Origin of the sequence: Roseateles paludis (assembly GCF_039872745.1) — a bacterium.
GTDB classification, from domain to species: Bacteria; Pseudomonadota; Gammaproteobacteria; order Burkholderiales; family Burkholderiaceae_C; genus Pelomonas; species Pelomonas paludis.
Map to the genome: position 1 here is coordinate 511,854 of NZ_JBDPZD010000003.1, position 55,753 is coordinate 567,606.

The window sequence follows — 55,753 nt, forward strand, 5'->3', positions numbered from 1 at the left end:
CCAGCAAGGGCCTGCGTCGACGCGGCATCGCGGATCAGCGCACTGACGGCGTTCAGCGCATTGAAGAGGAAGTGCGGCTCCAACTGGCCGCGCAGGGATTCCAGGCGCTGGTGTTCGAGCGACAGCTGTAGTTGCAGCACCTCCAGCTGGCTGCGCTGCAAGGCCCGCTCGCGCTGCTGCGACTGCCGCCAGGCATGGAAGGCCACGACCGTCACGCAAGTCCCGCTGGCCAGGGCCCATTGCAGGAACAGGTCGAAGCGCGGCGTGGCCAGCATGCGGCCCCACGATGCGGCGAGCGTCACGTCGCCGTCAGCGGCCCTCAGGTCCAGCGCGGCCTGGAACAGCAAGGCTGCGGGCAGGAACAGGACCACCACCACGGCGTAGCCGGTGAGCAGCACGCGGGCCTCGCCCAGCCAGTGCGGGCGCCACTGCAGGGCGGCAGAGATGGTGATGCTCAGCAGGATCAGCGGCACGCGCAGGGCCAGGCAGGGCAGCAGGATGGCGGCATAGGCCTGCGGGCCGGCGAGGCTGGCCTGGTCGGCGTAGCTGCCCGCCGCGCCAATTGCGCACAGGATCGTCCACGCCAGCACGTGCCGCGCCACCAGCAAGAGGCTGTCGCGCACGGTGGGCGTTGCGAGGTGAGGCGCCATGAGGCCGCGAAGTATGGCAGTGCGACCGGGCCGCAGGGGACCCGATCGGGGGCGGTTCGTCACGCGGTTCGGGGCGTTGGTCACTCCCTGTGCCCGGTCGGCGGCGGTGGTCGCGACGATGCGGGCGTTTCCACTCGACACCCGCGTCATGGCGATCTCCCTCCACGTCAATGGCCAGCCCCAGCGCCTGGCCGCCGAGTCCGACACCCCGCTGCTGTGGGCGTTGCGCGAGGAGCTGAAGCTCTCCGGCACCAAGTTCGGTTGCGGTGCTGGCCTGTGCGGCGCCTGCACCGTGCATGTGGACGGCCAGGCCGTGCGCAGCTGCCTGATGCCCGTGCAGGGCGTGGCGGGGCGCCGGGTGGTCACGATCGAAGGCCTGTCGCCCGACCGTGGCCACGCGCTGCAGCGCGCCTGGATTGCGCACCAGGTGCCGCAGTGCGGCTACTGCCAGTCCGGCATGCTGATGGCCGCTGCCGCACTGCTGAGCCAGACGCCACAGCCCAGCGACGCCGACATCGACGCTGCCATCACCAACCTGTGCCGCTGCGGCACCTACCCGCGCGTGCGGGCGGCCATCCACACGGCCGCGCAGGACGTGTCATGAGGGCCGGACTCACGCGCCTCTCGCGCCGACAAGTGCTGGCATCCGCGATGGCGGGCGGCGCCTGGGTGTTGGCAGCGAGGCCGGTGGCGGCGGCGGCGGACGATGCGGCACCCCTGCCGTTCGGCCCGTGGCTGAGCTTGGACCGTGACGGCCGGGTCAGCGTCCTGACCACGGTGACGCAGTTGGGGCAGGGGACTCACACGGTCGTGGCCCAGATCGTGGCCGAGGAGCTGGACCTGCCGCTGGCGGCCATCGAGGTGAGGCACGTGCCGGTGGCACCGGCCTTCAACCAGTCCATGCCGCCGGGCATCACTACCTTCGGCAGCTTCGGATTCAAGATCGCCTTGGCGACCGTGGGCCCAGAGGCTGCCGCCGCACGCGACATGCTGCTGCGCGCAGCGGCCGCGCGGTGGCGCGTGCCTGTTCACGCCTGCCACATCGAGCAGGGCGCCGTGGTGTACGCCGGCGGCGGCGAGCGCCTGCCAGAGCGCCTGCCCTTCGGCGCCCTGGTGGAGGCCGCCTCCCGGCTCGCGCCGCCGGACGCTCCCGTCATGCGCCCGCGCAATGCGTGGCGCCTGCTGGGCCGGGCGCTGCCGCGAGCCGATATTCCCGCCCGCGTGGATGGCAGCGCTCGCTTCGGCATCGACGTGGACCGGCCGGGCCTGTTGGTAGCGCATGTGTTGCATGCGCCGTCGTTCGGCGCGACCTTGCGCTCCGTCGATGCGCGGCCGGCACGTGCGGTGAAGGGCGTGGTGCAGGTCGTCAAGCTGCCGGCGGCGGTGGCGGTGGTGGCCACCGGCTACTGGGCGGCGCGCCAGGCGGCGCAGCGGCTGCGGCCCGTGTGGCAGGCGCCCAAGCGGCCAGTGCTGGACACCGCGGTACTGCGCGACCGGCTGCGCCAGGCAGTTGCCGCAGGCCAGGGTCTGGCGTGGCCCGAGCCGGCCGAGCAGCAGGCCGACGAAACGGCGCGCGCCCTGGCGTCGGCGCGGCATGTCGTTGACGTCACCTACGACGTGCCCTTCCTCGCCCATGCCGCGATGGAGCCGCTGAACGCCACCGTGTCGGTGAGCGGCGCGTCGGCCGAGGTGTGGGTCTCCACCCAGAGCCAGACCGACACCCAGCGCGCTGTTGCGCAGGCGCTGGGCCTGGCGCCGGCCCAGGTGCGTGTCCATTCGCAAGACGTGGGCGGCGGCTTCGGGCGGCGGCTGGAGCACGACTTCGTGGTCGAGGCCGCGCTCATCGCCCGGGCCGTTGGGCGGCCGGTCAAGACGATCTGGTCACGCGAGAACGACATGCGCGCCGGCCATTACCGGCCGGCGGTGGCGTCGCGCGTGCGGCTGGCGCTGGACGAGCACTTCATGCCCACCGGCGTGCGGCACGACACGGCCGGCCCGTCGCTGCTACGCCACTCGGGTGTGACGAGCGTTCCGCCGGACCAGGGCTTCGACTGGAGCTACATCATGGGCTGGGTGGACATGGCCTATGCCATCCCGGCCAAGGACACCCGCTGGACCGAGGTCGAGGCCGGCATCCCCTGCGGCTATTGGCGCTCGGTCGGCAATTCGCAGAACTGCTTCTTCCTGGAGCACACGCTGGACCAGGCTGCCCGGATGGCCGGTGCCGACCCCGTTGCCTACCGGCGCCGCCTGCTGGCTGGGCACCCGCGTGCGCTGGCCTTCCTAGATGCGTTCACCCAGCAGGCCGGCTGGTCGCGCCCGCTGCCGCCCGGCCACTTCCGCGGCTTCGGCATGAACAGCAATGGCAAGACGCTGTTCTCGGCCCACATCGTCGAGGTCGAGGTGGTGAGGCCGGGTGAATTCCGGCTGGTGCGCATCGACGCCGCCATCGACCCCGGCGTCATTGGCAACCCCGCGCTCGTCGAAGCGCAGTTGATGGGCGGCACGCTGTTCGGCCTGAGCGCGGCCCTGTTCGGCGAGATCACCGTCAGTGGTGGCCAGGTTGAGCAAGGCAACTACGACAGCTATCGCGTGTGCGCCATGGCCCACACGCCGCCGCTGCAGGTGCACCTGCTGCCCAACGGCGACGCGCCCGAAGGTGTCGGCGAGGAAGGCCCGCCCTCCATCGTGCCCGCCCTGGCCAACGCGCTGTTCGCGTGCAGCGGCCAGCCCCTCAACCGCTTGCCGGTAGCGCACGCCGGCTGGGCGCTGTCCTTGACACCCTCCTGAGCTTGTCAATCCTCGCGGCGGGCATCAAGGCGACATGCGCCGCGTTGGACAGCGCGGCTCTGTTCCCTCGGGTCTGATCATCCGCACAATGCCTGCCTGCGCCTCCGCCCAGTCAGACCTTGTGATGCCCACCCACCTCCTCACCCCCCGCATGGCCGGCATCCTGGACCGCATGCGGCGGGCCAATCGGCCCAGCTATCACCAGCTCAGCCCGCAGCAGGCGCGGCTGGCGTATCGGATGGGGGCGGAGATCCTGGACCTGCCGCGTGCGCCGCTGGCGCGGGTGGAAGAGCTGCGCATTCCCGGCCCGGCGTCGGAGTTGCCGGCGCGGCTCTATGCGCCGAGCCATGAACGGCTGCCGTTGCTGCTGTATCTGCACGGCGGTGGCTTCACGATTGGCAGCATCGAGACGCATGACAGCCTGTGCCGGCAGTTGGCGCTGCGGGCGGGTGTGGCGGTGGTCTCGCTGGACTACCGGCTGGCGCCTGAGCACCCCTTCCCGGCGGCGGTGGACGACTGCTGGGCGGCGTTTGCGTGGCTGCGGGAGTCGGCCGCCGGGCTGGGCCTGACGGCGGACCGTATCGCCGTGGGGGGCGACAGCGCCGGCGGCACGCTGGCGGCGGTGACGGCCTTGCATGCGCGGGACCAAGGCTGGCCGCTGGCCTTGCAGTTGCTCATCACGCCGGGCACTTTGGCCCACACGCACACGGCCTCGCACAAGCTGTTTGGCGAGGGGTTTTTGATCGACGCGGCCACCATTGCCTGGTTCTTTGCCCACTACCTGCCGCAGGCCGGGCGGCACGACTGGCGCTACGCGCCGATGGAAGCTGCTGACCACGATGGCCTGGCGCCCGCCTTCCTGTTGCTGGCCGAGTGCGACCCGCTGGTGGACGACGGCCTCAGCTATGCCGACTGCCTGCGTGCAGCCGGCAATGTGGTGGACCTGGAGCTGGTGCGCGGCGTCACGCACGACTTCATCAAGATGGGTCGCCACCTGCCCGAGGCCCTGACCGCGCTGGACGTCTGTGCCAAAGCGCTGAGGCAGCACTTGTTGCCCTGAGCAAGGCGTGCTGGGCGGGGCAGGCCTCTCGTGCCCCTAGTTTGCAAGCCGCAGACGTCTAGCCGATACGTGGGGCCTGGTCGTCCAATCGGTCTGGTTCGCCGAGGCGCACATCCGCCCGGCTTTCAGCTCGGAGAGTCCCATGCACATCCAACGTAACCTGTCGCTCGCGGCCCTGTTGCTATCAGCTGCCCAACTGGCTTTTGCCGCTCCGCAGCAGTACGACGTGACGCCGCCGGGGGGCTTCGTCAATGCCTGCGCTACGCCTTCAGGCGGCAGTGTTGGAGGGTGGGCGGGCGACAACTTCACCCCAGGCACCGGTAACTGCAGCACCCACTATTTTTCGGGTGCAGGCAGTGCTTCTGGCAGCGCCAGCTACAGCGGGGCGCCCATCACCAACCAGTCCGCCGGCACGGCCAAGATGGGTTGGGTGCAGATGAGCGCGGAGAACCATTCGCTGGCGGCTAGCTCGTTCGCGCTGGGGGCGGTCAATGGCGGCTACTCAGACACCCTGACGGTTCAGCTGGCGGGGCACGCCGGTGAGTCCGCCAACCTGTTGATCAAGGTTCAGGTCTCGGCGTCGATGTGGGCCAAGGGCGTGGCAGGCGCGGCGGGCGTCGAAGTGGTGCCCTATCTGAACAAGGGTTTGATCTTGGCCATTCAACCCGGCTATGACGACGGCAGCTCCAACCATCTCTGGAGCACCGACCGCCAGGTTGCGGCCTGGGGGGTTGGCACCGACTATTTCAACCTCAATGCGAGCCTGAACCTCAACGAGGTGGTCACCTTCAGCGTGCCGGTGGTGATTGGCCAGAGCATGGAGCTGGGGCTGTACTCCTTTGCCTTGGGTGGGCAACGCGCCTCGGGGGGCTATGGCTACCCCAGCGAGACGGCCGAGGGCGGTGTCAGCATGACGAGCTTCATCGCCGGCGCCAGCTTGATGCTCGGCGGCGTGGTGCAGCCCGCCTTCACGGTCACTTCGGGTTCTGGGCTCGACTGGTCGGCAGCCGCCGTGCCAGAGCCGCAGAGCTGGGTGCTGATGGGGCTTGGCTTGGTTGGCCTGATTGCGGCCCGGCGGCGCGCTGCCATTTAGCAGCGCCGGCCCGCCTGCGGCGACACTCGCGGGCATGAAGCGAACCGACTTCCGATTCACCGAGCCCCTGCGCGTGCGCTGGGCCGAGGTTGATGCCCAGGGCATCGTCTTCAATGCCCACTACCTGAGCTATGTGGACACCGCCATGAGCGGCTACTGGCGCGCGCTGGCCTTGCCCTATGCGGCCACCATGCAGCAGCTGGGGGGCGACCTGTTTGTGCGGCATGCGGCGCTGGACTACCGGGCGCCGGCCCGCAATGACGACCGGCTCGACGTGGGCCTGAAGGTGCGCGAGTTTGGACGCAGCTCGATGAAGGTGGATGCCGCCATCTACCGGGGCGACGAGTTGCTGGTGCTGGCCGACATGGTCTATGTGTTTGCCACGCCCGACGGCGCCGAGGCGCAGCCCGTGCCCGACGCGCTGCGCCGGGTGGTGCAGGCCTTTGAGGCCGGCCAGCCGGTGGTGGATGTGGCGGTGGGCGACTGGGCCGACCTGGGCGAGGCGGCCGGCGCCATCCGGCGCGAGGTGTTCATCGAGGAGCAGCGCATCCCCGCCGAGCTGGAATGGGACGAGGCCGATGCCCACTGCCTGCACGCCGTGGCGCGCAATGGCTTTGGCCTGCCGCTGGCCACGGGCCGGCTGCTGGAGCACGTGCCCGGCGTGGCCAAGGTGGGCCGCATGGCGGTGCTGCGCCCCATGCGCGGCAGCCGCGTGGGCCGCATGGTGCTGGAGGCCCTGCTGCTGGAAGCCCAGCGCCTGGGCTACCGCGAGGTGCTGCTGCACGCGCAGATCACGGCCGAGGGCTTCTACCGCCGGGCTGGGTTTGCGCCGCGCGGCGAGCGCTTTGACGAGGCCGGCATTGAGCACATTGAGATGGTCCGCGGGCTCTGAGCCCGTTCAGAGCGGCGATCAGAGCGGCGCGGACACGGTGTCCCGCGCGGCGGGCTGTGGCCCCCAGAGCCGCACCAGCAAGGAGATCAATTCCTGCGCGCGGATGGGCTTGCCCAGGTGGCCGTTCATGCCGGCCTCCAGGCAGGCGTTCACATCCTCAGACAGCACATTGGCGCTGAGCGCAAACACCGGCACCTCGGCGTAGCCCGGCAGTTCGCGCATCCGGCGCGTGGCCTCCAGGCCGTCGATGCCGGGCAGTTGGATGTCCATCAGCACCAGGTCGAACGTGGTGCCGGCTGCCTGCTCCAGCGCCTCGTGGCCGTCGGCAGCGGTGAGAGGCTGCACGCCGGTGAGCACATGGAAGAGCTCCACCGCGACGATGCGGTTGACCTCGTCGTCCTCCACCAGCAGCACGCGGCGCTCGCGGCACAGCGCGTGCAGTTCTTCGGCGTGGGCTTCGTCCAGGTCGCCGAGGCCGCTGGGCACCTGGGCGTCCTGGTCGGTCAGGCCCACCTGCACGTTGCACCAGAAGGTGCTGCCATGCCCCGGGCTGCTGCGTGCCCCGCATTCGCCGTTCATGGCGCGCGCCAGTTGCCGGCTGATGGCCAGCCCCAGCCCCACGCCGCTGAAGCGCCGCGAGTGCCCTTGCTCCACCTGATGGAAGGGCGCAAAGAGCGAGGGCAGCAGGGCCGGGTCGATGCCGATGCCGGTGTCAGTGACCTCGAAGTGCAGCACCAGGCGCTCGCCCGAGGCCTGGAAGCAGGACACGCCCAGCGCCACCGCGCCCGAGGGCGTGTACTTGACCGCGTTGGTCAGGAAGTTGACCAGGATCTGCTCGATGCGCCGCGCATCGCCCACCAGCACGGCAGGCACGGTCTCGGCGATCTTGCTGGACAGGGCCAGCGCCTTGACCTTGGCCCGGTCGGCCACCATCTCCAGGGCCTGCTCCACCAAGGTGCCCACCTTGAAGGGCGCCGGGTGGATGGCCATGCGGCCGGCCTCCATCTTGGACAGGTCGAGGATGTCGTCAATGATGGCCAGCAGGTGGGTCGAGGCCTCCTCGATGCGGTTGAGCCGGTCCAGCTGCCGGGCGGAAGGCGCTTCCAGCATCAGCAACTGCACCATGCCCAGCACCGCGTTCAGCGGTGTGCGGATCTCGTGGCTCATCTGCGCAAGGAAGGCGCTGCGCGCTTGCAAGGCAGCGTCGGTGCGCCGCTGGTGCTCGGCCTCCACATTGCCCGGCCGCAAGTACACGACCGAACCGGGCCGCCCGGCCACGGTGATGCCGGCCAGCTCGATGTCGACGTACACGATGGAGCCGTCGGCCCGCCGCAGCGGGAAGCGTGCGGCCGAGCCCATAGGCCGGCGCTCGGACGTGAGCGCAAAGCCCTGGCGCAACGCGGCGTGGCGGCCGCGCATCTCCTCGGGCACCAGGTCCTCGACGCTCATGGTGCGCAGCGCGGTGGCGTCGTACTGGGTGATGGTCTCGGCCGCCGGGTTGCAGTTGACGATGCGCCCATCAGGCCCCACCACCAGCTTGGCCAGCGGGCTGGCCCGGAAGACCTCCTCGATCAGCAGGCGCTGCTCCTGGATGCGGGTGATGTCCGTCACCGTGGCCAGGAAGCCCTCGACCTGCCCATCCACCACATGGGGCGCGTACTCGGCCAGCACATACCCCACGGCACCATCGGGCCGCACCAGCCGGCGCTCAAAGCGCTGGGGCTCGCCGGCCAGGGCGCGTTCGATGTAGGGCTGGTTCAGCTTGTAGAGCTCGGGGCCCATCAGCTCGGCCAGCGTGGCGCCCTGCATGCGCTCGTGAGAGCGGCCAAACCAGGCCAGGTAGTGGCGGTTGGCAAAGCGGTTGCGCTGGTGCTTGTCCCAGTAGCCCACCATGCCGTTGATGTTGTCGGCCACCATGCGCACAAAGGCGTCGCGGGCCTCCAGCCCCAGCTGCAGCTCCACGGCGTCGTGCGCGTCGGTGCAGGCGCCAAACCATTTGGTCACGCGGCCGGTTTCGTCGCGCGTGGCGGTGGCGCGCACGTCGAACCAGCGGTAGGCACCATCGGCCCGGCGCAGCCGGTAGCGGGTGCGGAAGGGGCCGCGGTGCGTCACGGCGTCGGCCCAGCGCTCCACGGTCGCGGCGCGGTCGTCGGGGTGGACGTGCTCCAGCCAGCCCTGGGCCAACTGGCCGCTCTGCTCGACCCCGGTGTAGGCCACCCACTGCGGACTCAGGAAGTCACAGGCGCCCGTGCTGTCGCAGGTCCAGAGCAGGTTGGGGACGGAGGCAATGATGGCGTCCAGCTGCGACTTGCGCTGCAGCTCGAAGGCCCGGGCCTTGAGTTCGAGCTGGGTGGTGATGTCGAGGTAGGTCAGCACCAGGCCGTCGGGCTGGCCGTCGCCCGCCCGGTAGACGGAGGCGCGGCGCTGCAGCGTTCGCCCGCCCGAGGTGGCCACCTCGGCCAGCAGGGCCTCGCTGCCGCCTTGCACGCGTGCCAGGTTGTCAAAGAGCTGGGGGTCGGCGTCCAGCGGCACCAGGTCCTTCAGGTCTCGCCCCAGGTCTAGTGGCCGCAGCGGGAAGATGGCCACTGCCGGCGGCGTGAACAGGCGGATGCGGCGCTCGGCGTCGAGGAAGATGATGGCCACGTCGGCCGTGCGCATCAGGTTGTTCAGGTTGTTCGTGGTCTCGCGCAGCTCGGCAATCTTCAGCTCGTGCTCGGCGTGCATCGAGTACAGCTCTTCGTTCAGCGCCTGCAGTTCCTCATTGGCGGTTTGCAGCTCCTCGTTGCCAGCCTGCAGTTCTTCATTGCCGGCTTGCAGCTGCTCGTTGGCACCCTCCAGCTCTTCGATGGTCAGGCGCAACTGGTCGCGCGTGCGCTGCAGTTCGGCCTCCAGCTCGGCAATGTGGCGGGCGGTCGCGCTTTCGGGGTCCAGCACGCTCACGCGCGGGGCGTTCGGTGACGGTGCGGCCTGTGGCTCCAGGCGTACCAGATAGCAGGTCTGCGGCAGGCGAGAGTCGGCCAAGCGGTCCACCTCGATGCGCAGCAACTGGTCGGGCCGCTGGGGGTCGTGGATCGCATCGCCCAGGCGCACCGTGCCGTCGCTGTGCGCCGCGCGCCGCAGCGCCAGCGAGATGGCCGTGCGCAGCGGGCCGCTCAGCAGGTTCTGCAGCGTCGGGCTGAAGCTGCCGGCCACCGGCGCCAGCAGGCGGCCGGCGTCGCCAAACACATAGAGCAGCTCCTCGCTCTGGTTGACCAGGAAGCCACAGGCCACAAAGCGCTTGAGCATCAGCTCGTAGAGCCGCAGCTGGGCCTTGGCGTCTTGCGCGCCCGGGGGCGGCACGCTGGAGACGCGCTGCGACGAGAACTGTGGCCGCATATGCGGCGGCAGCGGCGTGCCCGGTCGCTTGCGGTGCAGGTGCGAGGCTTCGTCGAGGCACTCAAAGACCGCGTCGTCCCGGGCCGGCGACTCACTGCGCCCCAGGAAGAGCGCGCCCCCGTCGCGCAGCGCAATGAAGAAGCTGCCCAGCACGCGGGACTGCGCGGCCGGCTTCAGGTAGATCAACAGGTTGCGGCAGACCACCAGGTGCATGCGCGGGAAGGCGGCGTCCCGCAGCGCGTTGTGGGCCGTGAAAACGAGGCTGCGCCGCAGCTCGTCCGACACGCGGTGCAGGCCCGAGGCCTGCGGCACAAAGTACTTGGCGCGCCAGGCAGGCGGCAGGCCAGAGAGCGCGTCGTCGTCATACAGGCCGGCAGCGGCGCGGTGCACCGAGCGGGGGTGCAGGTCGGTGGCGTGCAGGCGCAGGCGCGGCGCGAGGCCTGCCGCTTCAAAGGCCTCGTGCGCCAGCATCGCCACGCTGTAGGCCTCTTCGCCGGTGGAGCAGCCGCAGCACCAGACACGGTATTCATCCCCCGGCGGCAGCTCGCGCACTGCGGGCTCGATGACGAGGTGGCGCAGCGCCTCAAAGGCCTCCGCATCGCGCAAGAAGCCGGTCACTCCGATCAGCAGGTCGCTGATCAGCGCATCGGCCCGGGCCGGGTCGGCACGCACGCGCTGCGCCAGGTCCTGGGGCGAGAGCTCGGCGCCTTCCAGCTGCTTCCAGCGCTCGAAGCGCCGCAGCAGCGTGGCCTCCTTGTAGGCGGCAAAGTCCACGTCGAACACCTCGCGCAGCGCGTCCAGCAGCGGCGCATAGGCCTGCATGGCGCCGGGGTCCACGGCGTCCTCGGTGTCTGGCTGGTGGCGGGCCAGTACCTCGGCCAGCGGCAGGCGCTGCCAGTCCTGCAGCACCAGGCCCATGCGCTGCGGCTCCAGCGCCAGGTGGGCGTGGCCGGCGCCCAGCGCCGCGTGGGGCATGCTGGCAAAGCGCGCGCTGGCCGGGCTCTGCGCCAGCACCAAGCCGCCTTGTGCCGCTACCTGGCCCGCGCCCCGGCAGCCGTCCTGCCCGCTGCCCGAGAGCACAACGGCCGCCGCCATCTGCTGCCAGCCGGCCAGCGACTCGAACACGTCGTCGATGTTGTGCCGCACGGGCTCGCGGCGGCTCATGGGCGTCACAACGATGCGGTGGCCCGTGATGCTGGCCGTCAGGCCCGGCGCCAGCACGTGCACGGTGTCGGCCCGCAGGGATTGGGACTCGTGCAGCGTGACGACGGGCAGCTCGGTCCAGCGCGAGACGATCTCGGCCAGCTCGCTCTTGAAGTCGGCCGCCAGGTGCAGCACCAGCACATAGGCCTCGCCGCTGCTCGGGCCCAGTCCCCGAAAGAACTCGTGCAGGGCCTCAATGCCACCCGCAGACGCGCCCACGGCCACCACGCGCACCGGCCGGTGCAGGGCCGCTGCGGCCGCTTGCTGTCTTGGGCTCCCTAGCGCCATGGCGACGACCTTTCAACTGCTGAGTTCATCGGCCCCCGCTCTAGGGCGGTTGGGGCAGAAAAACCATGATAGGTCTGGGGTCCTCCACGCCAGGGGCTAAACCCCTTGGGGCAGCGCGTGAATAGAAGCTTGGCGACAGCTTGGTTCGGGAATTCCTAACGTTGCAGCGCAGCGGTTCTGGTCAGCAGCCAGTCCAGGGCAGCGCCGCCCAGGTGCGGCGCCAGGCGCTCGCGCACGGTGGCGTGGTAGCCGTCGAGCCAGTCGCGTTCTTCAAGCGTCAGCAGCTCGGGCGCGATGCAGCGGGTGTCGATGGGGCAGAGCGTCAGGGTCTCGAAGGCCAGCATCTCGCCAAAGGCGCCGTGCTCGGGCGTGTCCTGCGCCACATTGAGCACCAGGTTCTCGATGCGCACGCCCCACTGGCCGGGCCGGTAGAGGCCGGGCTCAATGGAGGTGATCATCCCGGGCTCCATGGCCATGGTGGCCTCGGGCACGGCCTTGGAGATGCTCTGCGGCCCTTCGTGCACGGCCAGGAAGTAGCCCACGCCGTGGCCCGTGCCGTGGCCGAAGTCGATGCCGGCGGCCCACAGTGGCGCGCGGGCGATGGCGTCGAGCATGGGGCCTAGGGTGCCGCGCGGGTAAACGGTGCGAGACAGCGCGATGGTGCCCTTGAGCACCCGCGTGTAGTCCTGCTGCTGCGCGCTTGAGACGCTGCCGATGGGCCAGACGCGGGTGATGTCGGTCGTGCCGCCCAGGTACTGGCCGCCGGAGTCGATCAGCAGCAGGCCATCGCCTTCGATTCTGCTGAAGTGCTCGGGTGTGGCGCGGTAATGGGGCAGGGCGCCATTGGCGTTGAAGCCGGCGATGGTCGAGAACGACAGCCCCACAAAACCCGGCCGGCGCGCGCGCGCGGCGCTTAGCTGGGTGTCGATCCACAACTCGTCAACGGGCTGCCCGGCGGCCAGCGCTGCTTCGAACTCGGCATAGAACTCGCACATGGCCACGCCGTCCTGCACCATGGCCTCGCGCACCTTGGCGGCTTCAAGGGCGGTCTTGCGGCTCTTGGCCAGGGTGGAGGGGTTGATCTGCTCGATCACCTTGGTCGTGGCCGGCACGGCCTCGCGCAGGCCCAGGGTGCAGCGGCGCGGGTCCAGCAGCAGGCAGGCCGCCTGGGGCAGGGCGCGCAGCGCATCAGCCGCCGTGGCATAGGGCGCCAGGGTGACGCCATCGCTGGCGAGGCGGGCAGCCAGGGCCTCGTCCACCTTGCCGGCGCCCACGAAGAGCTGCACCCCTGCCGGCGCCAGCAGCAGGTGAGCGAGGAAGACGGGGTTGTAGTCCACGTCGCTGCCACGCAGGTTGAGCAGCCAGGCGATGTCGTCCACGCTGGAGATGAAGTGATGGCTGGCACCCAGCCTTTGCATGGCGGCGCGCACGGCAGTCAGCTTGTCGGCGCGGCTCACGGCGGCATGCGGGGGCAGGTGCTCGTAGACGCGCGCCTCGGGCAGGCCGGGGCGGCCCTCCCACACTTCGGCCAGCAGGTCGAGGTCGGTGCGCAGTTGCACGCCCTTGGCTTGCAGCGCGTTGCGCAGCTGGCGCCCGTGGGCCAGGCCCAGCACCTGGCCGTCCACACACAGGCTCTGGCCACTTTGCAGCTGCTGCGCCAGCCACTCGATGTGGTGCGTGGCCGCGCCGGTCGGGATCTTGAAGAGGCTGATGCCGCTGCCCGCCAGCTCGCGCTCGGCTTGCTCCCAGTAGCGGCTGTCGGCAAACAGCACGGCCTCGGTGCGCGTCACGGCCAGGGTCGCCATCGACCCCGTGAAGCCCGAGAGCCACACCCGGCCCTGCCAGCGCTCGGGCAGGTACTCCGACAAATGCGGGTCGGCCGAGGGTACGAGCAGCGCATGCGCGCTGTGCTTGACCAGCGCCTCACGCACCAGCGAGAGACGCGACTTGATCTGATGGATGCGGGTGTCCATGCAAGCTCCAGTTATGCCGCCGATCAGCAGCCGTTGGGGCGCGACGATAGCCGCGCGGGAAGGGGGGAGTGGGCAAGATTCTAGGGACGCGGTCGACGCCGCGCCGACGAGGCAGGCAACCACCGGTAGAAACCTGGAGCGATGAATTCCTGCAGCCAATCGGGTTTGTGGAAATGCCGTTTTGGCGTGAACCAACCTGTTCAACGCGCGCTAGCATCCCCGGCCGGTGAAATCGCTTGCAAGCCGAGGCGATACCTGCCGAGCCCTACGTTGCAAACCTCTATCCAGCTCATCCCCTATGCGTGGAACTCTGTTCAAAGTTTCGGCCTCCGTGTCGCTTGCTGTGCTGACCATGCTGTCCAGCGCCAGCGCTGCCACGGCGGTATCTCCTGCTGCCAGCCCCCAACTGACGCTGAATGACGGTGCGGGCGCCTACCGCACGGGGCGCCACCCCAACCTGTTTGTCGAACGCTTGAACAAGACGCCGGCCGAGACCCGCGAGCGCATCGAGCGCGCGTTCCAGCAGTTCTTCCATGGCGACGGCCAGGAGGAGCGCATCTACTTCGAGACTGGCGCCAACAAGAACGGCCCGCTGGCCTACGTGACCGACTGGGCCAACAACGATGCCCGCAGCGAGGGCATGAGCTACGGGATGATGATTGCCGTCCAGCTCGACAAGAAGCGCGAGTTCGACGCCCTGTGGAACTGGTCCAAGACCTATATGCAGGTCACCGACCCCAAGAACCCGTCGTACGGCTACTTCGCGTGGTCGATGAACACCGACGGCACCCCGCGCTCCACCGGCGCTGCGCCGGATGGCGAAGAGTGGTTCGTGATGGCGCTCTACTTCGCCTCCCACCGCTGGGGCAATGGCAAGGGCATCTACAACTACCAGCAGGAGGCCGACAAGCTCTTGCGCGTGATGCGCCACCGCCCGCTGATGACAGGCGACACGCCCTTCCGCATCCACCCGGAAGACCCGCCGTTTGAGGAGCCCGCCAACCCCTGGCCCAGCCCCAACAACCGCGCCGAGCAAGCCAAGGCCGCCAAGGAGGGTCGCCCCTGGCCGGCCTTCCGGCCGCCGCGCCGTTCGTTCACTGTGAGCGTGGGCCCGATGATGGACGAACAGCACGCCATGATCCGTTTCGTGCCGGACACCCGCATCCCGGGCACCGACCCGTCCTACCACTTGCCGGCCTTCTACGAGCTGTTTGCCCGCTGGGGCCCGCGTGAGGAGCGTGCCTTCTGGTTGCGCGCCGCCGAGGCCAGCCGCGAGCTCTTCCACAAAGCGGCGCATCCCGTGACCGGCCTCTCGGCCGACCGCACCGACTTCGACGGCACGCCCATGCCCAACTGGGACCGCACCCCCGGCATCTTTGCCTACGACAGCTGGCGCACCGTCAGCAATATCGCCTTCGACTACGCCTGGTTTGGCAAGGACCAGCGCCAGCCCGAGCTGACCGCGCGCATCCAGAACTTCCTGCATAGCGAAGGCATCCGCAGCTTCACCGACAAGTACACGCTCGATGGCAAGAAGGCCTCGGACCGTCACTCCGTCGGCATGCTCGCCGCCGCCGCCGTGGGCAGCCTGGCCGCCCCGCCAAGCGATGTGTCCAAGGCCTTCCTGGAGGCGCTCTGGGACACCCCCATGCCCAGCGGTGAGCAACGCTACTTTGACGGCATGCTCTACCTGATGAGCCTGATGCACCTGAGCGGCGAATACCGGGTGATCCCGCCGCGCAAGGCGCAGCGCTGAGGCCGCTGGGTTCGTGAGAGGGCAATCGGCGCGCCCGCGCCGAGCCCCACCACCCTTCCGCCAACGCGGCTTTGCGGCCAGATTCCACACCCCGACCCGTCGCCCGTTTTGATGCAGGCACCGAACCAAACCGCCGCGCCTAGGATGGTTTGATTCGTTTCCGTTGCTGGAGTTGGTGATGGTTGAGCGCGCTTCGTCTGAACACCCCACCCTGAGCCGTTGGCAGATGCTGCAGGCGCTGGGGGACAGGCTGGAGCAGTTGCTGCTGGCACCCAACAGCACGGTAGACGGCTTTGTGCCGACGCTGGACAAGCTGACGCGCGAGCTCGACACGCTGATGTTCCAGGACGTGGACCTGGCGGTGTTCGAGGTGGTCCGGATTGGCTCGGACAAGCTCTCGCGCTACGGGGCCCTGCACTCGCTGCATACCGCCTGCGTGGTGTGGCTCGTCGCCCGCCGAAAGGAGTGGGTGGACGGCAAGCGCCTGACTGCCCTGAAGGCCGCGCTGACGATGAACATCGCGGTGACGGACCTGCAAACCACGCTGGCCATGCAGACGGGGCCGATGGAAGAGCTGCAGCGCCAGCGCATGCGCAACCACCCGCTCGACGGCATGCACCTGCTCAAGGGCCTGGGCGTGGACGACCCCGACTGGCTGGACGCCGTGGCCCAGCACCACGAGCAGCCCGACGGGCAGGGCTACCCGCAGGGCCTGACCAAGCTCACCGAGCTGGCTGACGTGCTGCGGACTTGCGATGTCTTCTGCGCCAAGATGAGCCCACGTGCGGGTAGGCCCGCCATGCTGAGCCCCTCGGCGGCGGTCTCGATCTTCAGGCAGCAGAGCGCCAACAAGTTTGGCGCCACGGTGGTGACGACGATTGGCGTCTTCCCGCCGGGGGCCTTGGTGTCACTGGCGACGGGCGAGCAAGCCATCGTCACCGAGCGCACCCGCGACCCGCTGCGGCCCATGGTCGCGCTGCTGACAGGCACCGATGGTGCGCCGCTGGAGCAGCCAGAGGCGGCCGCCACCGGCAAGGACGCCGGCCGCCCCGTGGCCGGTGCAGCTAAGGATGCGAGCCTGGCGGGGTTGTTCCCGACGACGGACGTGCTGCGCACGCGTTGACGGCGCGCCGCTAGGGCCTAGAGTCCCAGCCTTTGCGACAGCAAGGGGCTCGGGCCATGCTTCATCACTTGACCAGGTTTGGGCAGTGCGCCCGTGGCGTGTTGGCCTGCGGGCTCGTCTTGCTGGGCTGCGCCAGCCCAGCCTCGGCTCAGGCGCCACGCAAGCCCGGCGACTACCCGCTCACCGCCGACTCGCTGCCCCAGCCCGGCGTCCCCAAGGGCCGGCTGGAGGGGCCGTTCGAGTTCAAGAGCCGCGCGATCCCCGGGACCGTGCGGCGCTACTGGGTCTATGTGCCGGCGCAATACACAGGCGCGCAGCCAGCCCATGTGTTGGTCTTTCAGGACGGGCAGCGGGCGACCAACCCGGAGGGTTCGCTGCGCGTGCCCCAGGTGCTGGAGAACCTGATCCACAAGGGCGAGATCCCCGTCACCATCGGCGTCTTCGTCACGCCAGGCAACAAGAGCGAGGCCTACCCCGACAACCTCGGCATGCGCAACCCCGACCACCGCGCCGAAGAGTACGACGCGCTGAGCGATCGCTATGCGCGCTTCGTGATTGACGAGCTGCTGCCTGAGGTGGGCCAGCGCTACAAACTGAGCACTGACCCCACCGAGCGCGCCATCGGCGGCACCAGCAGCGGTGCGATTGCGGCCTTCACCGTGGCCTGGTTGCGGCCGGATGCCTTCCGCAACGTGATCAGCATGATCGGCAGCTACACCTCCATCGGCTACCGGCCCGCCACGGCCGAAGCGCCAATTCAGCCCATGCAGCCCGGTGGCGACCTCTACCCGACGCTGATCCGCAAGGGCCCGATCAAGCCGCTGCGCATCTTTTTGCAGGACGGCTCCAACGACCTCGACAACGAGCACGGGAACTGGTTCCTGGCCAACCAGCAGATGCTGGCGGCGCTGAACTACGCCAACAGCAATGCCGACAAGCTGAAGACCCCCGGGCCGCGCTACGAGGTGCTGCATGTGTGGGGCGACGGCGCGCACTCAGACCAGCATGGCGGCATGCTGCTGCCCGACATCCTGCGCTGGCTGTGGCCGGTGCCAAGGCGCTGATTGGGGTTTTCCGTTGGGTGGGCGTGAAGCTCGGCGTCAGCGCTAGCGGCTAGAGTCCGGCCGCATCCCACCCGGAGACCCACCCATGAAGAAAGCCCTGCTGTGCGCCACCTTGGCGCTTGCCGCCGCCGCGCTGCCGGCCACTGCTGCTGACAAGGTCAAGGTCGGCCTGCTGACCACGCTGTCCGGCCCCGGTGCCGGCCTGGGCGTGGACATCCGCGACGGCTTTGCGCTCGGGCTCAAGCATGCGGGCGGCAAGTTCGGGCCACTGCCGGTCGAACTGATCACCGCTGACGACCAGCAGAACCCCGAGGTCACCAAGCAGGCGACCGACCGCTTCATCAAGCGCGACAAGGTCGACCTGATGACCGGCATCGTGTTCTCCAACCTGATGCTGGCCGTGGGGCCCACGGTGTTCGAGGCCAAGCTGCCCTATGTCTCGGCCAATGCCGGCCCCTCGCAGTACGCGGGCGAGCAGTGCAACCCGTACTTCTTCAACGTGGCCTGGCAGAACGACAACCTGCACGAGGCCGTGGGCAAGGTGGTGATGGACAAGGGCTTCAAGAAGTTGGTGCTGCTGGCCCCCAACTACCCGGCAGGCAAGGACGCGATTGCCGGCTTCAAGCGCTACTACAAGGGCGCGGTTGTGGACGAGATCTACACCAAGCTCGGCCAGCTGGACTACGCGGCTGAGCTGGCCCAGGCCCGCGCCGCCAAGCCGGATGCGATGTACATCTTCCTGCCCGGGGGCATGGGCATCAACTTCATCAAACAGTTCGTGGGCGCGGGCTTGTCGCGCGACATCACGCTCTTTGGCCCCGGCTTCTCGGCCGACGAGGACGTGATCAAGGCCGTGGGCGAACCCATGCTCGGCATGTTCAACAGCTCGCACTGGGCGCACGACATGGACAACGCCGCCAACAAGAAGTTCGTGGCCGACTTCCTGAAGGACTATGGCCGCCTGCCGTCGCTCTACGCCAGCCAGGGCTATGACGCCGCCCAGCTGATGGCGGCAGCCGTGCGCGACGTGAAGGGCCAGATCGAGAACAAGGATGCCTTGCTCAAGGCCATCAAGGCCGCCAAGTTCAGCTCGGTGCGCGGGCCCTTCCGCTTCAACAACAACCAGTACCCGGTGCAGGACTACTACCTGCGCGTCATCACCAAGAACGCCGAAGGCCGCGTCACCAACCGCACCCTGGGCAAGATCTTCAGCGACCACGCGGACGCCTACGCGGCGTCCTGCAAGATGAAGTGAACCCGTAATTTGCCTTGGACTGGATCCTTGTCACCGAACAGCTGCTGAACGGCCTGCAGTTCGGGCTCATGCTCTTCCTGCTGGCCGCCGGCCTGACGCTGGTGTTCGGCATCATGGACATGATCAACCTGGCCCATGGCTCGCTCTACATGGTGGGGGCCTACCTGGCGGCGAGTGTGGCGCAGGCGAGTGGCTCCTTCACCGTGGGCGTGTTGGCCTCGCTGGCGGGCACGGCGGTGTTGGGCATGTTGCTTGAAATGAGCCTGCTGCGGCGGCTCTATGAGCGGGACCACCTCAGCCAGGTGCTGTCCACCTTTGCTCTGATCCTGATGGCCAACGAGGGCGTGCGCATGGTCTGGGGCGAGCAGCCCTTGATGCTCAACACCCCGGCGGCGCTGTCGGGGCCGGTGGAGCTGCTGCCGGGCCTCTTTTACCCGGCCTACCGGCTGCTGATCATCGGCGTGGGCTTGGGCGTGGCGCTGCTGCTCTATGGGCTGGTCACGCACACGCGCATCGGCATGTGGGTGCGCGCCGGGGCGTCCAACCGCGCGATGGCCCTGGCCATGGGCGTGCCGATCGGGCGGCTCTTCACGGCGGTGTTCGGCTTTGGTGCCTTGCTCTGCGCGTTGGCGGGCAGCCTGCTCGGGCCGCTGTTGGCGGTGCAGGTGGGCATGGGCGAGAGCATCCTGATCCTGGCCTTTGTGGTGATCGTGATCGGGGGCATCGGCTCCATCCGCGGGGCCTTGGTGGGCGCGCTGCTGGTGGGCCTGGTGGACACGGCCAGCCGCACGCTGCTGCCAGCGCTCCTGCGCCAGGTGCTGGCACCCGAGACAGCCTCCAGCGTGGGGCCGGCGCTGGCGGGCCTGCTCACCTATGTGCTGATGGCGGCCGTGCTGTTCTTCAAGCCCCAGGGCCTGTTTCCGGCGCGCGGATGAAGCCATCCCAGAGCGCACCGCTGTCGCTGCACCACGCGGGCCCGGGCCGCTGGCTCTGGCCGCTACTGCTGGTGGCCGCCGCGCTGCCGTCTGTGCTGGCGGCGTTGGGACTGGAGTTCTACACGGGCGTGCTCACGCGCGTGCTCATCCTGGCCATGGCCGCCAGCAGCTTGAACCTGGTGCTCGGCTTTGGCGGCCTGGTGTCGTTCGGCCACGCGGCCTTTGTGGGCCTGGGCGCCTACACGGTGGCGATTGCGGCGGATGCGGGGCTCACGTCGGCTTACGTAGCCTGGCCGCTGGCCGTGGGCGTGAGCAGCCTGGCGGCGGGTCTGGTGGGCTTTGTCAGCCTGCGCACGCGGGGCGTGTACTTCATCATGATCACGCTGGCCTTTGCCCAGATGTTTTACTTCCTGGCCGTGTCGCTCAAGGCCTATGGCGGCGATGACGGCCTGCCGCTGGCCGCCCGCTCTCAGCTGGGCCTCGGGCTGGACCTCAAGAGCGACAGCCACCTCTACGCCGTGGCCCTGGTGCTGCTGGTGGGCGTGCTGGCGGGGCTGCGCGCGCTGCTGAACAGCCGCTTTGGCTGGCTGCTGCAAGGCAGCCGCGAGAACGAGACCCGCATGGCCGCTCTGGGCAGCCCGGTGGGCCGCGTGCAGTGGGGCGCCTTCGTCATCGCCGGCGGTGTGGCAGGGTTGGCGGGGGCGCTGCTGGCCAATCTCAATGGCCTGGTGACGCCGCACATGCTGCATTGGTCGCAGTCGGGGCAGCTGATGGTGATGGTCATCCTCGGGGGCACGGGCTCGCTCTGGGGCGGGCTCATCGGCGCGGCCGTGCTGCTGGGGCTGGAGGAGGGCCTGGCCAGCCTGACCCTGCATGGCCAGATGGCGTTGGGCGCAGTGCTGTTGGGCGTGGTGCTGTGGGCGCCGCAGGGCATCGCGGCTTGGTTGGGCAAGGTGCGACGTGGCTGAACCCCTGCTGCGCGTGGAGAGCCTGGTCAAACGCTTCGGCGCGTTGGCGGCGACCGATAGCGCCAGCTTCGAGGTGCGCGCCGGGGAGCTGCACGCGCTGATTGGCCCCAATGGCGCGGGCAAGACGACGCTGATCCACCAGATCTCGGGCGCGCTGCGGCCGGATGCAGGGCGCATCCACTTCGACGGGCAAGACCTGACGGCCCTGCCCATGCCGGCGCGGGTGCGGGCAGGGCTGGTGCGGTCCTACCAGATCACCAGCGTGTTCCAGCGCTTCAGCGTGCTCGACAACCTGCGCCTGGCCGTGCAGGCGCGGCGGCCGGGCGCGGCTTTTTGGCGTGCTGCGGAAAAGGACACAGCCGCGCGCGACGAGGCCCTGGCCTTGCTCGAGCGCGTGGGCCTGGCTGAGCGCGCGGCCCAAGCCGCAGGCAGCCTGGCCCATGGCGAGCAGCGCCAGCTCGAAGTGGGCCTGGCCCTTGCCGCGCGGCCCCGCTTGCTGCTGCTGGACGAGCCGCTGGCGGGCATGGGCCCCGAGGAGTCGGCCCGCATGGTGGCGCTGCTGCAAACGCTGCGGCGTGAGACGACGCTGCTCTTGGTGGAGCACGACATGGATGCCGTCTTCCGGCTGGCCGACCGCATCACCACCCTGGTGGCGGGCCGCGTGATCGTGAGCGACACGCCCGAGGCCATCCGCGCCCACCCCGAGGTGCTGCGTGCCTACCTGGGGGATGAACTGGAGGCCCTGCCTTGAGCGCGCTCTTGGAGGTGCAAGGCCTGGAGGCCGCCTACGGCAGCAGTCAGGTGCTGTTCGGCATCGACCTGCAGCTGCAAGCCGGCGGCGCCGCGACCCTGCTTGGCCGCAATGGCATGGGCAAGAGCACGCTCTTGCGCAGCCTGTGCGGCTGGCTCGCGCCGGCGCAAGGGCGCATCCGCTTTGCGGGGCAGGATGTGACGGGCTGGAGCGCCGACCGCATCGCCCGCCTGGGGCTGGCCATCGTGCCCGAGGGGCGGCAGTGCTTCCCGAACCTGAGCGTGCACGAGCACCTGGTGGCCTTTGCGTCCACCCGCCACGGCAACGTCTGGACTCCGCAGCAGGTCTACGCGCTCTTCCCGCGCTTGGCCGAGCGCAAGCAGCACCTGGGCGGCCAGCTCTCGGGCGGCGAGCAGCAGATGCTGGCCATCGGCCGCGCCCTGGTCACCAACCCCAAGCTCTTGATCCTGGACGAAGCCACCGAGGGCCTGGCGCCCCTGGTCCGCGAAGAGATCTGGGCCTGCCTGCGCACCCTGCGCGAGGCCGGGCAGACCTTGCTGGTGGTCGACAAATACGTGCACCGCCTGATGGCCCTGGCCGACCAGCACCAGGTGCTGGAGCGCGGCCGCGTGGTGTGGGCGGGCAACTCGGCCCAGCTGGAAGCTGCGCCCGAGGTCTGGACGCGCTATCTCGGGGTCGGCTGACAGCCGGCCTTGCGGCGGCCGAGCAAAAGACCGAGCAATAGACCGAGCGCGCCGAGGCCGAACAGTGCGGCCGTAGTGGGCTCAGGCACGGCGGTCATGAAGGTGCCCGAGGCGCTCGTCATGGTGACGTTGCGCGGCAGGATGAAGCTCAGGTGCACCGAGGCGGCGAAGTCGGTGGACGACCCCAGCGCGCTGAACGTGGTGAACGAGGCTTTCATCAGAAAGTCCGGCCGGACGCCCACCATATGCATCCAACCGTGCGCCACGAACTCCCCGTTCACGTCGCCCGTCGTGGTCCAGGGGAGAGACTCGAAGGTGATCCGGCTCATGTCGGGGGCCACGATGCTCAGCTTGTCTTGATCGAGAAGGCTCTTGCCCGGGGTGCCATCGAACCGGACGCGGCGCTCCATCGCCAAACCGCCGCCTTTGCCCTGAAGGCTCAACTGGCCTGCCCAACCCGCATTGAGCTGTGCCGAGATCGAGCCTGTCTGGCGCCAGATCACTTCGATGGCGGTGACGGTGTTGGCATCGGCGCCGAGCACGTCGAAGTAAAGATGGTCACTCATGGAGGTGGTCGCGGAAGAGCCTTCGACGCTGGGCGGAACCCAGCTCGAAGTTGACTTGGTTTCGGCATGCATGGAGGCGGTGGCTAGATCGGCTCGCGCGTATGCCATGCCGTAGGCACTCTCAATCCAGCTCTCGCTGCGGCTCGGGTGAACACCCGAGGCACCGCCCGCCACGCCCGCACCTTGGCGAAAGACGATGCCATTGGACCCCGTGTGGGAGCGCAATCCGTCTTCAACGCTGACCGACGTTGAGCTTGCGGCCCAGACACTCAGGGGCGCAAGCACGGCCGAGGCGGCCAGCGAGCGGACAAGAGACGACAAGCGCTGTGAGAGATTGAACCGCATGAATTGCATCTTGGAGTTGCTGGGATGGCTACGAGGCTACCCCAGCAAGTCCGCGGCTCCGCCCCCCTAGGTCGTTAGGCGTCGCCGTGCAAACGGGCAGACTCGCGGGCGGCGGGCTCCAGCCGAGGACTTGCGCACAATGAGGCGAAGGCGCGCGTTGCGCCCAACGGAGTTGTCATGCCAGCCAAGCCCGCTTTTCACTGGGACGACCCGCTGCTGTTGAATGAGCAGCTCAGCGACGACGAACGCATGGTGCGCGAGGCTGCGGCGGTGTACTGCCGCAAGCAGCTGCAGCCCCGTGTGCTGGAGGCCTTCCGGCACGAAAAGACCGATGCGGCCATCTTCCGCGAGATGGGCGCATTGGGCCTGCTGGGGCCAACGATCCCGGCGGCCTACGGCGGGGCAGGGCTCAACTACGTGAGCTATGGGCTGATCGCCCGGGAGGTGGAGCGCATCGACTCGGGCTACCGCTCGATGATGAGCGTGCAGTCCTCCTTGGTGATGCTGCCGATCTTCGAGTTCGGGACCGAGGCGCAGCGGCAGAAGTACCTGCCCAAGCTGGCCAGCGGCGAGTGGATTGGCTGCTTTGGCCTGACCGAGCCCGACCACGGGTCAGACCCCGGTTCCATGGTCACACGGGCGCGCAGCGTGCCGGGCGGCTATGAGCTGACGGGCGCCAAGATGTGGATCACCAATGCGCCGATTGCCGATGTCTTCGTGGTCTGGGCCAAGGACGACGGCGGTCAGATCCGCGGCTATGTGCTGGAGAAGGGCTGGGCGGGGCTCTCGACTCCGGTGATCCACGGCAAGGTGGGCTTGCGGGCCAGCATCACCGGCGAGATCGTGCTGGACAAGGTGTTCTGCCCCGAGCAGAACGCCTTCCCGACGGTGGCGGGGCTCAAGGGGCCGTTCACCTGCTTGAACTCGGCCCGCTACGGCATCGCCTGGGGCGCCCTGGGCGCGGCCGAGAGCTGCTGGCACACGGCCCGGCAGTACGTGCTGGACCGGACGCAGTTCGGCAAGCCCCTGGCCGCCAACCAGCTGGTGCAAAAGAAGCTGGCCGACATGCAGACCGAGATCAGCCTCGGGCTGCAAGGCTGTTTGCGCCTGGGGCGCATGAAGGACGAGGGCACGGCGGCCGTCGAGATCACCTCGATCATGAAGCGCAACTCCTGCGGCAAGGCGCTGGAGATCGCCCGCACCGCGCGCGACATGCTGGGCGGCAATGGCATCAGCGACGAGTTCGGCATTGCGCGGCATATGGTCAATCTGGAAGTCGTCAATACTTATGAGGGCACGCATGACATCCATGCCTTGATCCTCGGCCGGGCGCAGACCGGCATTGCCGCCTTTTGAAGGGAAGCCCGTTCATGAAACGTCGTCACGCCTTGCTCGCCTCCACCTTGCCCGGCGCTGCGCTCGCAGCCTCCACGCCAGCGCCTGCCTGGCTGAGCCCCGAGGATCAGGCCCGCCGCAAGGCCGAGGTGACGGCCACCGAGACGGCTTTTGCGGCCAGTATGGCGGCGCGTGACCCCAAGGCTTTCCAGAGCTTCCTGGCGCCCGACACGGTGTTCGGCATGGGCCGCAACCCGGCCATGGGCATCGAGGCGGTGATGAAGGTCTGGCTGCCGTTCTTCGAGGGGCCCAAGGCCCCCTTCAGCTGGAAGCCGGACTTCGTGATGCTGGCGCCCACGGGCGAGCTGGCCTACAGCAGCGGGCCCGTCTACAACCCCGAGGGCAAGCTCATCAACCGCTTCCACTCGACATGGAGGCGCAAGGCGGGCGGTGGCTGGGAGATCGTGTTCGACCAGGGCGAGGCGGTCTGCGGCACCTGATCCACGCGGCGTCGGCCCCATAGAAAAAGGCCTCCCGTGGGAGGCCTTTTTCATGGCAGCCAAGCGGGGCTTGTGGCCCCGTGGCTCCGATCAGTAGTTCAGGCGAGCGCCGATGCGGTAGACGCGGCCGAGCACGTCGAACAGCGAGGGGTTCACGCCATAGCCCGTGTTGGTGCCGGGGGCGTTGGGCGGGGTGACGTCGGTGACGTTGTCGATCTTGAAGTAGGCGGTGATGTTCTTGTTGATCTTGTAGCTACCCGACAGATCAAAGTACGTCGCGCCCTTCATCTGGTTGTTGTCGATGGTCTGGTGCTGAGCCGTCGAGACTGGGCAGTTGGTCTGGCACTCGATGAACTCGTTGCTGTAGACGCCCTTGCTGATGTAGCGCTGAGCGAACGAGAGACTGACCACTTCGCCTTCCCAGGTCTGCGAGAACTGGGCCTTCCACTTCGGCGTGTCGCCGAGGTTGACGCCCGCACGCTCTGCCGGGATGGTGCCGATGATGCCGGACGTGACCAGGAAGCTCTTGGTCCGGGTGCCCAGACCACGCAGCGTGACCTTGCCGGGCATGCCGATGCCGGCGAGGCTGAAGCGGTACAGACCTTCGAGGTCGTAGCCCTTGTTGCGCATCTTGGCCAGATTGAAGGCCTGCAGCTGCACGTACTTGACGGGGCTGACCAGGTCCATCGCGGCGCAGAACTCCTGGTTGCCGGCGGCGCACAGGTCAACTTGCTGTTGGGCGCCGAAGGTGGAGATCACGTCCTTGAGCTTGATGTCGTAGTAGTCGAACGACAGGCTCAGGCCAGGGGCCCACTTCGGGTTGGCCAACACCAGGCCGATGCTCTTGTTGTCAGCCAGCTCAGGGCGCAGGTTGACGTTGCCGATGGTGCGCTGCTGGACGTTGTAGGTGTTGCCCAGGTAATTGACGGCCTGGTTGATCACCACCGGGGCGGCGAACAGTTCAGACAGGTTGGGGGCACGCACGTCGCGCGACATCACGTAGCGCAGACGCAGGCCATCAACGCCAGTCTTCCAGGTGGAACCAGCCTTCCAGCTGGTGATGCCACCGGCCGTGCTGTACTGGGTGCGGCGCACCGCCACGTTCAGGTTGGCATCGCCCATGCGATCCGACTTGAACAAGGGGGCGTTCATTTCCACGAAGCCTTCCTCGACGTTGTAGGCACCCACCGCAGCGTGGTAGTTGCCGGCAAACCAGTTGTTGCCCACCGAGGTGTTCAGCAGCGGGTCAGCGGGGTACTCGGCCGTGTTGGGCGTGGCGGGATAGACGCCGTTGCCGTACGGGTCGCCGGTGACCCAGTAGCCTTCCTTGCGAGCTTCGGCGCCCAGCGCCACGGCAACCGGGCCGGCCCAGTTGGAGAAGGGCTGGCCGTTGACGTTGAAGCTGGCGACGGTCTGGCGCTGCGTCGAGAGCTGGCGCGGGCCGACGGCCGGGAACACATAGGCCAGGGCGCCGGCGTCTTGCACCACATCGCCCAGGATGTTGAGCGGCAAGCAGCCCGAGGAACGCGCCACCGGGTTGCGACAGACGATGCTGCCGTCGGGCAGCTTGATGGCATCGATGGCCTGGTTGAAGCGCGGGTTCAGCATGATGTTGCTGACCTTCAGATCGATGTGGTTCTCGCCGTGCTCGAGGTAGCTGTCATAGGACCAGGTCGTGCCCAGGCCAGAGAACTTGCCGTTGGCACCGATCACGAAGCGCTTTTGCTCGCGCACCGGATTGACTTCGATGTCCTTGGGCTGGTTGCCGTAGGCGGTACCAAACTTGAAGCTCGTGATGCCCTTGTCCACGCAAGCCTGCTTGATCGAGGCCGGCACGTAGGGGTTCTCGCACTGGATGGTCAGGTTGTCGAGCTTGGGCGAGCCGGGGTTCGGGGTGTTGCGGGCATCGGTCTTGGCGAGGTTGACAGTGAAGTAGACCTCGGTGTCGTCGTCCAGCTCATAGCTGGCGCGGCTGTAGAGGACCTGGCGCTTGAGGTCCATGCCCATGGTGGTGCCGCCACCGATGGTGCCGGAGAGATCACCACCCACGCAGAACGGGGTGATACAGCCGGTGACGCCGCCGGTGCCGTTGGGCACGCCGTTGGAGCCGTACTGGAACTGGTAAGGCACGCCGTCCTTGCCGAAGGCCGTGCCTTGCAGCGGGCCTTGGGTGATCAGGCCGTACTTGGAGTACTGGAACTGCTGGGCGTTGCGGATGTCGAAGAGCTGCGGCTTGCCGTCGGTCGTTTGGCTGGTGGGGCGCTGTTGCCAGGCCGGGTTGTTGAACCAGGTACGGCCGTTGGCGCCAATGCCACCGAAGCGGGGCGAGGGCACGCCCTTTTCGCGGACGACTTCGGCGCTCACGGTGATGTGGGCGCGGTCGTCCATGAAGCTGCGGCCCCAGGCCATCTGCAGCGCGCCGGTTTCGTCGTCGCCGTAGTTGGTCTGGCCGCCTTCGATGTTGGCCTTGAAGCCCTTGAAGCGCTTGTCGGTGATGAAGTTCACCACGCCGCCCACGGCATCAGAGCCATAGGACGCGCCGGCACCGCCGGTCACCACGTCCACTTGCTGGATGAGGATCTGCGGGAACTGGCTGATGTCGGTCACGCCGGTGACGTTGGCCGGCACCACGCGCTGGCCGTCCAGCAGCGTCAGGGTGCGGATCGGGGCCAGGCCGCGCATGCTCAGCGAGCTGAGGCCTTGCAAGCCGCTGCTGGTGCTGTTGGTGAAGGTGGCGCGGCCGGTGCTGCCTTGCAGAGCGGGCAACTCGACGATGCTCTGGAAGATGTTCGGGTGAGCCTGCTTTTCGAGGTCCGACGCATTGAGTCGCGTGGTGGGCGTTGGCTGGGTGAAGCCGCGCTGCGCAATGCGCGAACCCGTCACCACCACGGGCGTGAGGATGTTGGAGCCTTCGTCGGCCTTGGCGGCGGCTTGATCAGCCGCTTCGGGTTCGGGGGCGACGGGGTTTTGGGCGTCAGCCATCGCTGCACCGGCCATCAACGCGCAGGCGCTGAGGGTGGCGAGGTGGATGAGCTTCAGTTGTCCGGGGGAACGCATGCTGGAGTCTCCTGCTGTGGTGCGCTGCCTGAGCAGCGCTTGTCTTGGGTCGTTGAGGCGGAGCGAGCAGATGGGGCCGGCGCATCCGATTGCCTGGGGGGACTGCAATCTAGGGAGGACAGCGCTATCCCGTTCTGCAAAAAAACAGCGGGTCTGATGGCCCCGCCACGTGAGGGCCTGAGCCCGTCCACCCCAACACAAGCAACTGCACACACCAGTGCCATGGGTGGATTGCGCTATCCTAGGGATCGAATTTGCAGACTGGAATGAGGGATAGTCATTAGAAGTCTGCGCAACACAACAGCGGCAACTAAACATTTCAGGGAGCTGACAGCCGGGGTTGGGGTTTCGCTGCAAGGCCCTGAATTGGCGGGAAGCCACGCAGCCTGACGGCCGTGGATTGCGGGGACACTCACGGACTTTCGTCCCGAGCCGCCGGACGGTGCCATGTGCAGTCCCGGCAGTTCCTTCCCAGCCAAAAGCGCCGCTATCAAGATGCCCAGCCGTAAACCGTCCGCCCCAGTCGCCGCCAAACGTAACCGCGCCACGGGCCGCGTGACCTTGGCTGACGTGGCGCAGCATGCGGGCGTCAGTCCCATCACCGTGTCGCGGGCCCTGCGAGGGGAGCGCGCCGTGGGGGCCGACTTGGTAGAGCGCGTGCGCAAAGCCGCCGATACCCTGGGCTATGTGCCCGACCCAGCGGCGCGTGCGCTGGCCTCCAGCCGCAGCACCCACGTGGCGGTGCTGATCCCCAACTTCAGCAACACGGTGTTCGTGGAGCTGATGGATGCGCTGCAGCGCACCCTCGTGCAGGCGGGCTACCAGACGCTGATCGGCGTCACCCACTACGACCCGGCCGAGGAAGAGGCGGTGCTGCGCAGCATGCTGGCCCATCGGCCGGCGGGCCTGATCATCACAGGCTTGGACCGCACGCCCGCCGCCACGGCCTTGATCGCCGGCAGCGGCGTGCCCTGCGTGCACGTGATGGAGCTGGCCCAGGACGAAGACGACTACAGCGTGGGCTTCTCGCAGCAAGAGGCCGGCGCTGCCATCACGCGGCATCTGGTGGAACTGGGACGCAAGCGCGTGGTCTACGTGGCCGCCCAGCTGGACCGCCGCGCGGTGCAACGGGGCGAGGGCTATGACGCCGCGATGCGGCATTACGGCCTGGCCGAGCACATCCGCTGGTACCAGAGCTCGGAGCCCTCGTCGATCTCGCTGGGGGGGCGCATGCTGGAGCGTGTGCTGCGCGAGGCACCCGACACCGACGCCATCTTCTTCTGCAACGACGACCTGGCCCAGGGCGCGTTGCTGACGGCATTGCGCTTGGGGCTCAAGGTGCCCGAGCGCGTTTCCATTGCCGGCTTCAACGACCTGCCGGGCAGCGAGCAGATGTTGCCGCCGCTCACCACCGTGGCCACGCCGCGGCGCGAGATCGGTGAGCAGGCCGGGCAGATGATCGTCGACCTGATCCGCGGCCGTGAGGTGGAGAAGCGCCGCCTCGACCTCGGCTTCCAGATCGTCAAGCGCCAGAGCGCTTGAGCAGGCGAAGCGCCCGTCAGGGCAGCTCGACCTCGACCTTGTAGACGCGACCCGCCACCAAGCCGGTCAACACGGGCTGCGCCTGCAAGACGCCATCCACGCGGACCAGGCGTTGCGGCACGCCGGTGCGCCGCACCTGCAACTCGACTTGCGCGCCCCGGAACTGCCGCACCGCGCGCAGGCTGGGCCAGTTGTCCGGCAGTTGCGGCTCGATGCGCAGGCCATCACGGCAACCGCGCAGGCCGCACAGGCCCTCGATCACGCAGCGGTAGGCCCAGGCGGCCGTGCCGGTGTTGAAGAGCTGGCTGGAGCGCCCGGCCGTACGCGGGTACTGCTTGTGGGCGCCCCGGTAGTAGTTGGGGATGAAGACCGGCATCTGGCCACGCTGCAGCACATCAGCCTCGTCGGGGCCCGGGATCATCTGGCGCAGCAGCTTGTAGGCACGGTGGCTTTCGCCGGTTTCGTACAGCGCAAAGATGTAGAAGCTGGCCGCGTGGTTGTAGACGGCACCGTTCTCGGCCGAGCCCGGGTGCTTTTGCGTGACGCGGCCGACGTCGTCGCGCATGCGCGAGTAGGGCGGGTTGAACATTGCCACGCCATGCGGCGTTTCCAGCTGCGACTCGATCTCCTGCAGCATGCTGGCGCGTTGCGCCGGGCTGGCTGCGCCGCTGAGCATGGCCCAGGACTGCGGGTTCAGGTAGATGCGGCCCTCAATGTCTGACTGGATGCCGAAGGGCACGTTGTTGTCCGTGATGCCACGCGCAAACCAGGCCCCGTCCCACAGATGCCGGTTGGCCGCCGCATTGAGCTGCGCACTGGAAGCGCGCCAGCGTGTGGCGGCCTCGTTGCGCCCGGCGGCTTCGGCGATGCCAGCCCACAGCAGCATGGCGTAAGCGGCCGCCACGGTCAGCCAGCCGGACACGCCCTTGCCCTTGTAGCCCACCATGTTCATCGGGTCGCACCAGTCACCCTGGGCGATGAAGGACAGGCCCCGCGCATCGCGGTCCTGGTAGAGCCAGCCCATGGCCCGCTCCAGGCGCTCGGCCACGCTCAGCACGGCGCCGCTGGTGTCGGTGACCATCACGTCGAGCAGCGCGTAGTCGCCGGTCTCGTCGAGGTAGCCCTGCAGACACACCGGCAGCCACACGCAGTGGTCGGTGTGCGGCACCTGGTTGATGTACTTCAGCTCGGCGCCTTCCACGAGCAGGATGCCATCCGGCATGGCGCCCGTGGCGGCCTGCTGGCTAAGCGCGTGCAGCAGCGCCTTGCGCGTGACCTCGGGGGCGATGTAGGCCATGCCGAGGTTGTCCTGCAGGTAGTTGCGCGTCTGCGGGTCGGTGGACAGGCGATTCACGTCGCCGTGATAGAAAACCTGGCGCGGCAGCCAGTGGTTGATGAAGTTGTCAAACGCAGCGTCGGGCGTCTCGATCTGGACGCAGCCGCGGCCGCTGTCCACGTAGGCTGCATAGGCTGCGCGCGTGCGCTCGAAGCCGGCCTCGCTCAGGTAGGTGGCGCGGACCTGGGCGATCTCGGCATCATCCAGCGCGGGGCCGAAGAGGAAGCGCAGGGTCTCGCTTTGCGTCGCGCCAAGTGCCAGTCGGTATTGCACGGCGGCGGCCGGCGTCTCGTAGCGGGCATCGCCATTGGCCAGCAAGGGCGCGGCCAGGCCGCTCGGGGCGTGCAGGCCCCCTTCGCCTTCGAACGCCGCTTGTGCCGCTTCCCAGGCATCCGGTGCGCGCTCGCACAGGAAGTAGGTTTTGTCCTTGAGGTGCTGGTTCTTGAAGTAGTCGGCGACCTTTTGATAGGGCGTGATGCTGCTGGCGACGACGCCGCCCAGGTCGGCCCGGTACTCGGCCGACTGGTTCATCCACGACATATAGCCAAACGGGAAGTAAGGCACCACGCTGACCCGGCGCGGCCGGCCCGAGAGGTTGGTGACGCGCACGGTCCAGAGTTCGACCACATCGTCCGTCGGCAGCATCAGCTGCATCTCGATGCGCAGCCCCAGGTGCTCGACCACCCAGCCCAGCTCGTGGCGCCCGGTGATGAAGCGAAAGCCATCGACCTTGGCGCGCACCGGCTCATAGGGCGCCGAGAACAGCTCGCCGGTGTCGTCGTCTCGCAGGTAGACGAAGCGGCCGGGGTGGTGCGCGTAATAGGCCTGCTCCGGCTGCATGAAGGTCTTGGCCTCCAGGTTCGGCGCGTGGGCGTACTTGGCGGGCTCAGGCTGCATGAACTGCGCGGTGGCATAGCCCCGGCAGGTCATCTGGATCATCATGCGGCGGTTCCAGAGGAAGCCGCCAGCCAGGGGCAGGGCAGTGGGGCTGGTGAGCTCGTAGCGTTCACCGCCGTCGATGGGACCGAGCAGCATGGTGTTCTCAGGCAGAGGTTGTAGCGGCCTTGCGCGCGGCCAGATCGGACTGGATGCGCGCCATGGTGGGGTTGTCGAGGGTGTAGAAGATCATGATCACGGCGGCCAGCAGGGTGAAGACGGCCGGGATCACCGACATCAGCCACACGATGCCCGCCTGTGATTCGGATGACTGCACGGCGTTGGGCACATAGCCGAGCCAGGAGAAGAGGGCGCCGATCACGGCCACCGCGCCGGCCGTGCCCAGCTTCTGGGCGAAGGAGCTGGCGGCGAAGGTCATGCCCGTGGCACGGCGGCCATTGCGCCACTCGTTGAAGTCGGCCGAGTCGGCCAGCATCGAGAAGTTCAGCGGCGACTTCGGCCCTAAGGCCAGGCCCAGCGCTACTTGCAGCACGTACATCGCCACGATGTTGTCGTTGGGGACGAACAGGAAGGCGGCCGACAGCACCGTGGAGATCAGCATCAGGCCGATCATCAGCTTGCGCTTGTCGAAGATGCGCGTGAGCAGCGGCGTGCAAGCCGTGCCCGCCGCAGCGGCCAGCAGATAGGCGGGCATGAAGGTGGCCAGCAGCTCGGGGCGGTTGACCACGTACTTGAAGTAGTAGGCCGCACTGGTCATGCGCATGGTGATGCTGAGCATGATGATCAAGGCCAGGATGAACAGCAGGATCCAGGGCAGGTTGTTGCGCAGGTCCGCCAGGTCCTGCCGGACCGTGGCCGGCGCGGCCTGCACCGGCTTGACGCGCTCATGCGTCACGCTGAAGGTGAAGGTGAAGATCAGCGCCGCTGCCACGCCCCAGCACACCATGGTCAGCGTCCAGCCCAGCGCGGGGTCCGAGCCGCCCAGCGCGATCACGAGCTTGGGCGACACGTAGGTAACCAGGGTGCCTCCCGCAAAACCGCAGAAGAAGCGCGAGGCATTGATGGCATTGCGCTCGCGCGCATCGCCGGTGATCACGCCGGACAGCGCGCTGTAGGGCAGGTTGGCGCCGGTGTAGGCCGTCATCAACAGCAGATAGGTCACCGTGGCCCAGATGAACTTGCCCGTGGGCCCGAGGTCGGGCGTCGAGTAGGTGAGCACGCCGAGGATGGCCATCGGCACCGGCATGAAGAGCAGAAAGGGCCGGAACTTGCCCCAGCGCGTCTGCATGCGGTCGGCGTAGGCGCCGATCATGGGGTCGGTGAAGGCGTTGAAGATCTTCACGATGAACAGCATGCTCGCCGCCGCGCCTGCCGTGATGCCGAACACATCCGTGTAGAAGATCAGCAGGAAGGTCGAGATGTTGGTCCAGTAGAAGTTGAACCCCATGTCGCCCATGCCGTAGCCGACGATCTCGCGTTTCTTGAGCGGTGGGTGCGTCATGGCGTGAGCGGTTGAAGTAACCAGTGGCAGATCTGAGCTTGCAGCTCAGGCAGGGGGCGGGTCGCATCGACACGCAGCACGCCAGCTTCACCCACGGGAGACTCCAGGGTGTTGAACTGGCTGTCGATCAGGTGAGCCGGGAAGAAATGCCCGCCGCGCACCTCGATGCGCCGGCGTGCCTCGCTTTTGTCGAGGTCGAGGAAGACAAAACGCAGGTCTGGCGCTGCCTGCCGCAGTTGGTCGCGGTAGCTGCGCTTGAGCGCAGAGCAGGTCAGCATCACGCCGGGTTCGCTGGCCAGTTTGCCGGCCAGTGCGGCCAGCCACCCGGCCCGGTCGGCGTCCGTCAGCGGCTGGCCCTGCGCCATCTTCTGGCGGCTCGTGTCGCTGTGGAAGTGGTCACCTTCGATCCAGTCGCGCCCCAGGGCTGACGCCACGGCGGTGGCCACGGTGGATTTGCCGCAACCGGCGACTCCCATGAAAACCAAGGCGGGAGTGGAGTGAGTCATGAACAGAAACCAGCAAATGCGAGGGCTGCCGCCCGGTGACGGTGGCAGCCAAGGGTCAAGGGGAGGTCCACGCCAGCCGATGGCATCGGCATGGAATTGGATAGCGCTATCCTAATGTGCCACCTCGCCAAACGCCCAGCGGGGTAACCCCAGGAAGCAGGGCGTGCAGCCTACCTGAGCCTCAGGCCAGAGGCACAAAGTGCTCCAGATGGCGCTCACCGCTGATCCAGGCTGCCAGGGCAGCGGCGATGCGCGGCTCGGCGTCTTCAGGTGCGCCGTCGTAGACCTCCATCCAGGTCTGCAGCCCCTGCGGGCCTTCCGGGCGGCGCATCAATCGAGGCTCAAGGGACGCACCCCGTGCAGCGCGGAAGGCGGCCAGCGCCGCAGCGGCGTCAGCCTCCCGGACCCGGTAGTAGACGTACAGCGCCACGGCGTTGCTCAGTCCTGCGCTGGAATCTCGTAGGGCAGGGGCCGCAGCGTCAGCGCCGGCCCATCGGCCGCGCGCAGGTGCATCGGGCCCGCGTCCAGCGCCGCGAGCTTGACCTCGGCGGCCAACAGGCTGACCCCATCTCGGAGCGCCACGCCGGCCACCAGGCCCGCCGGCTGCTCAGGGTCGGCAGCGGTGAAGAGGTTGTCGCCCACTGCCGCCTCGGCATCGGTCTCGAAGAGCTGCAACCGGCGCTTGAGCGTGCCGCGGTACTGGCTGCGGGCCACCACCTCCTGGCCGGGGTAGCAGCCCTTCTTGAAGCTCACGCCCCCCACCACTTCCAGATTGATCATCTGGGGGACAAAGGCCTCCACCGTTGCGCTGCGCACCCAGGCGATGCCCGATTCAAGCTCGGCCCAGGCCCAGTCGGCCGGCGTGGCGCGCGGCAGATCAGGCGCGGCCTGGGCACTGGGCTGCACCCAGAGCGCACGGCCCTGGCCCGGCGCGGCCGGCAAGGCGATCTGCACCGCATCGCCCGCCGCCTGCAGCGCCCACGCCTCGGCCGGTGGCGTGCCAAGCAGGCCCCACACCGCCAAGTCCTGGCTGGCATCGCTGAGCTTGCACTTGGCGCGCAGCACAAACATCGAGAGGCGCTTCAGCGTGGCCGGAAGCAGCTCCAGGGGCAGGGCCAGCAGCAGCTCGTCGTCACTGGCCTTCCAGCCCACCATCGTGGCCAGCAGGCGGCCCTTGGCGGTGCAGTAGCCGGCCAGCCGGGCATGTTGTCGGTCCAGCAGGCTGAAGTCCTGCGTCAATTGGCCGTGGAGGAAGGCGGCGGCATCAGCGCCGCTGGCGCGGATCACGCCCCAGTCAGTCAGGGGCAGTGCGTGGGCAGGAGCAGTCATGGCCGAAATTATCATCAGCCCCTTGGAGAGCTCACCCGGGATGGGGGCATGAAGTGGTTGTTGCGGGCTTTGCTCGCGCTTGTTTTGCTGGCCGGCGGCCTGGCCGGTTCCGTCTGGTGGTGGCTGGACCGCCCGCTGCCCCTGGCATCGGCCACGGTGGAGCTCAACATCGAGCCGGGCACGCCACCGACCGAGGTGGCGCGTGCCTGGGTGGCTGCTGGCGTGCAGACCGACGCGCGCCTGCTCTACCAATGGTTCAAGTGGTCCGGGCGGGCCAAGGCCATCCGCGCCGGCAGCTACGAGATCCAGGCCGGCATCAACCCACGCGGCCTGCTCGACAAGATGGTGCGCGGCGAGCAGGTGCTGGAGACCCTGCGCCTGATCGAAGGCTGGAACTGGCGTCAGGTGAAGGCCGCGCTGGCCACTGCGCCACACCTCAAGCAGACCTTGGCCGGCCTCAGCGATGCCGAGCTGATGGCCGCCTTGGGCCGGCCGGGGTTGGCGCCTGAAGGGCGCTTCTTCCCCGACACCTATGCCTACAGCCGGGGCGTGAGCGACCGCACCGTGCTGCGACGGGCGCTGGCCCACATGGACGACAAGCTCGCCACCGCCTGGCTGCAGCGCGCGCCCGATTTGCCGCTGCGCAGCCCTGACGAAGCGCTGATCCTGGCCTCCATCGTCGAGAAGGAAACCGGCACCTCGGCGGACCGCAGCAAGGTCGCCGCGGTTTTCGTCAACCGCCTGCGCATCGGCATGCCGCTGCAGACCGACCCCACGGTCATCTACGGACTGGGCGAGGCCTTTGACGGCAACCTGCGCAAGCGCGACCTGCTGGCCGATACGCCCTACAACACCTACACCCGGGGCGGCCTGCCGCCCACGCCCATCGCCATGCCGGGGGTGGCCTCGCTGCAGGCAGCCCTGCACCCTGCCAGCACTAAGGCCCTGTACTTCGTGGCTCGCGGTGACGGCAGCAGTGAGTTCAGCGAAGACCTCAGCGCACACAATCGCGCCGTCAACAAATTCCAACGCGGACGCTAGAGCGCCCCTGCATGAGTTCGAGATTCATCAGCTTCGAGGGCATCGACGGTGCCGGCAAATCCACCCACATCGCGGCCGTGGCCGCGTGGTTTGAGCAGCGGGGCGACACCGTCGAGCTGACACGCGAGCCAGGCGGCACGCCGTTGGCCGAGACCCTGCGCGGCCTGGTGCTGAGCCAACCCATGGACGCGATGACCGAGGTGCTGCTGATGTTTGCCGGCCGGCGCGACCACATCGTCCAGCGCATCCAGCCGGCCTTAGCCCAGGGCAAGACCGTGCTGTGCGACCGCTTCACCGACTCCAGCTTCGCCTACCAGGGCGGGGGTCGGGGTATCCCCGAGCCGCAGCTGAACACCCTGGCCGATTGGGCCCAGCGCACGCCAGACGGCTGGGTCGAGCCCGAGCTGACCCTGTGGTTCGACCTGCCCGCCGCCCAAGCCGCCACACGCCGCGCCGGGCGCGAGCAACAGGCTGGCGAGACGGCGGATCGCATCGAGACCCAGGAGCTGGTCTTCTTCGAGCGCGCCCGCGAGGCCTTTGCGCGCCGCGCAGCGGCCAATCCGGCGCGCATCGAGCGCATCGACGCCAGCCTCAGCGTCGAAGCCGTGTGGCAGCAGGTGCTGGCCGTGCTTGTGCGGCGCTATCCGGCATGAAGGCGCTGCTGCCCTGGCTTGACGCGCCGCTGCTTGATGCGCTGCAGCGATCGCATTCGCACGCCCTGCTGGTGCAGGGCCCGGCGGGCGTGGGCCAACTGGAGCTGGCCATGCTGCTGGCGCGCAGCTGGTTGTGCGAGAGCCCGGCTGCCGTCCACCAACGCCAGCCCGGCTGCGGGGATTGCGCCAGCTGCCGCCTGTTTGCCGCCGGCACGCACCCGGACTTCCAGCTGCTGCTGCCCGAAGCCCTGGACGCCGCCTGCCGCGAGGCCCTGGGGCTGCCGGCCGAGGAGACCGCCGAGCCCAAGGCCGGCAAGGCCAAGCCCAGCCGCGAGATCAAGGTCGATGCGGTGCGCCAACTGCTCGGCTTCGCCCAGGCCACCTCGGCCCGGGGGCGCGCCAAGGTTGTCGTTATCTTCCCGGCCGAGGCGCTGAACGCCGTCGCAGCCAATGCCCTGCTCAAAACGTTGGAAGAGCCCTCGGGCGTGCTGCGCTTTGCGCTGGCCACGCACGACCCCGCCGGCCTGTTGCCCACCATCCGTTCGCGTTGCCAGAGCCTGAGCCTGCCCCTGCCGCCCACCGACGCGGCCGAAGCCTGGCTGGCAGGCGAGGGCGTCGAGCCCGCGCTGCTCAAGGCTGCAGGCGGCCGACCACAACTGGCGCGCGAATGGCACGAGGCTGGCCTGCGTGCCCAGGCTTGGTCCAGCCTGCCTAAGCGTGTGGCGCGCGGCGAGGCGGCCGCGCTGGCCGACTGGGCGCCGCCACGCGCCATCGATGCCCTCCAGCGCGTTTGCCACGACCTGCTGCGCCGCTGCCACGGCCAGCCTGGGCAGTACTTCGACACCGCCGCCTTGCCGGCCTGCAGCCGTGTCCAGCCCCTGCTGGCCTGGGAGCAGCAATTGCGCCGTGCAGCCCGCCATGCCGAGCACCCGCTCAACGCCGGGCTGCTGATCGAGAGTCTTGTCACGGCCGGGCAGGCCGCGCTGGCCCAGGCTCATAGCTAAACTCGCTCCATGGTCACCGAAGCGAACTCCAAGTCCGGCCCCCTGACCCAGTTCCCGACCTCGGTGTCCGGCACCGTGGCCAACCCGCCCGCCACCGGCGGCACGCGCCCGAGCGTGATCCAACTGGTGTTCCGCGAGAAGAGCGCGCTTTACGCCGCTTACATCTCGGCCTTCACCGATGGCGGGCTTTTTGTGCCCACCACGCGCGACTACAAGCTCGGCGAAGACATCTACCTGCTGTTGGCACTGCCCGAGGACACGCAGCGCTACCCGGTGGCCGGCAAGGTCGCCTGGATCACACCGGCCAATGCCTCCGGCGGCCGCACCCAAGGCGTGGGCGTGCGCTTCCCGGGCGACGAGAAGACCCGCATCATCAAGGTCAAGATCGAGGAACTGCTCGGAACGTCCGTGTCGTCATCTAAGCCGACGCAGACACTCTGATGTTCATCGATTCGCATTGCCACCTCAGCTTCCCTGAGCTGGCGCAGCAGTTGCCCGACATCCTCGCCGCCATGCGCCAGGCGCAGGTCGATGAAGCCATCTGCATCTGCACCACGATGGAGGAGTTCCCGGCCGTACACGGCCTGGCGACAGGCCATGCCCAGCTCTGGTCCACGGTCGGCGTCCACCCCGACACCGAAGGCCTGCGCGAGCCCAGCCTCGACGAGCTGGTGCAACAGGCTCAGCTGCCCCGCGTGGTCGCCATTGGCGAGACGGGGCTCGACTACTACCGCCTGAACGGCCGCAGCCTGGCCGACATGGAGTGGCAGCGCGAGCGCTTCCGCACCCACATCCGCGCCGCGCGCAAGCTGAGCAAGCCCCTGGTGATCCATACCCGCTCCAGCAGCGCCGACACCCTGCGCGTGCTCGATGAAGAAGGCGGCGAGCAGGCGGGCGGTGTGTTCCATTGCTTCACCGAAAGCGCCGAGGTGGCGCAAGCGGCCATCGAGCGCGGCTACTACATCTCGTTCTCGGGCATCGTCAGCTTCAAGAACGCGCAAGACCTGCGTGATCTCGCCAAGGCCCTGCCGCCCGATCGCATCCTGATCGAGACCGACAGCCCCTACCTGGCGCCCGTGCCCTTCCGGGGCAAGCTGAACACCCCCGCCCTGGTGCCCCACGTGGCCAAGGCCCTGGCCGAGGCGCTGGGCTGCAGCGTGGACGAACTGGCTGCGCAGACCACGGCCAACACGCGAAGGCTCTTCAAGCTGCCTGCCCCTGGAGGGCACTGAGCATGCTGCGGCGCCATTGCCTGGCTGGGGGCTTGCTGGCCCTCGGCGCTGCCGGGGCTCAAGCCGCCCCCATCGACGACCTGGTGCTCGCTGCCGAGTTCAACGATCCGCGCAGCATCGCGCGCCTGCTGGCCACGGGGCTCGACCCCAATCTGCCCGACGGACGGGGCCGCACTGCGATCTTCACCGCGCTGCGCGAGGGCGCCAGCGCGGCGGTGGAGGCCCTGCTGGCCTCGCCCCAGCTCGACCCCAACCTCCTCAACGCCAGTGGCGAGACGCCGCTGATGCTGGCGGCCATTCGGGGCAACCTGGCCGCCGCGCGAGCGTTGGTGAAGCGCGGCGCGGCGGTGAACCGGCCGGGGTGGTCGCCGCTGCACTACGCGGCATCCGGGCCGGATGGCGGCGTGACGGCCTTCTTGCTGGCGCAGGGCGCCGAGGTCAATGCCCGCTCGCCCAACGGCAGCACGCCGCTGATGATGTCGGCCCGCTACGGGAGCAGCGAGATCACGCCCCAGTTGCTGAAGGCGGGCGCTGACGCCCGGCTCAAGAACGAACTCGGCCTCACGGCCGCAGACTTCGCCCGCCAGAGCGGCCGCGACCGCGATGCGGCCGAGCTGGATCGCTTGGCCGGCCAGGCGCGCTGAAGCCCGTCCGGCCCGCCACGTAAGGCTTTTTCCTACACGCGGTCCCGAAGCTGGCCGACTGGGCAGCACGCGGTGGCATCCCTAGAGTGAGCCCATCGTCACCCCCTCGTGGAGCTTCCTCATGAACACCTCGTTTGCCGCACTGACCGACCCCTTCGCCATGCTGCTCAAGCCCGAGCAGGTGATGCGCGCCATTGAGCACTCTGACCGCCTGGCGCGCCTGCATGGCCGCATCCACCGCCCGCTGGACAAGCCCCTGATCCCGCGCGTGGGCGACAAGGTCCAGGACTTCGACCGCCTGATCGACGAAGCGCCGGAAGAATCTGACGCGGAATGAACAAAGCGCCTGCCTCGGGAGAGGACAGGCGCTTTGGCGCTGAAGTAAGCGAAGCGCGATCAGACGCGCTTGCGGTACTCGTGCGTACGGGTGTCGATTTCGATCTTGTCGCCCTGGGCCACGAAGATCGGCACCGGGATTTCAAAGCCGGTCGAGATCTTGGCGGGCTTGAGCACCTTGCCCGAGGTGTCGCCCTTGACGGCGGGTTCGGTCCAGGTGACTTCACGCACCAGGCTGGTCGGCAGTTCGACCGAGATGGCCTTGCCGTCGTAGAAGGTCACTTCCACGGGCATGGCGTCTTCGAGGTAGGACAGGGCGTCGCCCATGTTCTCGGCCTCGACCTCGTACTGGTTGTATTCGGTATCCATGAACACATACATCGGGTCGGCGAAGTAGGAGTAGGTGCACTCCTTCTTGTCCAGGATGATCTGGTCCATCTTGTCGTCGGCCTTGAAGACGACTTCGGTGCCGCTGTTGTTCAGCAGGCTCTTGAGCTTCATGCGCACGGTGGCGGAATTGCGGCCACCACGGCTGTATTCGGTCCTCAGGACAACCATCGGGTCCTTGCCGTGCATGATGACGTTGCCGGCGCGGATTTCTTGAGCGATCTTCATGGGTTTGCGGTCAGGTTTGAGGCCAGGCCCGGAGGTGAATCTGGCTTGGCAGGGCGCACCAGCAATCCAAAGGAAATCGGTCCGGCGCGGCAAAGCTCTTGATTCTAGCCGAGGGCGGCCAGAAAGCGGGCCAGTTGGGAGACGAGGTCGTCTTGCGCCAACAGCGCGGCGCGCCAGTGCATGGCGTAGTCGCCGGGGGGCGGCAACTTGTCGGGCAGTGGCGCCAGCCCATTCCAGCCGCGCCACAGCGCCTGCTGGGGCGCGGGCAGGCCGCTTCGCACCATGAAGGCCTCCAGCTTGGTGGCATGGGCGCCGTCTGACTGCGGGTAGATGTGCCAGACCATGGGCTTGCCCGCCCACTGCGCACGCACGAACGAGTCCTCGCCACGCACGAAGTTCCAATCGCAGGCCCAGAGCAGGTGGTCGTAGTCTGGCTGGCTCAGGTAGGGCAGGGCGTGGATGCGCAGGCCTGGCGCGGGTGCCAGCCGGTCGCGCAGCGCGCCGGGGCAGGCCAGCAGGAGGGTCGGTTGGTCAGAGAGCAAACGCGTCAGAGCCTCGGCCGGCGCGCCCGGGTAGCCGAACAGGCTGACAAGACGCTCGCCCGGCTGGCGGCTCAGCCCCTGGCCAGCCAGCCAGGCCTCGGCATTGAAGTTGGCTTGGCGCGCCTGAAGGTCCGCCTCCCGCAGCAGGCCGCCGGTGCCGGCACTGAAGCCGGGGTAGAAGAAGTGCTTGACCAGCCCTCGCCCCGGGCCGTTGAACTGCGGGGAGGGCAGGCCGTGGCTGCGCTCGACATAGTCCTCGGCACTCAGGTACTCGAGGTTGATCCAGCGGGGTGCTGGAGTGCGCTGAGCCATCTGCGAGACGAATTCGGCCGGCAGTTCACAGCCGAAGGCTTCGACCACGACATCGCCCGGTGTGAGGCCCTGCAAGTCGGCCGCCGCAGGCCAAGCGCGCAGTTCGACGCCCTCATGCCGCCCCGGCGCCATCCAGGCGAGTGCCGAGGCGTCGTCAACCCAGAGCCGCACTTGCGCACCGCGCGCGGCCAGCTCGCGGCACAGCCGCCAGCAAACGCCCAGGTCGCCATGGTTGTCGATGACGCGGCAGAAGATGTCCCAGTGCTGGGGCAGGGAGGCAGGTGCTACGGCCATGGGCTGACATTGTCCGGCGACACAATGCGGCCCCATGGCCGAGCCTACTGACCCGCCCCCGCCAGATTCCGAACTTGGCGCTGCCACCCAGGCCGCCTGGGCGGCCGAGCGTGCCCAGATCGAGGCGGCCGAGGCTGCGCGCGTGCAGGAGGTGGAGGCTGCCGCCCGGCTGGAGCGCGAGCGCATCGTGGCCGAGGTGTTGGCGCTGCCCCACCTGCCGGGCGTGTACCGCTACTTCGATGCGCAAGATCAGGTGCTCTACGTGGGCAAGGCCAAGGACCTGAAGCGCCGCGTCTCCAGCTACTTCCAGAAGAACCATGCCGGCACCCGCATCGGCATGATGGTGGCGCGCATCGCCAGGCTCGAGACCACCGTGGTGCGCACCGAAGCCGAGGCGCTGCTGCTTGAGAACAACCTCATCAAGACGCTGAACCCGCGCTTCAACATCCTGTTCCGGGACGACAAGAGCTACCCCTATCTGAAGTTCAGCGGCCACGCCTATCCGCGCATGAGCTACTACCGGGGCGCGGTGGACAAGCGGCACACCTATTTCGGCCCCTATCCCAGCGGCTGGGCGGTGAAGGAAGCCATCCAGCTGATGCAGAAGGTCTTCCGCATCCGCACCTGCGAGGACAGCGTCTTCAACAACCGCAGCCGTCCCTGCCTGTTGCACCAGATCAAGCGCTGCTCGGGGCCTTGCGTGCCCGACGGCCAGACGCCCGAGTACGCCGCCAATGTCGCCAATGCCTCGCGCTTCCTGCGCGGCGAGACCGACGAGGTGCTGGCCGGCCTGCAAGCGCAGATGATGGCCCACGCCGAGCGCTACGAGTACGAGCTGGCGGCCGAGTTGCGCAACCAGATCCAGTCGCTGTCTCGCGTGCTGCAGCAACAGGTGGTGGAAGAAAGCTCGGCCACGGGCCGTGAGCGCGACGTCGACATCCTGGCCGTCAAGGTGCAGGGGGGCCGGGCCTGCGTCAACCTCGCCATGGTGCGCGGCGGCCGGCATTTGGGCGACCGGGCCTTCTTCCCGAAGCATGTGGACGATGCCACCGCACTGCACCTGGACGACGAACCTGTACACAGCCCCGAGCGCCTGGTGCTGGAAGCCTTCATTGCCCAGCACTACCTGGCCTCGCCGGTGCCTCAACTCATCGTGATCAGCGAGCCGGTGGAAGAGGAGCTGGCCGATGCGCTGGCGGCGCAGACCGGCAGCCGCGTGACGCTGCAGGCCCAGCCGCGCGGCCAGCGGCGTATCTGGCTGGACATGTGTGTGACCGGGGCGGAACTTGCGCTGACCCGCCTGCTGTCCGAAGAGGGCTCCCAGCAAGCGCGCACACGCGCCCTGGTGGATGCCTTGGACATGCCCGTGCCCGAGCTGGATAAGTTTCGTGTCGAATGTTTCGACATCAGCCACACTGCGGGTGAGGCAACGATGGCAAGCTGTGTGGTCTTTGAAGGCCACCAGATGCAAAGCAGCCAGTACCGCCGCTACACCATCGAGGGCATCACCGGCGGTGACGACTATGCCGCGATGCGCCAGGTGCTGACGCGTCGCTACAGCAAGCTGGCCGAAGCCGCCCAGGCCGGCACCGGGCCCAATCAGGCTCGATTGCCCGACCTGGTGCTGGTGGATGGTGGGCGCGGCCAGGTCTCGATGGCACGCGAGGTGTTTGAGGAGCTCGGGCTTGATCTGTCCCTCATCGCCGGCGTCGAAAAGGGCGAGGGCCGCAAGGTCGGCCTCGAAGAGCTGGTGTTTGCCGATGGGCGCGAGAAGGTCTACCTGGGGCGCGATTCGGCGGCCCTGATGCTGATTGCCCAGATCCGCGACGAGGCGCACCGCTTCGCCATCACCGGCATGCGCGCCAAGCGCGCCAGCACACGCGTCGGCGGATCACGCCTTGAAGACATCCCGGGCGTTGGCCCCAAGAAGCGCGCCCAGTTGCTGCAACGTTTTGGCGGTGTGCGCGGCGTTGCCGATGCCAGCGTCGAAGACCTGGCCAGCGTGAAAGGCATCTCGCGCGAACTGGCCGACGAAATCTACCGAGCCTTGCGATGACCAATTCCCCCCATCTTGCGCGGCGACTGTGGCGCCGCATCGGCACCTGGCTTGGCATCGTCAGTGTGGCGAGCTGCAGCGTACCGTCCAGCCCGCCCGTGGAGCCTGGCGCACGCCCGGCCCCGCCGCCCGCACCGGCTGCCGCGCCTGCCAAGAAGCCCGACGCCACCATCGTCGGCGTACAGCCCATCATCAGGACGGCCGCTGAACTGCGCCGCCATGCGGCCCAGCGGCTGGTCGCGGCCAATCCGGGCAAGGTCTACCTGGGCAAGCCGCCGGACCCGCTGCTCGCCATCCCCGTGCTGGAGATCGAACTGCTGCCCGACGGCCACATCCGGCGCATCGAGGTGCTCCGCCGCCCCAGTCAGGCGCAGGACACCATCCAGCTCGCCATCGACGCCGTCAAGCGTGCCGCGCCCTTTGGCGACTTGAGGCATATGCATGAGGCCCGTCGCTTTACCGAGACGTTTTTGTTCGACGACGACCGGCGATTCAAACCACGCACGCTGGACTGAGCCCCAGAAGCGTGCGCCTTCGGCACAATCGCCGGATGTTCCTGACACTGCCGACTCTGCTCACCTGGGCCCGGATCGTGGCCATCCCACTGATCGTCGGCGTGTTCTATCTCGACGTGATCAGCCAGGCCGAACGGAACCTCGTGGCCACCGTGCTGTTCGTCGTCGTCGCGCTGACAGACTGGCTCGACGGCTATCTCGCGCGCAAGCTCAACCAGACTTCGTCCTTCGGCGCCTTCCTGGACCCGGTGGCTGACAAATTCCTGGTGTGTTCCTCGCTGCTGATCCTGCTGGAACTCGGTCGGGTCAACGCCTTCGTGGCCCTGGTGATCGTGGGGCGCGAGATTGCCATTTCGGCGTTGCGCGAGTGGATGGCCCAGATCGGCGCCTCCCGCAGCGTGGCCGTGCACATGGTGGGCAAGCTCAAGACCACGGTGCAAATGGTCGCGATCCCCTTCTTGCTGTTCGACGGCTCGCTGTTCGGTGTCATCACGACACGGCTGTGGGGAACCTGGCTGATCCTCGCCGCCGTCGTACTGACCATCTGGTCGATGGTCTATTACCTGCGCAAGGCCATCCCGGAAATCCGCGCGAAGGCCGGCTGAGCCCGCCCGGTGCCGTGATGGCACCCGGCGCCCGCGGGGCCTACTTGTATCGGGACTTTTCCCGGCCTCTTGCGACGGAGTCCAACGCATAGAATGCCCGTCCCATTTGCAGTATTCGACGCGTGGTGAAGCCTTCGGGTGTCCAGATACTGCGCAATTGATGGGGTTCAGATTCCTTCCGCCGCCCGTTCAGACCCTCGCATGGCGCGAGCACTTGAAGTGGCTGCGGGTTCCCAATGAATAGAGGGGGCTGCCAGCGTGAACAAGTCCGAGTTGATCGATCACATCGCCAAACAGGCCGACATTTCCAAGGCCGCTGCGGGCCGCGCTCTGGAGGCGCTGATCGGTGGTGTGAAGTCCACGCTCAAGAAGAGCGGGACCGTCTCCATCGTCGGCTTCGGCAGCTTCAGCATCACCAAGCGCGCCGCGCGCTCCGGCCGCAATCCGCGCACCGGCGCGACCATCAAGATCAAGTCCGCCAAGGTGCCCAAGTTCAAACCAGGCAAGGCCCTCAAGGACGCGGTCAACTGACCCGACCCTCCACCGGGTTCATGAATCCGGGTGCTTAGCTCAGTTGGTAGAGCAGCGCCCTTACAAGGCGCGGGTCGGCGGTTCGAGCCCGTCAGCACCCACCAGTCGGTTTGCAGGGCGGCCTAGAATCCGCGTCCTTGCCCTAGACCTCAGCAAAGGCGAACCTCGGTTCGCCTTTGTCGCGTGAGGTGCGTCCTGCCAGCAAACACAGCTGCGCCGGCTTGCATCCAGACACTGCCCACACGCAGAACTCAGAGACCGTTCAGATGTTTGATTTCGTCCGCCAACACAACCGGCTGTTCCAGTTCGTTCTGATGTTGCTGATCCTGCCCTCCTTCGCCTTTGTGGGGATGCAGAGCTACACCAGCATGATGGGTGGCACCAACACGGCGGTGGCCACGGTGGATGGGCGCAAGATCACGCAGGGCGAGTGGGACCAGGCTCACAAAGAGCAAACCAATCGCGTGCGCCAGCAGTCGCCCAATGTCGACCCCAAGCTGCTCGACTCGCCGCGCGCCAAGTACCAGGCGCTGGAAGGCCTGGTCAGCGAGCGCGTGCTTGAAGCTGCGGCAGCCTCCCAGCACTTCACGCCGTCTGAGCAGCGCATCACGGAGATCTTCTGGCGCGATCCTCAGTTCGAGTTCCTGCGCAACCCCGATGGCACCGTCAATCAGACCGTGCTGGCCGCGCAAGGCATGTCGCCCGGCATGCTCAAGCAGCGCCTGGCCAAGCAGCTTGCTCTGCAACAGGTGACACAAGGGGTGGAGACATCTGCCTTTGGTGGCGCCGCTGCGTCAAAGATCGCGTTCGACGCCTTGCTGCAGCAGCGTGAGATCCAGGTGCAGCGATTCGACCCGCAGGAGTTCGCGGCCAAGCTCAGCCCGACGGATGCCGAGTTGGAAGCTTTCTACAAGGACCCCGCCAACGCCGCCCAGTTCCAACTGCCCGAGCAGGCGCAAATTCAGTACGTGGTGCTCGACCTAGAAGCGCTCAAGAAGGACGTGAGCTTCACCGAGGACAACCTCCGCAGCTACTACGCTGAGAACGCCAATCGCTATGGCGTGCCGGAAGAGCGCCGCGCCAGCCACATCCTGATCAAGGCCGAACGCAACGATCCCAAGGACGTGCGTGACAAGGCCAAGGCCAAGGCCACCGAGTTGCTAGCCCAGGTTCGCAAGGCGCCAGGCAGCTTCGCGGAAGTGGCCAAGCAGAACTCGCAGGATGAAGGCTCCGCCAAGTCCGGCGGCGACCTCGACTTCTTCTCGCGCGGCGCCATGGTCAAGGAGTTCGACGCTGCCGTCTACGCGATGAAGCAGGGCGAGATCTCCGATCTCGTCGAAACGGATTTCGGCTTCCACATCATCCAGCTCACCGCCGTCCGTGGTGGCGACAAGAAGCCTTTCGAGGCCGTGCGTGCTGAAGTCGAGGCCGAAGTGCGTAAGCAACTGGCGCAGCGCCGCTACGCTGAGGCGGCCGAGCAATTCGGCAATCTGGTCTACGAGCAATCCGACAGCCTGCAGCCGGTGGCTGACAAGCTCAAGCTCCAAGTCCAGACCGCGACCGTGCTGAAGCAGCCCGCTGCCGGTGCATCCGGCCCGTTGGCTTCGGCCAAGCTGCTGGACGCCGTGTTTGGCGCGGACGCACTGCGCAACAAGCGCAATACCGAAGCCGTTGAGACGGCGCCCAGCCAGTTGGTGTCCGCGCGGGTGGTTCAGCATCTGCCCGCCCGCGTGCTGCCCTTTGCCGAGGTTCAGGCCAAAGTTCGTGACGCATGGATCCGCAAGGCTGCGCAGGCACAGGCTCGCAAGGTCGGCCAGGACCGGCTTGCCGCGCTCAAGGCCGGCAACGCTGCTGAAGGACTGTCTGCCGCCAAAGTCATCTCGCGCGCTGCACCGCAGGACCTGACCCGCAAGGCGCTGGAAGCGGTGCTATCGGCCGATGCCACCAAGCTGCCAGCCTGGGTCGGCGTCGAAACCGAAGACGGTGGCTACCTGGTGGCCCGCATCAACGCCCTCCAGGCTCGGGATGAAAAGGTCATCGATGCGCAGCGCGCTGGCCAGCAGTTCTCGGCCGTGTGGTCTCGCGCGGAAGGCGCCGCCTTCATGAACGCCCTCAAGTCCCACTACAAGGCCAGCATCAAGGTGCCCGCACCGGCAGCCTCAGAAGCCGCTGGCGGCTGAGTTCAGCCCATGCCCGAGGCGCCTGCCATAGAGGCAAGGGGCCTGGTTTTGGTCTATACTCTTCGACTCTCGACGGTGGCTGTAGCTCAGTTGGTAGAGTCCAGGATTGTGATTCCTGTTGTCGTGGGTTCGAGTCCCATCAGCCACCCCAAAACACCATGAGAAAAGCCCGCGTCAGCGGGCTTTCTTGTTTGTGCGCAGCCTCAACTCAGCGGCTGCCCAGTCTGGCCCACAAGGGCGGTTTCAGTCAAAGCCTCCCGTGCGAATCAGACCCACGGCCAGCCCCTCGATGGCAAAAGGCTCGGCGCCCTCGGTGACGCGGATTGGCTTGAAGTTGGGGTTCTCAGGCAACAGCTCGATGACCGCGCCGCTGCGCTTGAAGCGCTTCACGGTCACTTCGTCGCCCAATCGGGCCACCACGATCTGGCCATTGCGCGCCTCTCGGGTTGATTGCACGGCAAGCAGGTCACCGTCGAGCATGCCGACGTCCCGCATGCTCATGCCCTTGATGCGCAGCAGGTAGTCAGGCCGACGCGCGAACATGCTGGGCTCCACGGCATATGTCTGCTCCACATGCTCTTGCGCCAGGATGGGCGAGCCGGCGGCAACCCGGCCGACGAGAGGCAGCAGCAGCTGGGTGATGCCGGGGATTGGCAGGCTGGGCTGCTCTTGCCGACGGGCACGGTTCACGGCGCGCAGGGCGTCTGACTTCAAGCGGATGCCGCGCGAGGTCCCGCCAAGCAGCTCGATCACGCCCTTGCGGGCCAGTGCCTGAAGGTGTTCCTCCGCGGCATTGGCTGACTTGAAGCCCAGCTCCGCCGCGATTTCGGCGCGGGTGGGCGGTGCGCCGGTTTGCTCGATGGCGTCCTTGACGAGATCGAAGATCTGTTGCTGCCGGGCGGTAAGCTTGGGCGAGTTCTGCACGAAGGCTCCTGCCTGTGAGTTTGTCCAGTATCTGTATTTTTAACCAGGAACCCATCACATGCCAAGCAGCGCACCCGTGATCTTGGTTCTGGGCACCGGCGGGACGATCGCGGGGCTGGCCGAATCGCCGGCCACAAGCGGTCGTTATCAAGCCGCCCAATTGCCCGTTGCTGCCTTGGCGGCCTCGGCGCCGGGCGTTGCGGGCTACCGTATCGAGGCTCAGCAAGTGCTGCAGATCGATAGCAAGGACTTGAACTTCGGTGATTGGCTCGCGCTAGTGGATGCCCTTCAGGCGGCTCAGCGGCGGCCTGAGGTGAGGGGCATCGTGATCACCCACGGCACCGACACCCTGGAGGAGACTGCCTACTTTCTGCACCAGGTGCTGATGCCCAGCAAGCCCATCGTGCTCACCGCAGCGATGCGGCCTGCCAATGCGCCCGATGCCGATGGCCCGAGAAATCTGGCCGACGCCCTGGTCGTGGCGGCGTCCGCGGCAGGCGGAGCGATCCTGGTGTGCATGGCGGGCGCGGTACATGCCGCCGGGGTGCTGCGCAAAGCCCATACGACCGCCGTCGACGCATTCACGTCGGATGACGAACCTCTGGCCGGGAAGGTCGAGGCCGGCCACTACGTCCTGGGCGAGATCACCAATGGACCTGCGCCGGTGGCGCATCTCGCACTACCTCCCGTCGGCGGTTGGCCCTGGGTCGAGATCGTCGAGAACCACGTGCACGCCGACGGGCGGGCCGTGCAAGCGCTGGTGCAGGCTGGGGTGCACGGGCTCGTCGCGGCCGGGACGGGCAATGGCACGCTCAGCCAGCCTTTGGAAGCCGCATTGCGGCTGGCTGAGCAATCCGGCGTGCGCGTGGTGCGTGCCAGCCGGTGCCTGGTGGGGCCGGTGAGCACTGAGCCCGGGCTGCTGCCCGTGGCGCGCAGCACCAGCCCGGTGAAGGCCCGGATCGACCTGCTGCTCGAATTGCTAGGGGCGCAATCGTCGCAAGCCGCCCGGGCTTGATCAGCCGCTTGATCAGCCGTCAGACGATGTTCAGGCTGACGTCGATGTTGCCGCGCGTGGCGTTCGAGTAGGGGCAGACCTCGTGCGCGGCGGCCACCAGGGCCTCCAGTGCGGAACGCTCCATGCTCGGCACCGAAATGTTCATCACGACGGCGATGCCGAAGGCGCCAGCTTTGCCGGTCATCGGGCCGATGCTGACTTGGCTGGTGATGGACACCTCGGACGGCAGCACCTGCTTCTGGCGGGCAGCCACGGCCTTCATCGCGCCGATGAAGCAGGCCGAATAGCCGGCAGCAAACAGTTGCTCAGGGTTGGTGCCCGGGCCGCCGGCGCCGTGCAATTCCTTGGGCGTCGAGAGGGTCACTTCCAGCGCGCCGTCCGAAGACTTGGCGGTACCGGCGCGGCCCCCCGTGGCAGTGGCAGTGGCGGTGTAGAGGGCGGTGTCGATGGCCATGTGGGCTCCTTGGTGGTTGAGGGGTAAGGCTTAGGAATTTGAGGCGTCAGCAGCACTGGTCAGTTGGCTACGCAACAGGTGCAGACGGGCCGTGAGTTGGCTGACTTCTTCGAGATTGCAGCCGGTGGCGCAGGCAATCTGGGCCGGGATATCGAGAGCCCGGGCGCGCAGCCGTTTGCCGGCAGCCGTCAGGGCCAGGTGGACACGACGCTCGTCCTGCGCCGAGCGCTGGCGCCGCACCAGGCCCTGGGCCTCCAGGCGCTTGAGCAGCGGCGTCAGGGTGCCGGAGTCCAGCCCCAAGCGCTGCCCAAGCTCAGAGACGCCTGGGCCATCCTGCTCCCAGAGCACCAGCATCACCAGGTACTGCGGATAGGTCAGGCCGAGAGGCGCAAGCAGGGGCTTGTAGAGCTTGGTGGTGGCCAGCGATGCGGCGTACAGCGCAAAGCACAGCTGCTGGTCCAGACGCAGCCAGGCCGCACGGGGATCGTGGGCTGGGTCGGCTGTACCGGCGGTGGCTTGTGGCTGGGTGGCTGAACGAGGCATGGCGAGAATGTAGCTGGCAATTAAATTGCACGCAATCTATATGGATTTACCGATGACGGCCTGCGGTGGATCTGCGACCATCGCCCGCCGAACAAGCAAGGAGTCGCGCATGGGTCTGGTCGCTTCTGTGTTGGTGGGCCTGGTGGCCTTGCTGCACTTCTACATCCTCGTGCTCGAGATGTTTCTCTGGACCACACCCAAGGGTCGCAAGGCCTTTGGGCTGACGCCTGAGTTCGCCGAAGCCAGCAAGGTGCTGGCCGCAAACCAAGGGCTCTACAACGGCTTTCTGGGCGCGGGCTTGGTCTGGGGCCTGGTGCGCGGCGATGTCGCCACGCAAGCTTTCTTCCTGGGTTGCGTTTTCGTGGCCGGCGTGTACGGCGCCGCCACGGCCAGCCGCAAGATCCTGTTCGTGCAGGCGGTGCCGGCGCTGGTGGCTGGCATCGCGCTCTATCTGGCCTAGCAGGGGTCGCTAGAAGGGCAGGGCGGCGCGGAATTGCTGGCCCAGCAAGCTCAGCTCGGCCGCATGGAGCAAGAGCCGCTCGGCTGAGGGCTCAGCCGGGCCATAGAGCAGGTCGCCGCAGATCGGATGTCCCAAGGCCGCCATGTGCACGCGCAGCTGGTGGGTGCGCCCCGTCACCGGCTCCAGCTCGATGCGTGTGCGGCCAGGCCCTTCGGGCTGCAGCACGTGCCAGCGCGTCAGCGCCGGTTTGCCGAGCGCCGTGTCCACCTGCTGGCGCGGGCGGTTGGGCCAGTCGCAAGACAGCGGCAGATCAACCAGTTGCCAGCCAGCGGCTTCCAACTGCCCTTGCACCACGGCCACGTAGCGCTTGGCCACGCGCCGCTCGGCAAACTCGCGGCTCAGAGCGCGCTGCCAGTCGGGCCCGCGTGCCAGCACCAGCAGGCCGGAGGTGGCCTGGTCCAGCCGATGCACGATCAAGGCCTCGGGGTAGATCGCCTGGACGCGGCTGCTGGCGCAGTCCTGCTTGTCCGGGCCCCGCCCCGGTACGGAGAGCAAGCCGGACGGCTTGTCCACCACGACCAGGCGCTCATCCACATGGACGATGTTCACGCTGGGCGCTTGAGCGAGACGCCGATCCCGGCCACGATCAGCGCAAAGGCGACGCCATGGAACCACTCCGGTGCCAGGCCCAGCAACGCGGCCGACAGCACGGCCGCAAAGACCGGCGTCAGATTGCTGGCCAGCGCGGCCAGCGCCGGCCCGCCCTCGACCACCCCGGCGCTCCAGCACCGGTAGGCGATGAGCGATGGCCCGACGGCGACAAACACCAGCGCGGCCACCAGACCCGGTGACCAGTGGATGGCTGCCGGCGCGGCGACTTGCTCGATGCCGGCCATCCCGAGCGCAAAGCTGGCCCCGAACATCAACTGCGCCATCAAGGCTTCCGCCCAGGTCCAGACCGGACGCTGCGCGCCCTGCATGGACGCCGGCGGGCGGGCTAGGAACCACGAGTACAGCGCCCACACGAAGAGCGCGATGACCATATAGCCGTCACCCGGCACAAAGTGCAACTCGGCCAGCACCCGCCAGTCGCCCCGCGCAATCACCAGCAAGACCCCGGCCGTCGAGAGCGCGGCGCCCAGCACCTCGCGCCGCTGCGGCCGCACGCCAAAGAACAGCGCGCCCACGGCCATCATCCAGACGGGCATGCTCGCCACCATCAAGGTGACGTTCAGCGGTGACGAGGTGTGCAGCGCCTGGTACTGCAAGGCGTTGTAGCAACCCATGCCCAGGAAGCCGACCAGGCCGAAGTAGCGCCAGCGCGCCAGCACTTCGCCAGGGTGCCTGAGCACGCGCCAGGCCAAGGGCGCCAACAACAGCAGGGCCAGGCTCCAGCGCAGGCCGTTCAGCGTGACCGGGCTGATCTGGTCGCGCAGCAGGCGGCCCACCACGGCGTTGCCGGCCCAGAGCAGGGCCGGCAGGGTCAAATTTGCAGCGAGTCGAGGGGAGATGCGCACGTCGGAGAATCCAGGGCCCAGTCAACGACCAGAGCGCGCGCACGATACCCGAGACGCGCACCGTCTTCAGTCCATCGCCCTCAAGGAACCGCCATGCAAGCCCATGCCATCGTGATCGACACCCAAGGCGGCCCCGAGGTCATGCAGTGGAAGGCGGTCGAGGTCGGGCAGCCGGGCCCGGGTGAGGTGCGGATTCGCCATGAGGCCGTGGGGCTGAACTACATCGACGTCTATCAGCGCAACGGCACCTATGCCATGCCATTGCCGGCTCGGCTGGGCATGGAAGGGGCGGGTGTCATCGAGGCGGTGGGTGAGGGTGTGGCCGACCTCCAGGTCGGTGATCGCGTGGCCTATGCCAGCCAGCCTCCGGGCGCCTACTGCAGCCACCGCGTGATGCCGGCGCGCTGTGTGCTGCGGCTGCCGGACAGCATCGACTTCGACACGGCGGCCGCCATGATGCTCAAGGGCCTGACCGTGCAATACCTGCTGCGCCGCACCCTGCCACAAGGCGGGTTGCAGGCGGGGGAGTTCGTGCTCTTTCATGCGGCGGCGGGCGGGGTGGGGCTGATCGCCTGCCAATGGGCGCGCGCCCTGGGCCTGCGCTTGATTGCCACGGCAGGCACCGATGACCGCTGCCAGACCGCCATTGCCCACGGTGCGGAGTTCGCCATCAACTACCGCAGCCAGCCGGACTTCGCCACGCGGGTGCGCGAGATCACCGGCGGCCGGGGCGTCCGCGTGGTTTACGACTCGGTCGGCGCCGACACCTGGGAGGGCTCGCTGAACAGCCTCGCCCCCTTTGGCCTGATGGTCAGCTTTGGCAACGCCTCCGGCGTCGTGCCGCCGTTCCAGGTCAGCCAGCTTGCCGCCAAGGGCTCGCTCTATCTGACCCGGCCAACGATCTTCACCCACCTGGCCACGCGCGAGTCCACGCTGGAGATGGGCCAAGAGCTGTTCGACGTCGTGTCACGCGGACAGGTCAAGCTGCACATTGACCGGCGCTATGCGCTGGCCGATGCTGCCACCGCCCACCGCGACCTGGAAGCGCGCCGCATCACCGGCAGCGTGGTCCTGAAGCCCTGAGGAATTCAGGCCTGGTAGGTCACCAGGTCAAAGCTGAAGCAGGAGCCCACGCCCGGGGTGCTCTCCACGCGCACCTCGCCGCCCATCAGGCGCACCAGGCGTTGCACGATGGTCAAGCCGAGCCCGGTTCCGCCATAGCGGCGGGTGATCGAGCCATCCGCCTGGGTGAACGGGTCGAAGATCTGGCTGACCTGCTCACCCGTCATGCCGATGCCGGTGTCCGATACCGCAATGCGCAGGCGATGCACATCGTCGGCGTCCAGCGCCTCGCGCTCCGCGCGTCGGATCTCCACCCGCACTTCGCCACGCTCGGTGAACTTGAGTGCATTGCCGATCAGGTTGATCAGCACCTGGCGCAGTCGCAGCGCATCACCACGCAGCACGGGCGGCACTTCTGGCTCGGTGAAGGCATGCAGGGCCAGGCCCTTGCCCTGGGCCTGCAGCACCAGCGGTTGCAGGGCCTCGGACACACAGTCGTGCAGGCTGAAGGGCTCGCGCTCGATGACGATGCGGCCGGCCTCGATCTTGGCCACGTCCAGCAGATCGTTGATGATGGTCATCAGGCCGCGCGCCGAGTCGTGCGCCATCTGGATGAACTGGCGCTGGCGGTCAGTCAGCTCGGTGCGCAGCACCAACTCAGTCAGGCCCAGCACGCCATTCATCGGCGTGCGGATCTCGTGGCTCATGTTCGCCAAAAAGCTGCTCTTGGCCTGGCTGGCCGACTCCGCCGCCTGACGGGCCGCCTCCAGCGCCGCCTGGCTGGCCTTGAGGTCGGCGATGTCGCGGGCATTGAGCTGCATCACATCGGCCCTGGTCACCGGGTCACGCATCGGCCGGGCGTCCAGCAAGTGCCAGCGCGCGCCGCCCTGGGTGCGCAGCTCGGCCTCCATGCGGCAGGCCTCGCCTTCGCGCAGGCGCGTCAACACGCTCTCGGCATCGTGTTCGTGCACGAAGAGGCGGCTGAACTCTGTCTTGCCGCTCTCCGGCGGTGCATCACCGAAGTTGACGGCCGCTGCCGGGTTGCGCATCAGCAGCTCGGCGCCGTCCAGGCTGAAGACGGCAATGCGGATCGAGGTGTGGTTCAGCGCCTCGACGCCGCGCAGCATGCTCAGGTCGGCCCCGCCGCCCAATGAATCGGCCGCCATCAAGAGGCCCAGGCGCCGGTCCGGCAGGCGGATGCCGCGCGACACCAGCATCACCGTCTTGGGTTCGCCATTGGGGTAGAGCGTCCACTGCTCGCGCACGATGCGCCCCTGGGCCAGGTGGCCCACCGCAGCCGCAACCCGCTCACGCGCGGCAATGCCGTGCTCGGCGAAGTCACGGCCCAGGAATTCCTCGGCGCTGCCGGCACGCCAAAAGCGCAGCGCCGCCGCATTGGCCCACAGATTGCACTGGCGCTCGGGGTCGAAGACCCACAAGGGAACGTCAAGCCAGTCGTAGTGGGCGAGGCTGGAGAAGTCGAGGAGCATGGAGGGCCGCAGGGAGCACCCGGCATTTTCGCCGCTCCGCTCGGCGATCACTGTGGCGCTCAGAACGGGAGTTTCCCTCGCCACATCTGGCCGTACATCACCCAGTCACCGAGAAAGCTGTAGAGCGGGTAGCGAAAGGTGGCCGGGCGGTTGTGCTCGAAGAAGAAATGCCCCACCCAAGCGCAGGCATACCCCGCCAGCAGCCCGAACCCGAGCCAGCGCCACTCGCCTGTTCCGATCAGCATGCCCAGGCAGAGCAGCCCCAGGCTGGAGCCCAGGAAATGCAGGCGCCGGTTGCGCCGGTCAGTGTGCTCACCCAGGTAGAACGGGTAGAACTCGCGGAACGAGGTGTAGCGCTCGGTGCTCATGCGCGCATTGGACGCCCTGGCGCGCCGCACACGCCATCCGGGCATCTCCGCAACGCCCCCCTTCGAAATGTGCTGCGGGTGGGTTTCAAGGGGTGGACCGCGCGCATGGCTGTGCTATGTTGCCGAGACACCTGCACACGGAGGCCCCATGAAAGTCATCGACATCCTGCGCGTCAAGGGCGGCACGCTGTTCACCGTTTCCCCAGACCAGCCGTTGATGAATGCCGTCACCGTGATGTCGGAGCACGACATCGGCTCCCTGGTGGTCATGGAGCATGGTGATCTGGTCGGCATGCTGACCTTCCGCGAGGTCATCCAGGCCATCGTGATGAATGGCGGCGCCGTCGGGGCCACCCTGGTGCGCACGGTGATGGACGACGCGCCGCTGACCTGCACCCCGGCCACCGAGATCGACGAAGTCCGCCGCATGATGCTTGGCCGGCACGCGCGCTACATGCCGGTGCTGGACGGCAAGGTGCTGATCGGCGTGATCTCCTTCTACGACGTGGCCCGTGCCGTGGTGGACAGCCAGGACTTCGAGAACCGCATGCTCAAGGCCTACATCC

51 protein-coding genes and 2 tRNA genes (2 of these 53 only partly in view) are annotated in these 55,753 nt (G+C 67.8%); 34 read left to right on the forward strand and 19 right to left on the reverse strand.

The window, feature by feature from the left end:
- A protein-coding gene (locus ABDJ85_RS13565; RefSeq protein WP_347705315.1) for a sensor histidine kinase crosses the window boundary here: on the reverse strand, positions 1–650 show its 5' portion. The gene continues 490 nt to the left of window position 1, outside the view; 650 of the gene's 1,140 nt are visible here — the first part of the coding sequence; its start codon is at positions 648–650; the stop codon falls past the left edge of the window.
- Between the two features lie 154 nt (positions 651–804).
- Between ABDJ85_RS13565 and ABDJ85_RS13570 the strand changes: the two genes are divergently transcribed.
- The 5 genes from ABDJ85_RS13570 (at position 805) to ABDJ85_RS13590 (ending at position 6,485) form a co-directional block, all read left to right on the forward strand.
- The gene (locus tag ABDJ85_RS13570) at positions 805–1,254 is read left to right on the forward strand and encodes a (2Fe-2S)-binding protein (protein ID WP_347705384.1); all 450 of its coding nucleotides are present in this window, start codon (positions 805–807) and stop codon (positions 1,252–1,254) included.
- Positions 1,251–3,440 carry a xanthine dehydrogenase family protein molybdopterin-binding subunit gene (locus ABDJ85_RS13575; RefSeq protein ID WP_347705316.1) on the forward strand — a complete coding sequence of 730 codons (2,190 nt, stop codon included), beginning with the start codon at positions 1,251–1,253 and terminating at the stop codon, positions 3,438–3,440. Before ABDJ85_RS13570 ends, ABDJ85_RS13575 begins: the two co-directional genes overlap by 4 nt.
- A gap of 124 nt (positions 3,441–3,564) precedes the next feature.
- A complete protein-coding gene (locus tag ABDJ85_RS13580; RefSeq protein ID WP_347705317.1) occupies positions 3,565–4,500 on the forward strand; it encodes an alpha/beta hydrolase in 936 nt (311 codons plus the stop codon).
- 142 nt (positions 4,501–4,642) lie between these two features.
- Positions 4,643–5,593 carry a PEP-CTERM sorting domain-containing protein gene (locus tag ABDJ85_RS13585; RefSeq protein WP_347705318.1) on the forward strand — a complete coding sequence of 317 codons (951 nt, stop codon included), beginning with the start codon at positions 4,643–4,645 and terminating at the stop codon, positions 5,591–5,593.
- 34 nt (positions 5,594–5,627) lie between these two features.
- A complete protein-coding gene (locus tag ABDJ85_RS13590) occupies positions 5,628–6,485 on the forward strand; it encodes a YbgC/FadM family acyl-CoA thioesterase (protein WP_347705319.1) in 858 nt (285 codons plus the stop codon).
- Between the two features lie 18 nt (positions 6,486–6,503).
- Here ABDJ85_RS13590 and ABDJ85_RS13595 read toward each other — a convergent pair whose 3' ends face one another.
- A complete protein-coding gene (locus ABDJ85_RS13595; protein ID WP_347705320.1) occupies positions 6,504–11,351 on the reverse strand; it encodes a CheR family methyltransferase in 4,848 nt (1,615 codons plus the stop codon).
- 155 nt (positions 11,352–11,506) lie between these two features.
- Entirely contained in the window at positions 11,507–13,324 is a 1,818-nt protein-coding gene (locus ABDJ85_RS13600) for a M24 family metallopeptidase (RefSeq protein WP_347705321.1), read from the reverse strand.
- 331 nt (positions 13,325–13,655) lie between these two features.
- Between ABDJ85_RS13600 and ABDJ85_RS13605 the strand changes: the two genes are divergently transcribed.
- From ABDJ85_RS13605 to ABDJ85_RS13640, 8 genes are all read left to right on the forward strand, one after another.
- On the forward strand, positions 13,656–15,080 hold the full coding sequence (locus tag ABDJ85_RS13605) for a family 8 glycosyl hydrolase (RefSeq protein WP_347705322.1): 1,425 nt from the start codon (positions 13,656–13,658) through the stop codon (positions 15,078–15,080).
- 178 nt (positions 15,081–15,258) lie between these two features.
- Complete coding sequence (locus ABDJ85_RS13610; RefSeq protein WP_347705323.1) at positions 15,259–16,203, forward strand: HD-GYP domain-containing protein; 945 nt, start codon at positions 15,259–15,261, stop codon at positions 16,201–16,203.
- A 56-nt stretch (positions 16,204–16,259) separates the two neighbouring features.
- Positions 16,260–17,267 (forward strand): alpha/beta hydrolase, encoded by a 1,008-nt coding sequence (locus ABDJ85_RS13615; RefSeq protein WP_347705324.1) that lies wholly within the window; start codon positions 16,260–16,262, stop codon positions 17,265–17,267.
- Between the two features lie 85 nt (positions 17,268–17,352).
- Complete coding sequence (locus ABDJ85_RS13620) at positions 17,353–18,522, forward strand: ABC transporter substrate-binding protein (protein WP_347705325.1); 1,170 nt, start codon at positions 17,353–17,355, stop codon at positions 18,520–18,522.
- 14 nt (positions 18,523–18,536) lie between these two features.
- Positions 18,537–19,457, forward strand: coding sequence for a branched-chain amino acid ABC transporter permease (locus ABDJ85_RS13625; protein ID WP_347705326.1), 921 nt, complete (start codon positions 18,537–18,539; stop codon positions 19,455–19,457).
- Entirely contained in the window at positions 19,454–20,425 is a 972-nt protein-coding gene (locus ABDJ85_RS13630) for a branched-chain amino acid ABC transporter permease (protein ID WP_347705327.1), read from the forward strand. The genes ABDJ85_RS13625 and ABDJ85_RS13630 overlap by 4 nt, the downstream gene beginning before the upstream one ends.
- On the forward strand, positions 20,418–21,176 hold the full coding sequence (locus ABDJ85_RS13635) for an ABC transporter ATP-binding protein (protein WP_347705328.1): 759 nt from the start codon (positions 20,418–20,420) through the stop codon (positions 21,174–21,176). The genes ABDJ85_RS13630 and ABDJ85_RS13635 overlap by 8 nt, the downstream gene beginning before the upstream one ends.
- Positions 21,173–21,880: an ABC transporter ATP-binding protein gene (locus ABDJ85_RS13640; protein WP_347705329.1), complete on the forward strand. Its 708-nt coding sequence runs from the start codon at positions 21,173–21,175 to the stop codon at positions 21,878–21,880. The genes ABDJ85_RS13635 and ABDJ85_RS13640 overlap by 4 nt, the downstream gene beginning before the upstream one ends.
- Here the strand turns inward: ABDJ85_RS13640 and ABDJ85_RS13645 are convergent.
- Entirely contained in the window at positions 21,862–22,791 is a 930-nt protein-coding gene (locus ABDJ85_RS13645) for a PEP-CTERM sorting domain-containing protein (protein WP_347705330.1), read from the reverse strand. The genes ABDJ85_RS13640 and ABDJ85_RS13645 overlap by 19 nt on opposite strands.
- Before the next feature lie 177 nt (positions 22,792–22,968).
- On the opposite strand from ABDJ85_RS13645, the gene ABDJ85_RS13650 reads away from it, so the two are divergent.
- Positions 22,969–24,147: an acyl-CoA dehydrogenase gene (locus tag ABDJ85_RS13650; RefSeq protein ID WP_347705331.1), complete on the forward strand. Its 1,179-nt coding sequence runs from the start codon at positions 22,969–22,971 to the stop codon at positions 24,145–24,147.
- Between the two features lie 14 nt (positions 24,148–24,161).
- Entirely contained in the window at positions 24,162–24,626 is a 465-nt protein-coding gene (locus tag ABDJ85_RS13655) for a YybH family protein (RefSeq protein ID WP_347705332.1), read from the forward strand.
- A 90-nt stretch (positions 24,627–24,716) separates the two neighbouring features.
- Here the strand turns inward: ABDJ85_RS13655 and ABDJ85_RS13660 are convergent, their stop codons facing one another.
- Positions 24,717–27,683: a TonB-dependent receptor plug domain-containing protein gene (locus ABDJ85_RS13660; protein WP_347705333.1), complete on the reverse strand. Its 2,967-nt coding sequence runs from the start codon at positions 27,681–27,683 to the stop codon at positions 24,717–24,719.
- 495 nt (positions 27,684–28,178) lie between these two features.
- On the opposite strand from ABDJ85_RS13660, the gene gntR reads away from it, so the two are divergent.
- Entirely contained in the window at positions 28,179–29,225 is a 1,047-nt protein-coding gene (gntR, locus tag ABDJ85_RS13665) for an HTH-type transcriptional regulator GntR (RefSeq protein WP_347705334.1), read from the forward strand.
- Positions 29,226–29,241: 16 nt separating this feature from the next.
- Here the strand turns inward: gntR and ABDJ85_RS13670 are convergent, their stop codons facing one another.
- From ABDJ85_RS13670 to ygfZ, 5 genes are all read right to left on the reverse strand, one after another.
- The gene (locus ABDJ85_RS13670) at positions 29,242–31,596 is read right to left on the reverse strand and encodes a GH36-type glycosyl hydrolase domain-containing protein (RefSeq protein ID WP_347705335.1); all 2,355 of its coding nucleotides are present in this window, start codon (positions 31,594–31,596) and stop codon (positions 29,242–29,244) included.
- A gap of 7 nt (positions 31,597–31,603) precedes the next feature.
- Positions 31,604–32,959 (reverse strand): MFS transporter, encoded by a 1,356-nt coding sequence (locus ABDJ85_RS13675; protein WP_347705336.1) that lies wholly within the window; start codon positions 32,957–32,959, stop codon positions 31,604–31,606.
- Entirely contained in the window at positions 32,956–33,435 is a 480-nt protein-coding gene (locus tag ABDJ85_RS13680; RefSeq protein ID WP_347705337.1) for a gluconokinase, read from the reverse strand. The genes ABDJ85_RS13675 and ABDJ85_RS13680 overlap by 4 nt, the downstream gene beginning before the upstream one ends.
- 211 nt (positions 33,436–33,646) lie before the next feature.
- Complete coding sequence (locus tag ABDJ85_RS13685) at positions 33,647–33,895, reverse strand: DUF4936 family protein (protein ID WP_347705338.1); 249 nt, start codon at positions 33,893–33,895, stop codon at positions 33,647–33,649.
- 8 nt (positions 33,896–33,903) lie between these two features.
- The gene (gene ygfZ, locus ABDJ85_RS13690; protein ID WP_347705339.1) at positions 33,904–34,794 is read right to left on the reverse strand and encodes a CAF17-like 4Fe-4S cluster assembly/insertion protein YgfZ; all 891 of its coding nucleotides are present in this window, start codon (positions 34,792–34,794) and stop codon (positions 33,904–33,906) included.
- Positions 34,795–34,842: 48 nt separating this feature from the next.
- Here ygfZ and mltG point away from each other — a divergent pair, with 48 nt between their 5' ends.
- The 7 genes from mltG (at position 34,843) to ABDJ85_RS13725 (ending at position 39,705) form a co-directional block, all read left to right on the forward strand.
- Complete coding sequence (gene mltG / locus ABDJ85_RS13695; protein WP_347705340.1) at positions 34,843–35,835, forward strand: endolytic transglycosylase MltG; 993 nt, start codon at positions 34,843–34,845, stop codon at positions 35,833–35,835.
- Positions 35,836–35,846: 11 nt separating this feature from the next.
- Positions 35,847–36,488, forward strand: coding sequence for a dTMP kinase (tmk, locus tag ABDJ85_RS13700; RefSeq protein WP_347705341.1), 642 nt, complete (start codon positions 35,847–35,849; stop codon positions 36,486–36,488).
- On the forward strand, positions 36,485–37,492 hold the full coding sequence (locus ABDJ85_RS13705) for a DNA polymerase III subunit delta' (protein WP_347705342.1): 1,008 nt from the start codon (positions 36,485–36,487) through the stop codon (positions 37,490–37,492). The genes tmk and ABDJ85_RS13705 overlap by 4 nt, the downstream gene beginning before the upstream one ends.
- A 9-nt stretch (positions 37,493–37,501) precedes the next feature.
- Positions 37,502–37,933: a PilZ domain-containing protein gene (locus ABDJ85_RS13710; protein WP_347705343.1), complete on the forward strand. Its 432-nt coding sequence runs from the start codon at positions 37,502–37,504 to the stop codon at positions 37,931–37,933.
- The gene (locus tag ABDJ85_RS13715) at positions 37,933–38,724 is read left to right on the forward strand and encodes a TatD family hydrolase (protein ID WP_347705344.1); all 792 of its coding nucleotides are present in this window, start codon (positions 37,933–37,935) and stop codon (positions 38,722–38,724) included. Before ABDJ85_RS13710 ends, ABDJ85_RS13715 begins: the two co-directional genes overlap by 1 nt.
- Before the next feature lie 2 nt (positions 38,725–38,726).
- Entirely contained in the window at positions 38,727–39,368 is a 642-nt protein-coding gene (locus ABDJ85_RS13720) for an ankyrin repeat domain-containing protein (RefSeq protein ID WP_347705345.1), read from the forward strand.
- A gap of 121 nt (positions 39,369–39,489) precedes the next feature.
- Positions 39,490–39,705, forward strand: a complete 216-nt coding sequence (locus ABDJ85_RS13725) for a hypothetical protein (protein ID WP_347705346.1) — start codon at positions 39,490–39,492, stop codon at positions 39,703–39,705.
- A gap of 59 nt (positions 39,706–39,764) precedes the next feature.
- Here the strand turns inward: ABDJ85_RS13725 and efp are convergent, their stop codons facing one another.
- Entirely contained in the window at positions 39,765–40,319 is a 555-nt protein-coding gene (efp, locus tag ABDJ85_RS13730) for an elongation factor P (RefSeq protein WP_347705347.1), read from the reverse strand.
- Positions 40,320–40,423: 104 nt separating this feature from the next.
- Complete coding sequence (gene earP / locus ABDJ85_RS13735; RefSeq protein WP_347705348.1) at positions 40,424–41,467, reverse strand: elongation factor P maturation arginine rhamnosyltransferase EarP; 1,044 nt, start codon at positions 41,465–41,467, stop codon at positions 40,424–40,426.
- A gap of 34 nt (positions 41,468–41,501) precedes the next feature.
- Between earP and uvrC the strand changes: the two genes are divergently transcribed.
- From uvrC to ABDJ85_RS13770, 7 genes are all read left to right on the forward strand, one after another.
- The gene (gene uvrC / locus ABDJ85_RS13740) at positions 41,502–43,523 is read left to right on the forward strand and encodes an excinuclease ABC subunit UvrC (RefSeq protein WP_347705349.1); all 2,022 of its coding nucleotides are present in this window, start codon (positions 41,502–41,504) and stop codon (positions 43,521–43,523) included.
- A complete protein-coding gene (locus ABDJ85_RS13745; protein WP_347705350.1) occupies positions 43,520–44,038 on the forward strand; it encodes a hypothetical protein in 519 nt (172 codons plus the stop codon). The genes uvrC and ABDJ85_RS13745 overlap by 4 nt, the downstream gene beginning before the upstream one ends.
- Positions 44,039–44,073: 35 nt before the next feature.
- Positions 44,074–44,643 (forward strand): CDP-diacylglycerol--glycerol-3-phosphate 3-phosphatidyltransferase, encoded by a 570-nt coding sequence (gene pgsA / locus ABDJ85_RS13750; RefSeq protein ID WP_347705351.1) that lies wholly within the window; start codon positions 44,074–44,076, stop codon positions 44,641–44,643.
- Between the two features lie 258 nt (positions 44,644–44,901).
- Positions 44,902–45,174, forward strand: coding sequence for an HU family DNA-binding protein (locus ABDJ85_RS13755; RefSeq protein WP_347705352.1), 273 nt, complete (start codon positions 44,902–44,904; stop codon positions 45,172–45,174).
- A gap of 28 nt (positions 45,175–45,202) precedes the next feature.
- A tRNA-Val gene (locus ABDJ85_RS13760) sits at positions 45,203–45,278 on the forward strand.
- A 162-nt stretch (positions 45,279–45,440) separates the two neighbouring features.
- The gene (locus ABDJ85_RS13765; protein WP_347705353.1) at positions 45,441–47,354 is read left to right on the forward strand and encodes a SurA N-terminal domain-containing protein; all 1,914 of its coding nucleotides are present in this window, start codon (positions 45,441–45,443) and stop codon (positions 47,352–47,354) included.
- A gap of 75 nt (positions 47,355–47,429) precedes the next feature.
- Positions 47,430–47,505, forward strand: a tRNA-His gene (locus tag ABDJ85_RS13770).
- 92 nt (positions 47,506–47,597) lie between these two features.
- On the opposite strand, the gene lexA is transcribed toward ABDJ85_RS13770, so the two are convergent.
- Positions 47,598–48,278, reverse strand: a complete 681-nt coding sequence (gene lexA / locus ABDJ85_RS13775; protein WP_347705354.1) for a transcriptional repressor LexA — start codon at positions 48,276–48,278, stop codon at positions 47,598–47,600.
- 76 nt (positions 48,279–48,354) lie between these two features.
- On the opposite strand from lexA, the gene ABDJ85_RS13780 reads away from it, so the two are divergent.
- On the forward strand, positions 48,355–49,293 hold the full coding sequence (locus tag ABDJ85_RS13780; RefSeq protein WP_347705355.1) for an asparaginase: 939 nt from the start codon (positions 48,355–48,357) through the stop codon (positions 49,291–49,293).
- Positions 49,294–49,312: 19 nt separating this feature from the next.
- On the opposite strand, the gene ABDJ85_RS13785 is transcribed toward ABDJ85_RS13780, so the two are convergent.
- Together ABDJ85_RS13785 and ABDJ85_RS13790 are read right to left on the reverse strand one after the other, a co-directional pair.
- Positions 49,313–49,747, reverse strand: a complete 435-nt coding sequence (locus ABDJ85_RS13785; protein ID WP_347705356.1) for an organic hydroperoxide resistance protein — start codon at positions 49,745–49,747, stop codon at positions 49,313–49,315.
- Between the two features lie 30 nt (positions 49,748–49,777).
- On the reverse strand, positions 49,778–50,290 hold the full coding sequence (locus tag ABDJ85_RS13790; RefSeq protein WP_347705357.1) for a MarR family winged helix-turn-helix transcriptional regulator: 513 nt from the start codon (positions 50,288–50,290) through the stop codon (positions 49,778–49,780).
- A 109-nt stretch (positions 50,291–50,399) separates the two neighbouring features.
- Between ABDJ85_RS13790 and ABDJ85_RS13795 the strand changes: the two genes are divergently transcribed.
- Positions 50,400–50,750 carry a DUF1304 domain-containing protein gene (locus ABDJ85_RS13795; protein ID WP_347705358.1) on the forward strand — a complete coding sequence of 117 codons (351 nt, stop codon included), beginning with the start codon at positions 50,400–50,402 and terminating at the stop codon, positions 50,748–50,750.
- A gap of 9 nt (positions 50,751–50,759) precedes the next feature.
- Here ABDJ85_RS13795 and ABDJ85_RS13800 read toward each other — a convergent pair whose 3' ends face one another.
- On the reverse strand, positions 50,760–51,359 hold the full coding sequence (locus ABDJ85_RS13800) for an RluA family pseudouridine synthase (protein ID WP_347705359.1): 600 nt from the start codon (positions 51,357–51,359) through the stop codon (positions 50,760–50,762).
- The gene (locus ABDJ85_RS13805) at positions 51,356–52,267 is read right to left on the reverse strand and encodes a DMT family transporter (RefSeq protein WP_347705360.1); all 912 of its coding nucleotides are present in this window, start codon (positions 52,265–52,267) and stop codon (positions 51,356–51,358) included. Before ABDJ85_RS13805 ends, ABDJ85_RS13800 begins: the two co-directional genes overlap by 4 nt.
- Before the next feature lie 93 nt (positions 52,268–52,360).
- On the opposite strand from ABDJ85_RS13805, the gene ABDJ85_RS13810 reads away from it, so the two are divergent.
- Positions 52,361–53,350, forward strand: coding sequence for a quinone oxidoreductase family protein (locus ABDJ85_RS13810; RefSeq protein ID WP_347705361.1), 990 nt, complete (start codon positions 52,361–52,363; stop codon positions 53,348–53,350).
- Between the two features lie 5 nt (positions 53,351–53,355).
- Here ABDJ85_RS13810 and ABDJ85_RS13815 read toward each other — a convergent pair whose 3' ends face one another.
- Positions 53,356–54,819 carry a hybrid sensor histidine kinase/response regulator gene (locus ABDJ85_RS13815; RefSeq protein ID WP_347705362.1) on the reverse strand — a complete coding sequence of 488 codons (1,464 nt, stop codon included), beginning with the start codon at positions 54,817–54,819 and terminating at the stop codon, positions 53,356–53,358.
- A 59-nt stretch (positions 54,820–54,878) separates the two neighbouring features.
- On the reverse strand, positions 54,879–55,187 hold the full coding sequence (locus ABDJ85_RS13820; protein ID WP_347705363.1) for an Mpo1-like protein: 309 nt from the start codon (positions 55,185–55,187) through the stop codon (positions 54,879–54,881).
- Positions 55,188–55,335: 148 nt separating this feature from the next.
- On the opposite strand from ABDJ85_RS13820, the gene ABDJ85_RS13825 reads away from it, so the two are divergent.
- Positions 55,336–55,753 carry the 5' portion of a CBS domain-containing protein gene (locus tag ABDJ85_RS13825; protein ID WP_347705364.1) on the forward strand. The gene runs 53 nt beyond the window's last position, so only the first 418 of its 471 coding nucleotides appear in the window; it begins with the start codon at positions 55,336–55,338; the stop codon falls past the right edge of the window.

Excerpts from the sequence above, each read along its gene's own strand:
- ABDJ85_RS13745 (WP_347705350.1), top strand. The coding sequence starts at position 43,520 with ATGACCAATTCCCCCCATCTTGCGCGGCGACTGTGGCGCCGCATCGGC.
- ABDJ85_RS13810 (WP_347705361.1), top strand. The coding sequence starts at position 52,361 with ATGCAAGCCCATGCCATCGTGATCGACACCCAAGGCGGCCCCGAGGTC.
- ABDJ85_RS13585 (WP_347705318.1), top strand. The coding sequence starts at position 4,643 with ATGCACATCCAACGTAACCTGTCGCTCGCGGCCCTGTTGCTATCAGCT.
- ABDJ85_RS13680 (WP_347705337.1), bottom strand. The coding sequence starts at position 33,435 with ATGGGAGTCGCCGGTTGCGGCAAATCCACCGTGGCCACCGCCGTGGCG.
- ABDJ85_RS13580 (WP_347705317.1), top strand. The coding sequence starts at position 3,565 with ATGCCCACCCACCTCCTCACCCCCCGCATGGCCGGCATCCTGGACCGC.
- ABDJ85_RS13595 (WP_347705320.1), bottom strand. The coding sequence starts at position 11,351 with ATGGCGCTAGGGAGCCCAAGACAGCAAGCGGCCGCAGCGGCCCTGCAC.
- pgsA (WP_347705351.1), top strand. The coding sequence starts at position 44,074 with ATGTTCCTGACACTGCCGACTCTGCTCACCTGGGCCCGGATCGTGGCC.
- ABDJ85_RS13715 (WP_347705344.1), top strand. The coding sequence starts at position 37,933 with ATGTTCATCGATTCGCATTGCCACCTCAGCTTCCCTGAGCTGGCGCAG.
- ABDJ85_RS13710 (WP_347705343.1), top strand. The coding sequence starts at position 37,502 with ATGGTCACCGAAGCGAACTCCAAGTCCGGCCCCCTGACCCAGTTCCCG.
- ygfZ (WP_347705339.1), bottom strand. The coding sequence starts at position 34,794 with ATGACTGCTCCTGCCCACGCACTGCCCCTGACTGACTGGGGCGTGATC.
- ABDJ85_RS13765 (WP_347705353.1), top strand. The coding sequence starts at position 45,441 with ATGTTTGATTTCGTCCGCCAACACAACCGGCTGTTCCAGTTCGTTCTG.
- ABDJ85_RS13790 (WP_347705357.1), bottom strand. The coding sequence starts at position 50,290 with ATGCCTCGTTCAGCCACCCAGCCACAAGCCACCGCCGGTACAGCCGAC.
- ABDJ85_RS13720 (WP_347705345.1), top strand. The coding sequence starts at position 38,727 with ATGCTGCGGCGCCATTGCCTGGCTGGGGGCTTGCTGGCCCTCGGCGCT.
- gntR (WP_347705334.1), top strand. The coding sequence starts at position 28,179 with ATGCCCAGCCGTAAACCGTCCGCCCCAGTCGCCGCCAAACGTAACCGC.
- uvrC (WP_347705349.1), top strand. The coding sequence starts at position 41,502 with ATGGCCGAGCCTACTGACCCGCCCCCGCCAGATTCCGAACTTGGCGCT.
- ABDJ85_RS13795 (WP_347705358.1), top strand. The coding sequence starts at position 50,400 with ATGGGTCTGGTCGCTTCTGTGTTGGTGGGCCTGGTGGCCTTGCTGCAC.
- mltG (WP_347705340.1), top strand. The coding sequence starts at position 34,843 with ATGAAGTGGTTGTTGCGGGCTTTGCTCGCGCTTGTTTTGCTGGCCGGC.
- ABDJ85_RS13655 (WP_347705332.1), top strand. The coding sequence starts at position 24,162 with ATGAAACGTCGTCACGCCTTGCTCGCCTCCACCTTGCCCGGCGCTGCG.
- ABDJ85_RS13820 (WP_347705363.1), bottom strand. The coding sequence starts at position 55,187 with ATGAGCACCGAGCGCTACACCTCGTTCCGCGAGTTCTACCCGTTCTAC.
- ABDJ85_RS13630 (WP_347705327.1), top strand. The coding sequence starts at position 19,454 with ATGAAGCCATCCCAGAGCGCACCGCTGTCGCTGCACCACGCGGGCCCG.
- ABDJ85_RS13610 (WP_347705323.1), top strand. The coding sequence starts at position 15,259 with ATGGTTGAGCGCGCTTCGTCTGAACACCCCACCCTGAGCCGTTGGCAG.
- ABDJ85_RS13620 (WP_347705325.1), top strand. The coding sequence starts at position 17,353 with ATGAAGAAAGCCCTGCTGTGCGCCACCTTGGCGCTTGCCGCCGCCGCG.
- ABDJ85_RS13600 (WP_347705321.1), bottom strand. The coding sequence starts at position 13,324 with ATGGACACCCGCATCCATCAGATCAAGTCGCGTCTCTCGCTGGTGCGT.
- efp (WP_347705347.1), bottom strand. The coding sequence starts at position 40,319 with ATGAAGATCGCTCAAGAAATCCGCGCCGGCAACGTCATCATGCACGGC.
- ABDJ85_RS13675 (WP_347705336.1), bottom strand. The coding sequence starts at position 32,959 with ATGACGCACCCACCGCTCAAGAAACGCGAGATCGTCGGCTACGGCATG.
- tmk (WP_347705341.1), top strand. The coding sequence starts at position 35,847 with ATGAGTTCGAGATTCATCAGCTTCGAGGGCATCGACGGTGCCGGCAAA.
- ABDJ85_RS13670 (WP_347705335.1), bottom strand. The coding sequence starts at position 31,596 with ATGCTGCTCGGTCCCATCGACGGCGGTGAACGCTACGAGCTCACCAGC.
- ABDJ85_RS13615 (WP_347705324.1), top strand. The coding sequence starts at position 16,260 with ATGCTTCATCACTTGACCAGGTTTGGGCAGTGCGCCCGTGGCGTGTTG.
- ABDJ85_RS13815 (WP_347705362.1), bottom strand. The coding sequence starts at position 54,819 with ATGCTCCTCGACTTCTCCAGCCTCGCCCACTACGACTGGCTTGACGTT.
- earP (WP_347705348.1), bottom strand. The coding sequence starts at position 41,467 with ATGGCCGTAGCACCTGCCTCCCTGCCCCAGCACTGGGACATCTTCTGC.
- ABDJ85_RS13725 (WP_347705346.1), top strand. The coding sequence starts at position 39,490 with ATGAACACCTCGTTTGCCGCACTGACCGACCCCTTCGCCATGCTGCTC.
- ABDJ85_RS13650 (WP_347705331.1), top strand. The coding sequence starts at position 22,969 with ATGCCAGCCAAGCCCGCTTTTCACTGGGACGACCCGCTGCTGTTGAAT.
- ABDJ85_RS13785 (WP_347705356.1), bottom strand. The coding sequence starts at position 49,747 with ATGGCCATCGACACCGCCCTCTACACCGCCACTGCCACTGCCACGGGG.
- ABDJ85_RS13575 (WP_347705316.1), top strand. The coding sequence starts at position 1,251 with ATGAGGGCCGGACTCACGCGCCTCTCGCGCCGACAAGTGCTGGCATCC.
- ABDJ85_RS13645 (WP_347705330.1), bottom strand. The coding sequence starts at position 22,791 with ATGCGGTTCAATCTCTCACAGCGCTTGTCGTCTCTTGTCCGCTCGCTG.
- ABDJ85_RS13705 (WP_347705342.1), top strand. The coding sequence starts at position 36,485 with ATGAAGGCGCTGCTGCCCTGGCTTGACGCGCCGCTGCTTGATGCGCTG.
- ABDJ85_RS13660 (WP_347705333.1), bottom strand. The coding sequence starts at position 27,683 with ATGCGTTCCCCCGGACAACTGAAGCTCATCCACCTCGCCACCCTCAGC.
- ABDJ85_RS13590 (WP_347705319.1), top strand. The coding sequence starts at position 5,628 with ATGAAGCGAACCGACTTCCGATTCACCGAGCCCCTGCGCGTGCGCTGG.